The following is a 56,148-nucleotide window of genomic DNA, read 5'->3' on the forward strand; positions in this document are numbered from 1 at the left end:
CGCCGGCAAGCCGGCTCCTACAATGGTGTGCGGTGAGGCATACTTGCCGCCTCCCGCTCCCCAGAATTGTCAGCGTCCCATGCGTATCCACGTCAGCTTCATCGACCGCGTCGGCATTACCCAGGAAGTCCTGGCCCTGCTCGGTGGGCGCAATCTCAACCTGGATGCGGTGGAGATGGTGCCGCCCAACGTCTATATCGACGCCCCGACCCTGAGCGCCGAAGTCCTCGAAGAACTGCGTGACGCGCTGTTCAGCGTGCACGGCGTGCAGGCGGTCACGGTGGTGGACATCCTCCCCGGCCAACGCCGCCACCTGCAACTCGACGCCCTGCTGGCGGCCATGACCGACCCGGTGCTGGCGCTGGACAGTGCGGGCAAGATCCTGCTGGCCAACCCGGCGTTGATCGCCCTGTACGGTCGCGAACCGGCCGGGGAAAGCATCAGCGAGCTGCTCAATGATCCGGCGCTGCTGGAGACCTTGCTGGAGCATGGCTTTCGCTTGCCGCTGCGCGAGATCAGCGTCAACGGCCAGACCTTTTTACTCGACGCCACGCCGATCACCGATGCGGGCGCCCTGCTCACGCTCTACCAACCCAACCGCATCGGCGAACAGCTGTCGGCGCTGCACCACGACCATGCCGAAGGGTTTGATGCGCTGTTGGGCGAGTCCCCGGTGATCCGCACCCTCAAGGCGCGCGCGCAGCGCGTGGCGGCGTTGGATGCACCGCTGTTGATCCAGGGCGAAACCGGCACCGGCAAGGAATTGGTGGCACGCGCGTGCCACGCCATCAGTGCACGCCACAGCGCACCGTTTTTGGCGTTGAACTGCGCGGCGCTGCCGGAGAACCTCGCCGAGAGCGAGCTGTTCGGTTATGCACCGGGCGCCTTTACCGGCGCGCAACGCGGTGGCAAGCCGGGGTTGATGGAGCTGGCCAACCAGGGCACGGTGTTCCTCGATGAGATCGGCGAGATGTCGCCGTACTTGCAGGCCAAGCTGCTGCGTTTTCTCAATGATGGCAGCTTCCGGCGCGTCGGCGGCGATCGCGAAGTGAAGGTCAACGTGCGCATCCTCAGCGCCACCCATCGCGACCTGGAAAAGATGGTCGGCGAAGGCACCTTCCGCGAAGACCTGTTCTACCGCCTCAACGTGCTCAACGTCGAAGTGCCGCCGCTGCGCGAACGTGGCCAGGACATCCTGTTACTGGCGCGTTACTTCATGCAGCAGGCCTGCGCGCAGATCCAGCGCCCGGTGTGCCGCCTGGCGCCCGGCACTTACCCAGCGCTGCTGGGCAACCGCTGGCCGGGCAACGTGCGCCAGTTGCAGAACGTGATCTTCCGCGCCGCCGCCATCTGTGAAAGCAGCCTGGTGGACATCGGCGACCTGGACATTGCTGGCACTTCGGTGGCACGCCAGGGCGACGGTGAAATAGACAGCCTGGAACAGGCGGTGGAAGACTTCGAGCGCAACCTGCTGGAAACCCTCTACACCAGCTACCCCTCGACCCGTCAACTGGCCAGCCGCCTGCAGACCTCGCACACGGCCATCGCCCATCGCCTGCGCAAATACGGCATTCCAAATAAGCCCTGAAGCCGAGCACCGATCAAATGTGGGAGCTGGCTTGCCTGCGATAGCGGTGGGCCAGGCACACCGCTATCGCAGGCAAGCCAGCTCCCACAGGAATTGCAATTCGAGCGTTAAGTTTGGTCCAGGAACGACATCCAGTGTACTGAAAGCGCTACAGTGGAACGATTTCGCTACAGCCTTGTTTTTTTGCGTGCCATGCAAGGCTTTGATCCACATAGGCTTTTTTTCAGGCGCTCGAGTGTAGCGAAATCGCTACACCCGGAAACGCTAACGTCACCACCAATTTTATTAACTTATTGATTTATAAAGACTTAATAACATTGGCCGCGATATTGCTAAGCAACTCCCCATTATTCCAATCCCGTCCACCAGACGAATCTGGCCTTGAGGAGTTTCCATGAGCGAGTTGCGTTTCACTGAAGATCACGAATGGCTGCGCGCCGAAGCCGATGGCAGCGTCACCGTGGGTATCACCGCTTTCGCGCAGAACGCGCTGGGTGATGTGGTTTTCGTGCAACTGCCGGAGTTGCAGGCCTACGACAAGGGCGCCGAAGCGTCCACCGTGGAATCGGTCAAGGCCGCCAGCGGTGTGTACATGCCTCTGGACGGTGAAGTGCTCGAAGTGAACGACAAGCTCGACGGCAGCCCGGAACTGGTCAACGAAGACCCGATGGGCGAAGGTTGGTTCTTCCGCTTTAAACCGGCTGATGCCAGTGCAGTGGCTAAGCTGTTGGATCAGGATGCGTACGACCGCCTGATCAAAGCCAACGCTGAAGCTTGAGGAGCGCGCCATGACCGTTAATCTGACTACCGCCAACGAATTCATCGCCCGCCACATCGGCCCGCGCCAGGAAGACGAGCAGCACATGCTCGCCAGCCTCGGCTTCGATTCCCTGGAAGCCCTGAGCGCCAGCGTGATCCCGGAAAGCATCAAGGGCACCAGCGTGCTCGGCCTGGAAGACGGCCTGAGCGAAGCCGAGGCCCTGGCCAAGATCAAGGCCATCGCCGGCAAGAACCAACTGTTCAAGACCTACATCGGCCAGGGCTACTACAACTGCCATACGCCGTCGCCGATCCTGCGCAACCTGCTGGAAAACCCGGCCTGGTACACCGCCTACACCCCGTACCAGCCAGAAATCTCCCAAGGCCGCCTGGAAGCGCTGCTGAACTTCCAGACCCTGATCAGCGACCTCACCGGCCTGCCGATCGCCAACGCATCTCTGCTCGACGAAGCCACCGCCGCCGCCGAAGCCATGACGTTCTGCAAGCGCCTGAGCAAGAACAAAGGCAGCAATGCCTTCTTCGCTTCGATCCACAGCCACCCGCAGACCCTCGACGTATTGCGCACCCGTGCTGAGCCGCTGGGCATCGACGTGGTGGTGGGCGATGAGCGCGAACTGACCGACGTCAGCGCGTTCTTCGGCGCCCTGCTGCAATACCCGGCCAGCAACGGTGATGTGTTCGACTACCGCGAACTGACCGAGCGTTTCCACGCCGCCAATGCATTGGTAGCCGTGGCCGCCGACCTGTTGGCCCTGACCCTGCTGACCCCGCCGGGTGAATTCGGCGCCGACGTGGCCATCGGCAGCGCACAGCGCTTCGGTGTGCCGCTGGGCTTCGGTGGCCCGCACGCGGCGTACTTCTCCACCAAGGATGCGTTCAAGCGCGACATGCCGGGCCGCCTGGTCGGTGTCTCCGTCGACCGTTTCGGCAAGCCTGCGCTGCGCCTGGCCATGCAGACCCGCGAGCAACATATCCGTCGCGAGAAAGCCACCAGCAACATCTGCACCGCCCAAGTGCTGCTGGCCAACATCGCCAGCATGTACGCCGTGTACCACGGCCCTAAAGGCCTGACCCAGATCGCCCGGCGTGTGCACCAGTTGACCGCGATCCTGGCCAAGGGCTTGACCACGCTTGGCGTGAAGGTCGAGCAGGAACACTTCTTCGACACCCTGACCCTCAAAACCGGCGCCCACACCGCTGCCCTGCACGACAAGGCCCGCGCCCAGCGTATCAACCTGCGTGCAGTGGACGCCGAGCGTCTGGGTGTATCGGTGGACGAAACTACCACCCAGGCCGATATCGAAACCCTGTGGGCGATCTTCGCCGACGGCAAGGCCCTGCCGGACTTCGCTGCCAATGTGGACAGCACCCTGCCAGCGGCACTGCTGCGCCAGTCGCCAATCCTCAGCCACCCGGTGTTCAATCGTTATCACTCCGAAACCGAGCTGATGCGCTACCTGCGCAAGCTGGCCGACAAGGACCTGGCGCTGGACCGCACCATGATCCCGCTGGGCTCGTGCACCATGAAGCTCAACGCCGCCAGCGAAATGATCCCGGTGACCTGGGCCGAGTTCGGTGCCCTGCACCCGTTCGCCCCGGCCGAGCAAAGCGCCGGCTACCTGCAACTGACTTCGGACCTGGAAGCCATGCTCTGCGCGGCCACCGGTTACGACGCGATCTCGCTGCAACCGAACGCCGGTTCCCAAGGTGAATACGCTGGCTTGCTGGCCATTCGTGCCTACCACCAGAGCCGTGGCGATGAGCGCCGCGATATCTGCCTGATCCCCTCGTCGGCCCACGGCACCAACCCAGCCACCGCCAACATGGCGGGCATGCGTGTGGTCGTCACCGCCTGCGACGCGCGCGGCAACGTCGACATCGAAGACCTGCGCGCCAAGGCCATCGAGCACCGCGATCACCTCGCCGCACTGATGATCACCTATCCGTCCACCCACGGTGTGTTCGAGGAAGGCATCCGCGAAATCTGCGGCATCATTCACGACAACGGCGGCCAGGTGTACATCGACGGCGCCAATATGAACGCGATGGTCGGCCTGTGCGCACCGGGCAAGTTCGGCGGCGACGTGTCCCACCTGAACCTGCACAAGACCTTCTGCATTCCCCACGGCGGTGGCGGCCCGGGTGTTGGCCCGATTGGCGTCAAGTCGCACCTCACGCCCTTCCTGCCGGGCCACGCAGCCATGGCGCGCAAGGAAGGCGCGGTGTGTGCGGCGCCGTTCGGCAGCGCGAGCATCTTGCCGATCACGTGGATGTACATCAGCATGATGGGCGGTGCGGGCCTCAAGCGCGCTTCGCAACTGGCGATCCTGAATGCCAACTACATCTCCCGTCGCCTCGAAGAGCACTACCCAGTGCTCTACACCGGCAGCAACGGCCTGGTGGCGCACGAATGCATCCTCGACCTGCGCCCACTCAAGGACAGCAGCGGCATCAGCGTGGACGACGTGGCCAAGCGCTTGATCGACTTCGGTTTCCACGCGCCGACCATGTCGTTCCCGGTGGCCGGCACCTTGATGATCGAGCCGACCGAAAGTGAATCCAAGGAAGAACTGGACCGCTTCTGTGACGCCATGATCGCCATCCGCGAAGAAATCCGCGCGGTGGAAAACGGCACCCTGGACAAGGACGACAACCCGCTGAAGAACGCGCCACACACCGCCGCTGAATTGGTTGGCGAGTGGTCGCACCCTTACAGCCGCGAACAGGCTGTGTACCCGGTAGCGTCGCTGATCGAAGGCAAGTACTGGCCGCCGGTGGGTCGTGTCGACAACGTGTTTGGCGATCGCAACCTGGTGTGCGCCTGCCCGTCGATCGAGAACTACCAGGAAGCGTAAACGCAACCTTCCCTGTAGGAGCCGGCTTGCCGGCGATAGCGGTCTTGAGGGCCTCATCGCCGGCAAGCCGGCTCCTACAAGATCGGGTGCACCCGTGAATGCGTGCCCAATAATAAGAAACCGGAGAACAACTCATGTCTTTAAGCGTGTTCGACCTGTTCAAAATTGGCATCGGCCCCTCCAGTTCCCACACCGTCGGCCCGATGCGCGCCGCCGCCCGCTTCGTCGAAGGCCTCAAGCGCGACAACCTGCTGAGCACCACCACCAGCATCAAGGTGGAACTCTATGGCTCGCTCGGCGCCACCGGCAAAGGCCACGGCAGCGACAAGGCCGTGCTGCTGGGCCTGGAAGGCGAACACCCGGACACCGTGAATACTGAAACCGTGGCAACGCGCCTGGCGCAGATGCGCAAGGACGGCCGCCTGAATTTGCTCGGTGAACACAGCATTGCGTTCAACGAGAAAGAACACCTGGCGATGATTCGCAAACCCCTCGCCTATCATCCCAATGGCATGATTTTCCGTGCTTTCGACGCCGCCAATATCCAGATCCGCAGCCGCGAGTACTACTCGGTCGGTGGCGGTTTCGTGGTCGATGAAGACGCGGCCGGCGCCGACCGGATTGTCGAAGACGCCACGCCCTTGACCTTTCCGTTCAAGCACGCCAAGGACTTGCTCAGCCATTGCACCACCTATGGACTGTCCATCAGCCAGGTGATGCTGACCAATGAAAGTGCCTGGCGCCCGGAAGCGGAAACCCGTGCCGGCCTGCTGAAGATCTGGCAGGTGATGCAGGACTGCGTGGACGCCGGCTGTCGCAACGAAGGCATCCTGCCGGGCGGCTTGAAGGTCAAGCGTCGCGCCGCGGCGTTGCATCGCCAGCTGTGCAAGCACCCGGAGTCGGCCCTGCGCGATCCACTGTCGGTGCTCGACTGGGTCAACCTCTACGCCCTGGCGGTCAACGAAGAAAACGCCAACGGCGGGCGCGTGGTCACGGCGCCGACCAACGGCGCTGCCGGGATCGTGCCGGCGGTGCTGCATTACTACATGCGTTTTATCCCCGGCGCGAATGAAGAAGGGGTGGTGCGTTTCCTGCTCACCGCCGCCGCCATCGGCATTTTATACAAGGAAAATGCGTCGATCTCCGGTGCCGAAGTCGGCTGCCAGGGTGAAGTCGGCGTGGCCTGTTCTATGGCGGCCGGCGCGCTGTGCGAAGTGTTGGGCGGCAGCGTTTCCCAGGTGGAAAACGCCGCCGAAATCGGCATGGAGCACAACCTCGGCCTGACCTGCGACCCGATTGGCGGGCTGGTGCAGGTGCCCTGCATCGAACGCAATGCCATGGGCTCGGTCAAGGCCATCAACGCGGTGCGCATGGCGTTGCGTGGCGACGGGCAACACTTCGTCTCGCTGGATAAGGTCATCCGCACCATGCGCCAGACCGGCGCCGACATGAAAAGCAAATACAAGGAAACCGCCCGTGGCGGTTTGGCGGTCAACATTATCGAGTGCTGACGCCTAAAGGCGCGCCAGCACGTTTTTCAGGAGCTGAATATGTCCACCGAAACCCTGTTGAAAACCCCTCTGCATGCCCTGCACATCGAGTTGGGCGCGCGCATGGTGCCCTTCGCCGGCTACGACATGCCGGTGCAATACCCACTGGGCGTGATGAAGGAACACCTGCACACCCGTGACCAGGCCGGGCTGTTCGACGTGTCCCACATGGGCCAGATCCGCCTGACCGGCGCCAATGCCGCCAAGGCCCTGGAGACCCTGGTGCCGGTCGACATCATCGACCTGCCAGTAGGCATGCAGCGCTACGCGATGTTCACCAACGACCAGGGCGGTATTCTCGATGACCTGATGGTAGCCAACCTGGGTAACGACGAGCTGTTCCTGGTGGTCAACGCCGCCTGCAAGGACCAGGACCTGGCGCACCTGCGCCAGCACATCGGCGACCAGTGCACCATCGAGCCGTTGTTCGAAGAACGTGCCTTGTTGGCCCTGCAAGGCCCGGCAGCGGTGAAGGTGCTGGCGCGCCTGGCACCGGAAGTCACCAAGATGACCTTCATGCAGTTCGCTTCCCTGCGCTTGCTGGGCGTGGACTGCTATGTCAGCCGTTCGGGCTACACCGGCGAGGACGGATTCGAAATCTCCGTTCCCGCCGCCAATGCCGAAAGCCTGGCCCGCAGCCTGCTGGCCGAGACCGAAGTACAGGCTATCGGCCTGGGCGCCCGCGACTCGTTGCGCCTGGAAGCCGGCCTGTGCCTGTACGGCCACGACATGAACACCGATACCACACCGATCGAAGCCAGCCTGCTGTGGGCGATCTCCAAGGCCCGACGTGCCGATGGTGCTCGCGCTGGGGGGTTCCCGGGTGCCGACAAGATCTTCACCCAGCAACAGGCCGGCGTGAGCCGCAAACGGGTAGGCTTGTTGCCGCAGGAACGCACGCCTGTGCGTGAAGGCGCGGAGATCGTCGACGCAGACGGTACGGTGATCGGCAGCGTGTGCAGCGGTGGTTTCGGTCCGACCCTGGGCGGCCCGCTGGCGATGGGTTACCTGGACAGTGCATTCATCGCACTGGATACCGAAGTTTCTGCGTTGGTGCGTGGGAAAAAGGTGCCACTACGTGTAAGTAAAATGCCATTTGTACCGCAGCGTTACTATCGCGGCTGATTGGTTGTTTCTATAAGTAACGCGGTTGCGTTAACGTGCACTAATCTGTAACGCAACCGCCATAAAACAGTGCACTGCCGATAGTCTTTTTATAGGAGTCCACCTATAACAAGTGATCAACTCTATCGAATAAGTGGGATCCACAATATTCACCCAAGTGTCATAAGCCCAGGCAAAACCTGGGTTTTTGGCAGGGCTTGTTTTTTCTCTGTTAGTTGGCGTAGAGTTTGCCCACTGTGTTTGCATGGGTCGCTTGGAACCTGGACCTGGGCAGTAGCTGAAGTAGTTGTGCTACAACCCGTTCGACGTCTCTTACTTTCCTGCAACCCAGCCCAGTACTCTTTCATGCGAAAGGGGCTGTCATTAATTTTTAGCGTCAAGGAAATAAGAAAATGGCTGAACGTCAGAGCGGTACCGTCAAGTGGTTTAACGACGAGAAAGGGTTTGGTTTTATCACCCCAGAAAGCGGTCCGGATCTGTTCGTGCATTTCCGCGCTATTCAGGGCAACGGCTTCAAGAGCCTGAAAGAAGGCCAGAAAGTGACGTTCGTTGCTGTGCAAGGCCAGAAAGGCATGCAGGCTGACGAAGTACAAGCAGAAGGCTGATCCCCCCTGCGACAAAAAGCCCCTGATGGTGACATCAGGGGCTTTTTTATGCGCGTTTGCTCGTAAAATGGCTTTTTTCATCAGAGAGCCCTGCCATGTCAAAACCCCTGCTGAGCCCCCAAGGCGAATTCCCCGCCGTTGGCCTGGGCCGTCGTCTGGCAGCGATGTTCTATGATTTCCTGTTGTGCACCGCCCTGCTGATCGTCACGGCGTTTATCTACAAGCTGATCTGGATCGCATTTGTCGGCGAAGCGAAGATGCGCACCCTCACCGAATCCGGCGCACTGGACGGCGATCCGTTGCTGTCAACGATCCTGCTGTTTGTGCTGTTTGGTTTCTTCGCCAAGTTCTGGACCCATTCCGGGCAGACCCTGGGCATGCAAGTGTGGGGCGTGCGCGTACAGAACGCCGATGGCTCCCGGATCAGCCTGTGGCAGGCGCTGTTGCGCTTTGTGGTGTCGATTGCGTCGTGGTTGTGCGTAGGACTGGGGTTTATCTGGTCGTTGTTCGATAAGCGCAAACGCAGCTGGCATGACATCTATTCGGACACGCAGCTGGTGCGGATTCCCAAACAGAAAAAGTAACCAACCCCTGTAGGAGTCGGCTTGCCGGCGATGGCGATCTTAAGGACGCCATCGCCGGCAAGCCGGCTCCTACAAGGTTATGCGTTGCCGGCGAGCTTGAGGCGTGCGGCCTGGGTGAAATCCAGCATGCGCTTGAGCGGGCGCACCGCGTGGGGGATCACAGAAGGCTCGACGAATATCTCGTTACTGCCCTCACGCAGGCACTGCAGCGTGCGCTCCAGCGTGTTCATCGCCATCCACGGGCAGTGTGCACAACTGCGGCACGCCGCGCCGTTGCCGGCGGTTGGGGCTTCGACAAAGACCTTGTCCGGGCACAGCTGCTGCATCTTGTAGAAGATGCCGCGGTCGGTGGCGACGATAAAGGTCTTGTTCGGCAGGCGCTGGGCGGCCGCAATCAGTTGGCTGGTCGACCCTACGGCATCCGCCAGCTCGATGACCGACGTCGGCGACTCCGGGTGCACCAAAATCGCTGCATCCGGGTAGAGCGCCTTCATATCCTCCAACTGCTTGGACTTGAACTCTTCGTGGACAATGCAGGCACCATCCCACAGCAGCATGTCGGCACCGGTCTGGCGCTGGATGTAGGTGCCCAAGTGCTTGTCCGGGCCCCAGATGATCGTCTCGCCGTTGTCCATCAGGCTTTCGACGATTTCCAGTGCACAGCTGGACGTGACCACCCAATCCGCCCGTGCCTTGACCGCCGCCGAGGTGTTGGCGTAGACCACCACGGTGCGCTCGGGATGCTGGTCGCAGAACGCCGAAAACTCCTCCACCGGGCAACCCAGGTCCAGGGAGCAGGTGGCTTCCAGGGTGGGCATGAGGATGCGTTTTTCGGGGGTGAGGATCTTGGCGGTCTCGCCCATGAAACGCACACCAGCGACCAACACGGTCTTGGCCGGGTGGGCGGCGCCGAAACGCGCCATTTCCAGGGAGTCGGAGACACAGCCACCGGTTTCTTCGGCCAGGGCCTGGATCACCGGGTCGCAATAGAAGTGGGCAACCAGCACCGCGTCCTGAGCCTTGAGCTCGGCGGCGATGGCGGTGCGCAGGCTCGCCTCTTCGTCGGCGCTGAGGGCCTTGGGCTGCTTGGCGTCGAGGTGGGCTTGAACCAGAAGGCGTTCGGAAATTTGCGTCATGTTCGCAAGACCTGCAGGCGCAGTTGCGCGAAAGTCGAGTGTACCACCGGCTCTGGAGCCCTTCGGGCGCCGCCGGACGAAGTGATTGTGTTCATCAAGCACGGTTAGAGATGAAGCTGCGCAAGGCTACAGAATATCCAAGGGTTTCAAAAGCCTAATCTGGAATTCGCCGGCGTATCTGACGGGCAAAAAAAGGGAAACTCCAGGGCTGGAGTTTCCCTTTTTTACAACAGGCTCTTTGCTGTTTCGCAGAGATCAGAAGCGGTAAGTCACCGACCCACCAAAGCCATTGGCGCTGTTTTCATATTTGGCATCGTAGGTCAGGCCCACCTGGGAAAGGTTCTGCCGCACCTTGATCGGCTCCTCTTTGAGGTAGGAATACGCCACATCGAACGTCAGGTTGTCGACGGGCGTCCAGCCGGCGCCCAGGCTGAAAACCGTGCGGTCCCCCGTAGGAATTCGCACGGATCGGTCGGTGTTGTTGGTAGGCGTCTGGTCCACCGAGAAACCGGTCCGCAGCACCAGTTCTTTGTTGACCCGGTACGCCGCGCCAATGGCGTGGGACCAGGTGTCATGCCAGTGCTGTTGCTCGGTGATCGAGCCCAGGCCACCGAATTGAGCGGCGAGGTTGGACACACCGTCGTTGTTGATGGTGATCTTTTTCAACTGGCTCCAGCGGGTGTAGGTGCTGCCGAGGTAGAGGGTCCAGTCGTCATTCAATTGATGGGTGACCGAGAAATCCACGGACGAAGGCGTGGTCACGTCCAGGCTGGCGTCATACTTCTGCGGCCCGCCGTCAAAGGTATCGGAAATCAGGCCGGAGGCATGGGTCTTGCCGCTGAGGTGGTACACCACCTGCGAGTGATAGGTCACACCGATGCGCGTGCTGTCGAGAGGCTGCACGAGGATACCGGCGTTGAACCCGGTGGCGTTGTCGTCACCTTTGACCTTCACGCTTTCGCCGGCGCCACCGCCCAGTGGCAGGTTGGAGTCCAGTTCGCCGCTGATGCGGTTGAAGGTCGGACCAAAGCCCACCGACACTTTGTCGTTGAAGGCGTAGCTGACCGTCGGCTGCACGGTGATGACCGAAATCTTGCTCTTGCTGCCAAAACCATTGCCCTGGAAGCTGTGCTCATAGTCGGTCACCAGGCCGAATGGCGCATAGATACCCAGGCCAAACGCCCAGTGCTCATCGATGGGCGTGACCAGATAGCCCATCGGCACGGCAATGCCGGGCACCATGTCGCCTTTATTGGTGCCGGGGTTGTCGGCGCCGAATTGCGAGGAACTGGCGTCCTTGATATTGGTTTTGGCATCAAGGTAGGTCGCGCCGAGGCTGACTTCATTCTGCTTCAGGCGGGACATGCCGGCAGGGTTGCCGAACACCGTGCTGGCATCGTCGGCCGAGGAAGAGCGCCCGGCGTAGCCCGTCCCCATCGAACTGACGCTTTGCTCATTGAGCGCGAAACCACCGGCAAACAGTTGGCTGGAGGCAAGGGAAACGGCAAGCGCCAAGGCGCCTTTAAGAGTTTTGTTATTCATTATTAGGACTCGAATTAGGGGGCAGCGACGAGGAAGCTACCAACGTTCGAGCGGGGGGTTTATGAAGAGTTTTTCATGTGGAGGATTGTCGGACAATCCTAGGTATTTCAAAGACTTTGGTTGTTTTTTCGTTCCCCGTAATGACCTTTTAACCCGATTGTGACCCACCGGTTTTGGCGATCGCGCCACCCTGGCACAGATACAAGAAAGCCCCAGGCTTTTCATTCACCTGGGGCTCGATGTGTTTTCAAACGGGCAAAAAAAAACCCGGAAATCCTCACTTGCGTGGGCCTTCCGGATTTTCTAAACCGCCAAAAATGGTGGGTCGTGTGGGATTCGAACCTACGACCAATTGGTTAAAAGCCAACTGCTCTACCAACTGAGCTAACGACCCGCTGTGTGGTGGCGCGTATAATACTGATTTCTAAGGATTATTCAACACCTTATTTGAAATAAATCAGAAATAACGCGTTGGGTCAGTAATTCCGGCGGCTTGAAAGCCTTCTGCACGCAGTCGGCAGCTGTCGCATTTCCCACAAGCACGGCCGTCATCGTCTGCCTGATAGCAGGAAACAGTCAGCGAATAATCGACGCCAAGTCCTACGCCAGCCTTCACGATATCGGCCTTGCTCAGGTTTTGCAGCGGCGCCAGGATGCGGAAGCCCTGCCCTTCTACACCGGCCTTTGTCGCCAGGTTGGCCATGCGTTCGAACGACTCGACGAACTCTGGACGGCAGTCCGGGTAACCGGAGTAATCCACCGCGTTGACACCGATAAAGATATCGCGAGCATTGAGCACTTCCGCCCAGCCCAAGGCCAGGGACAGGAACACCGTGTTACGTGCCGGCACGTAAGTCACCGGAATGCCTTCGCCGGGCGTTTCCGGCACATCGATGCTGCTGTCGGTCAGCGCGGAGCCGCCGATGCCGTTGAGGTTCAGGCCGATCACCTTGTGCTCGACCACGCCCATGTCACGGGCGACACGGGCGGCGGCGTTCAGCTCGGCGCGGTGGCGCTGGCCGTAGTCGAAGCTCATGGTGTAGCAGCTGTAGCCCTGCGCTTGTGCCATGGCAACCACCGTGGCGGAGTCGAGGCCGCCGGACAGCAGGATTACCGCGCGTTTTTGATCCATGGTGTGTTCAGTCATATCAGCGTCCTGGCTCGTCGTTCCAAAGGTATTTATGCAGCTGCAATTGCAGGCGCACCGGTAGGTTGTCCGCAACCACCCAATCGGCGAGGTCACGTGCATTCAGGTCATGGTGGCTTGGCGAGAACAGCACTTCGCCTGCGCGGCGGTCCAGCCCGTATTGAATCAGCTTGGAGTTCGCCCAGTCATAGTCGTCGCGCGAACAGATGACGAACTTGACCTGATCGTTGGCCGTCAATAGTTCGATGTTCTCGTAGCGGTTACGATGCGCTTCCTTGGAGCCTGGGGTCTTGAGGTCGACCACGCGGCTTACACGCGGGTCGACCGCAGAAATGTCCAGCGCACCACTGGTCTCCAGGGAAACCTCGTAGCCGGCGTCACATAGCTGCTTGAGCAAAGGGATGGCATTGGGCTGGGCCAGCGGCTCACCGCCGGTTACGCAGACGTAGCGCGGCTTGTAGCCGGCGACCTGCTCCAGGATGTCATCGAGGGTGCGCACCGTGCCGCCACTGAAGGCGTAGGCGCTGTCACAGTATTGGCAACGCAAGGGGCAACCGGTCAGGCGCACAAATACTGTGGGCAGGCCAGCCGTCCGCGTTTCACCCTGCAACGAGTAAAAAACTTCGGTAATACGTAATGTGTCTTGCATAGTCGCCACGGGCGTAACAGCTAAACAGGCTGTCCGCCTCCGTCAGGCACTTTGAGGGACCCCGCCAACGCGTAGACCCCAAAAAGCGTGTTTCATAAAAGGGCGTGGATTCTAACGAAAAAACCCGCGCCAGGCGCGGGTTTCTTCTAAACGGGCTGCTTCGCTTACAGGCGTTGCAGGTCCCGTTGGGCCAACTGGGCAGCGGAAGTCCCCGGATACTGGGCCACAACCTGCTGCAGAATGCCTTTGACCTTGTCGGTATGACCCAGGCGGCGTTCCACGTCAGCGAGTTTGTACAGCGAGTCTGGCACCTTGGCGTGCTTGGGGTACAGCTGGCTGACCTTGGCAAATGCCTGGCCAGCACCCTGCAGGTCACCCTTTGCCAGGTTGACTTCACCCAACCAGTACTGGGCGTTGCCCGCGTACTGGCTGTTCGGGTATTTGCGCAGGAAAGCGGTAAATGCCTGGCTGGCCTTATCGAAATCCTTGGCTTTGATCAGGTCGAAGGCTGCATCGTAATACAGCTTTTCCTTCGCCGGATCACCCGGTTCGCTGCTTGCGGCAGGGGCCTGGCTGGCAGCCGCCCCTGCTGCTGCACCACCGGCGGCTGCGCTAGGCGCGCCACCGGTAGAAGAATTATCAGGAGTTGCGGCAGGTTGAACGCCGGCTCCAATGCGTCGATCAAGATCCTGGTAACGCTCCAGGCCTTCTTGCTTCAGCTGGTTCACTTGGTTTTGCAGTACCTCAATGGTGCCTTGTTGCTGCGCCAGTTGATCCTGCATGCGTTGCAGCTGGTTGAACAGTTCGCCCTGTGCCGAGGGAGCGGACGTAGCCGCTCCCCCCGCATAGGCGCCGTTCGTGCCATAACCCGCTGGCGGATAACTGCTCCCGCTATTGTTATAGCCAGAGTTGCTATCTTCCACAGGAACCGCAGCCCACACCGCAAGCGGTGCGAGGCTGAGAGCCAATACAGTTAGAGCACGACGGCACGTTCGCATGACGAATTACTTACGCAGTTCGACGCGACGGTTTTGAGCCCAGGACTGCTCGTCGTGGCCAGTAGCAACTGGACGCTCTTTACCGTAGGAAACCAGTTCCAGTTGGCCTGGAGCTACACCTTGCAGTACCAGGTAGCGCTGAACGGCTTTCGCACGACGCTCGCCCAGTGCCATGTTGTACTCACGAGTACCACGTTCGTCGGTGTTACCTTCCAGAACAACGCGAGCGCCGTTAGCTTTCAGGTCCTTCGCGTGAACGTCCAGAGCGCGCATGGCTTCTGGTTTCAGGTCCGAACTGTCGTATTCGAAGTAGAAAGTGGTGATAGCGCGCAGAGCAGCTTCTTCGCTCAGGGAGCCGTCAACCGCACCAGTGTTAGCGCCGTAACCAGCGTTTGGATCAACAGCTGCGCCTTCACCGGCATTGTCGCCGCCTTTAGACGAGCAACCAACGGCTACGGACAGAGCCAGAGCCAGAGCAGCAAACTTACCAAACTTCAGCATTTCCATCGTGAAACTCCTAATGAACCCCAGTGTGTTAAGCAAATCTTTTTGTAGCGCCGCGTCAGTTCAGGTAAGGGGACCAGGATGGTTCTCTGACTTCGCCTTGTGCGGTAGGAAGTGGGAGCCTTACGCGTCCATTAATGGACACGAGCATCAAGACTCCCCGGCCCTGCTGGCGGGTGGCGTAGATTACCATGGTGCCGTTGGGCGCAACAGTGGCTGACTCATCAAGGTTGGTATCTGTGAGGATTTTTACGGTTCCGCGCTGCAAATCCTGGGCCGCAACCCGGAAATTAGTGAAACCATCCTGACGGTGAATCATCACCAACGTCTTTTCATCGGCCGAAAGTTTAGGGTTGGCGTTGTAGTTACCGATAAAAGTAACACGCTCTGCGCCCCCACCATTCACGTTCGCTTTATAAACCTGTGGCTTGCCGCCGCGGTCAGAGGTGAAGTAGATGGTCGAACCATCCTTGCCCCAGAACGGTTCGGTATTGATGCCCGGGCCGCTGGTTGCGCGAGTGATCTGGCGCGAAGCCATGTTCATCACGTAGATGTCCGGGTTGCCGTCCTTGGACAGCACGAACGCCAGGCGCGAACCGTCCGGAGACCAGGCCGGTGCACCGTTGAGGCCTTCGAAGTTGGTGATCTGCTCACGACGGCCAGTATCAATGTGCTGGACGAAGATACGCGGACGCTTCTGCTCGAAAGACACGTAGGCAATACGCTTGCCGTCCGGCGCGAAGCGCGGCGACAGGATTGGCTCACGGGATTGCAGCAAGGTCACAGCCCGCGCACCGTCGTAGTCCGAACGCTGCAAAGTGTAACGAGTGTTGTCTACGGAGAAACGTTCAGCCGTTACGTACAGCAGACGCGTCGAGAAAGCCCCCTTGATACCGGTGAGCTTTTCAAACGACTGGTCCGAAATGTAGTGGGCCATGTCGCGAATCTGTTCGGCAGTGCCCGAGACGCTACCGGTCAGGACCTGCTGCTCGGTCGCCACGTTGAACAAGGTGTAGGTGATTTGCAGGCGACCGCCAGCCGGCGTGATGTTGCCGACCATCAGGTACTGCGCGCCCACCGCTTTCCAGTCACGGAACACGACTTCGCTGGCCTGGTTCGGCTGGCTGATCATGTTGCCTTTTGGAATCGGTGCGTAGTAGCCGGAGTTGCGCAGGTCGTCGCTGACGATCTGGGCCATGTCGTCCGGCAGCACGCTGCCGCCCTGCCAGCCGAACGGTACTACCGCGATCGGGGTGGCCCGATCGCTACCGCTGGTGACCAGGATGTTCTTTTCATCCGCCGCCGCTATCCCTGCCATACAGCAAATAACGACAAGCATTCCTCGAAGAAGGTTTCTCACAAGGCTAGATCCTCAGGTGTGAATGTCATCTTGAATGAACGATAGGGAGCGAAGTCGCTTGGTTTCATTCCCTGCATCTCGGTCAACCGGCCAATGTTCTTGACCGCGGCAACCGCCGAACTGTCGAACGAACCGTCACCACTGGACTTGGACACGCTGACCGAAGTCACCGTACCGTCCGGCAACATGCCGATCTGCAGCACTACTGTCATGCCTTTGCGTGCCGAAGGTGGACGTGTCCAACCCTCTGCTGCCCGCGCCCGAATCAGGTCGTCGAAACTGCCCGCGACTTCATCGCCACGCTCATCGGCCAAGGCTTGCTGACGCTGCGGCGTGTCGGAGAGCAAATCTGCCAAGGCCTGGGCCTTTTTCTCTTCGGCGGATTTGCGCGCTGCTTCCTGGGCCTTTTTCTTGGAGGCGTCGGCGGCAGCTTTCTTCTTCGCGTCGTCGGCGACTTTTTTCTTCGCCTCGTCTGCTTCAGCTTTTTTCTTGGCGTCTTCGGCGGCTTTCTTCTTCGCGTCTTCGACTATTTTCTTCTTGGCGTCTTCAGCGGCCTTTTTCTTGGCCTCTTCTTCGGCTGCTTTTTTGGCTTCTTCTTCAGACTTCTTCTTGGCTATATCAGCCAATTGTTTCTCTTCGGCCTTTTTCGCTTCGGCAGCTTTCTCGGCTTTCTTGGCTTCATCAGCCTTTTTCGCCTCGTCGGCCTTCTTCGCTTCGTCAGCCTTTTTCGATTCCTCGGCCTTTTGAGCCGCCTCTTCTTTCTTTTGTTCCGCAGCAGCCTTCACCGCTTCCTGCTCGACCTTCTTCTGTTCCATCTGCTCGACTTCAGTCTGGCGCGCAGCCGACTTCTGGGCCTCACCCGCAATCTTCTGATTGGTCTGGGTGGTGGCCTGACTTTTCGATTTCAGCTGATACAGGGTCGCCTGCACGATCGGCTTGGCTGGCGGCAGGTCCGGGGTCATGGCAAAGCTGACGAACAGCATGCCAAACACCAGGACGTGCAGGGCAATTGCCCAGACGCTAGGCCAGAAGTAGCTTTCCGAGGCGGACGGCTCTCGCTGTTGCTGCATCAGGGCGCCTCGGTAATCAAGCCAACGTTACCCACGCCGGCCTTCTGCAGCCCGCCCATGGCGCCCATGACGGAGCCGTAGTCGACCGCCTTGTCACCGCGGATGAACACCTGGGTGTGCTTGCCGCCTTCGTTGCCGGAGCGAATGATCTTGGTCACCGCATCGGTCATCGCCGGCAAGGTCAGGGCCTTGTCCTGCTGCTTCTGAGTGTCGACTTCGCTGCCAAGGTTCCAGTAATAGGTCTTGTCGGACTTGATCGAAATGGTCAGCACCTGGGTGTTGTTGTCCTGTGGCAAGGCTTCGCTGGAAACCTTGGGCAGATCAACCTTCACACCCTGGTTGAGCATCGGCGCGGTCACCATGAAGATAACCAGCAGCACCAGCATCACGTCGATGTAAGGCACTACGTTCATCTCGGCGACCGGCTTGCGCTTGGTTCGAGCTCGAGTGATTAAAGCCATCGGGAGGTACCTGCTTATTCTTCGCTGGTGTGCACTTTACGGTGCAGGATCGCCTGGAATTCATCGGCGAAGGTGTAGTAACGGCCAATCAGGTTTTCGCCGCGGGCGGCAAAACGGTTGTAGGCAATTACTGCGGGGATAGCAGCGAACAGACCGATCGCGGTGGCGATCAGGGCTTCGGCAATACCCGGGGCCACGGTGGCCAGGGTTGCCTGCTGGGCCTGGGCCAGGCCACGGAAGGAGTTCATGATCCCCCACACGGTACCGAACAGGCCGATGTACGGGCTTACGGAACCGACGGTGGCGAGGAACGGCAAGCTTTGCTCAAGCTTCTCTTCTTCGCGGGAGATGGCGACGCGCATGGCACGGGCCACGCCTTCCATGACCGCTTCCGGGTCAACGCCTGGCTGCTGGCGCAGACGGGAGAATTCCTTGAAGCCGGCGCGGAAGATCTGCTCGACGCCCGAATCCGGGTCCGGATTGCTGCCGGCCTGGCGGTACAGCTTGGACAGGTCGATACCCGACCAGAAGCGCTCTTCAAAGCTCTCCAGGGCACGTCGACCGGCACGCAGCAGGTTGCTGCGCTGAAAAATCATGACCCAAGAGGTAACCGATGCGGCTACCAGGGTCAGCATGACCAGTTGAACCACAACACTGGCATTGCTGACCAGGCTCCACATGGAGGAATGGTCGACGACGGTAGGTTCCACGCTAAATCTCCTGCTTTGATTGTTTACCCGCGCCGCTTACATCGGCAAAGGCCGCACGTAGAGCTTCGGGAATGGCCCGGGGTTTCAAACTATTGGTGCGCACACAGGCCACCAGGAACTGCCCCTCACAGAGCAGCGTTGCATCCGTTGCCCGCCTGACCTGCTGCTTGAAACGCAGGCTGACACGGTTCAATTCGATTACTTCAGCGCTGACCAACAACTCGTCGTCCAGCCGCGCCGGCGCGTGATAGCGCGCCTCGCTGGAATGCACGACGAATAACAGGTCCTCCCCTGCCAGCTCGGATTGGGCAAAGCCCAGCTCCCGTAGCCGCTCGGTTCGAGCCCGCTCCATGAACTTGAGGTAGTTGACGTAATACACGATGCCGCCGGCATCGGTGTCCTCGTAATAAACGCGACAGCGATGTGCGAACGACTGATCCCCGTTTTGCGCGCGCATACTCTAGTGCTTACTCCTCAGGTTGCCAATCCGGCTGGGCAACTGTTTTTTCGTTGTCTGAAACATTTCTTACTGACTGAATGACGACACCAGCCACTAGGACAGCACAAACCTCGGATAAATCGTCTGGCGTGAAGCTTTTAATCGTCCACTGCATCGAGGAATTCGTCTACTACAGGCATCTCGCCCAATCGTGACGGAATGTTTAACCCGAAGTGCAGATAGGCGTGGCGCGTAACGACTCGCCCCCTCGGGGTACGCATGATGTAACCCTGCTGGATCAAGTACGGCTCCAGCACATCCTCAATGGTATGACGCTCCTCACTGATGGCCGCGGCCAGGCTGTCGACCCCCACCGGGCCGCCGTCGAACTTCTCGATCATGGTCAAGAGTAGACGTCGGTCCTGGTGATCGAAGCCGTGCTCATCCACGTCCAGCAGGTTCAAGGCCAGGTCGGCCACGGCCTTGGTGATATGCCCCTTGGCCCGCACTTCGGCAAAGTCACGCACGCGGCGCAGCAAGCGGTTGGCAATCCGTGGCGTGCCACGGGCCCGACGGGCAATTTCAAACGCGCCTTCCGGGTCCAGGGGCAAGCCGAGAATGCTCGCCGAACGGCTGACAATGGTCGCCAGATCGGCCGTGCTATAGAACTCTAGACGTTGAACAATGCCGAAACGGTCTCGCAGCGGGTTAGTCAGCATGCCTGCGCGGGTGGTGGCGCCGACCAGTGTGAACGGCGGCAGGTCGAGCTTGATCGAGCGGGCTGCCGGGCCCTCGCCGATCATGATGTCGAGCTGGAAGTCTTCCATCGCCGGGTACAGTACTTCTTCGACGATCGGCGAGAGCCGGTGGATCTCGTCGATAAACAGCACGTCATGAGGCTCAAGGTTGGTCAGCAATGCCGCGAGGTCACCCGGACGCTCCAGCACCGGCCCGGAAGTGGACTTGATCGACACGCCCATTTCCTGGGCAATGATGTTGGCCAGGGTGGTCTTGCCCAGACCCGGCGGGCCGAAGATCAGCGTGTGGTCCAGGGACTCACTGCGCCCGCGCGCCGCCTGGATAAACAGCTCCATCTGCTCGCGCACGGTAGGCTGGCCGATGTATTCGGCCAGGCTCAAGGGGCGGATGGCGCGGTCCTGGACCTCTTCACGGTCGCGCGGGCCAGTGGCTGCAATCAGACGATCAGCTTCAATCACTTAAATCATTCCCTTCAGGGCGCGGCGGATCATGTCTTCACTGCTCAGGTTCTTGTCCTTGATGGCCGACACGGCCTTGCTGGCTTCCTGCGGCTTGTAGCCCAGGGAGATCAGCGCGCTGACCGCATCGCTTTCGGCGCTGGCGACCTGGCCCGCCGGCATATCCGGTTGGTTCGGCACTAGGGCAAACATGCTCGGTACCACTTCCCAGGCTTTAAAGCGGTCCTTGAGTTCCACCAACAGGCGCTCGGCGGTCTTCTTGCCGACACCCGGCACCTTGGTCAGTGCCGAGGTGTCCTGGGCCGAAACGGCACGCACCAGCTCATCCACTTCCAGGCTCGACATCAAGGCCAGGGCCAGTTTCGGCCCCACGCCATTGAGGCGAATCAGCTCGCGGAAGAAGTCGCGGTCGCGCTTGCCAATGAAACCATAGAGTAGTTGCGCGTCTTCCCGCACCACCAGATGGGTGTGCAGCGTCAGCGGCTCACCGACCGACGGTAGGCGATACAGGGTGGTCATGGGCACTTCCAGCTCATACCCCAACCCATTTACATCCAGAATCAGGTGCGGCGGCTGTTTCTCAGCCAGGGTGCCGCGCAAGCGTCCAATCACGGTTCAGATCCTTAAAGCTTGGGGTCAGAGCATGGCCTGACCGGAAATAACGATTGCGCTGATGCTATCAGAGACGCAGGCGCCCGCCACGACTGCGTGCCGTACCCAGGCCGTGCGGCAACAGACTGGAACGGGTGTGCGCATGGCAAATGGCGATAGCCAGGGCGTCGGACGCGTCAATCTGTGGTTTGGCGGTCAGCTTGAGCATGTGCATGACCATCATCTGCACCTGCTCTTTGTTGGCGGCACCGGTGCCGACCACCGCCTGCTTGACCTGGGTGGCGGTGTACTCGGCGATCTCCATGCCCTCTTCGGCACCGGCGACGATGGCGGCGCCACGGGCCTGGCCCAGCTTCAGGGCGGAGTCGGCGTTCTTCGCCATAAATACCTTTTCGATGCCCATGGTGACCGGCCCGTAGGTCTGGATCACCTCACGCACGCCGCGATAGACGATCTGCAGGCGCTCGGCCAACTCGCCCGCACCGGTGCGGATGCAGCCCGACGCGACGTAGACGCAGCCGCGCGGGGTTTGTTGCACCACGCCAAAACCGGTGATGCGCGAACCGGGGTCGATACCTAGGATTAAAGTCATAACGCCTGCGGGTTGGGTAAAACAATTTTTGATACAAAGGAGATCGAATGTGGGAGCGGGCTTGCCCGCGAATGCGGTGTGTCAGTCGCTGAAAATGTTGGCTGACCCAGCGCTTTCGCGGGCAAGCCCGCTCCCACATTTTGATCTACATCTGCCCTTAGACTAGCTGTGCAGCCACGTCTTCCGGGATGTCGGCGTTGGAATACACGTTCTGCACATCATCCAGGTCTTCGAGCATGTCCAGCATCTTCAGCACTTTCTGTGCACCGTCCAGGTCCAGCTCGGCGCTGGTGGTCGGCAGCATCACGATTTCTGCGTCGGTGCCCTTGAAGCCGGCGGCTTCCAGGGCGTTACGTACGGCGTAGAAGCTGGCAAACGAGGTGAACACGTCAATGGAGCCGTCTTCGTTGGTCACCACGTCGTCGGCATCCGCCTCCATCGCCGCTTCCATCAGCGCGTCTTCATCCGTACCCGGCGCGAAGGATATCTGCCCCTTGCGTTCGAACAGGTAGGCCACCGAGCCATCGGTACCGAGGTTGCCACCGCACTTGCTGAACGCATGGCGCACGGCTGCCGCGGTGCGGTTGCGGTTGTCGGTCATGCATTCGACCATCACCGCCACGCCACCCGGGCCGTAGCCTTCGTAGCTCAGCTCGACCATGTCGTCGGTATCGGCGGCGCCGGCACCACGGGCCACGGCGCGATCGATGATGTCACGGCTCATGTTGGCGCCAAGCGCCTTGTCCAGCGCCAGGCGCAGACGCGGGTTGGAGCCCGGGTCACCACCGCCCTGGCGGGCAGCGACGGTCAGCTCGCGGATCCACTTGGTGAAGATCTTGCCTTTCTTGGCATCCTGACGCTCTTTGCGGTGCTTGATGTTCGCCCACTTGGAATGGCCAGCCATAACACAACTCCGAAATTCTGTAGAAACCTTGTCAATCCCGCCCCAGGCAGGACTTCTCTCTTTAAATCACAAGCCTTGTAACGCAAAGGCGCATCCGAAGATGCGCCTTTTTAGACTGCGTAAACCTCAGTGCGCTTTCACGCAGCAGCCTTACTCAGCCTTCGGCGTCTCGCGCAGACGGATGTGCAGCTCGCGCAATGCCTTGGCATCCACCACACCTGGAGCCTGGGTCATGACGTCCGCAGCACTCTGGGTTTTCGGGAAAGCGATCACTTCACGGATCGACTGGGCGCCGGTCATCAGCATCACCAGGCGGTCCAGGCCGAATGCCAGGCCACCGTGCGGCGGCGCACCGTATTTCAGGGCGTCGAGCAGGAAGCCGAACTTCTCTTCCTGTTCCGCTTCGTTGATACCCAACAGGCGGAAGACCGCTTGCTGCATCTCTTTGCGGTGGATACGGATCGAGCCGCCACCCAGCTCAGTACCGTTGAGCACCATGTCGTAGGCACGGGACAGCGCGCCAGCCGGGTTGGCTTCCAGCTCGGCCGGCGAGCACTTCGGCGCGGTGAACGGATGATGCAAGGCGCTGAAGCTGCCGTCGTCGTTCTCTTCGAACATCGGGAAGTCAACGACCCACATCGGGGCCCACTCGCAGGTCAGCAGGTTCAGGTCGTGGCCCAGCTTGATCCGCAGCGCGCCCAGGGCTTCGCTGACGATCTTGGCCTTGTCGGCACCGAAGAACACGATGTCGCCGTCGACTGCACCGACGCGATCGAGGATCACGTTCAGGTTGGCTTCCGGGATGTTTTTCACGATCGGCGATTGCAGGCCGTCAACGCCATTGGCGCGCTCGTTGACCTTGATGTACGCCAGGCCCTTGGCACCGTAGATGCCGACGAACTTGGTGTAGTCGTCGATCTGCTTGCGCGGCATGCTCGCGCCACCAGGCACGCGCAGGGCGGCGATGCGGCATTTCGGGTCGTTGGCCGGGCCGCTGAACACCTTGAAGTCGACGTCCTTGAGCTGGTCGGCCACGTCCACCAGTTCCAGCGGGTTACGCAGGTCTGGCTTGTCGGAACCGTAGCGGCGCATGGCTTCTTCGAAGGTCATGTGCGGGAAGTCGCCGAATTCCAGGTCCAGCACTTCCTTGAACAGGTTGCGGATCATCTGTTCGGTCAGGCCCATGATCTCTTTTTCATCGAGGAAGCTGGTCTCGATGTCGATCTGGGTGAATTCCGGCTGGCGGTCGGCGCGCAGGTCTTCGTCACGGAAGCACTTGGCGATCTGGTAGTAACGGTCGAAGCCGGCCACCATCAGCAGTTGCTTGAACAGCTGCGGCGATTGCGGCAGGGCGAAGAACGAACCGGCGTGGGTACGGCTAGGTACCAGGTAGTCGCGCGCGCCTTCCGGGGTGGCCCGGGTCAGGATCGGGGTTTCGACGTCCAGGAAGCCGTTTTCGTCGAGGAAACGACGGATGCTGGTGGTCATGCGCGAACGCAGGCGCAGCTTCTCGGCCATTTCCGGACGACGCAGGTCCAGGAAGCGGTAGCGCAGGCGGGTTTCTTCGCCGACATCGGAGTACTCGTTGAGCGGGAACGGCGGGGTTTCCGACTCGTTCAGCACTTCCAACTCATAGCCCAGCACTTCGATGCCGCCGGACGCCATGTTCTTGTTCACAGCGCCAGCCGGACGCAGGCGAACCTTGCCGGTGATCTTCACGACGTACTCGCTGCGCACGCGGTCGGCGGCGGCGAAGCTCTCGGCGCGATCCGGATCGAACACCACCTGGGCCAGACCATCACGATCACGGATATCGAGGAAGATCACCCCGCCGTGGTCGCGGCGACGGTGAACCCATCCGCAAAGGGTGATTTCCTGACCTTCCAGGGTCTCGTTCAGTTGGCCGCAATAGTGGCTGCGCATCATGGTAGTGGTTTCACTTCTCGTAATTCGAAATTCGGTGGAGGCCTGCCTCGTCACCGTACATTAAAGCAGGGGACGGATAATGCAGGAGCCTGCGCGTAGAGTTCAACTCAGTCTGCTTTGTCGCCGCCCGCCAGGTTCTTCTTCGAGCCGGTCTTGAAGTCGGTCTCGTACCAGCCGCTGCCGCTCAAGCGGAAGCCCGGCATGGACAACATCTTCTTGAGCTCCGGTGCCTGGCAGGCTGGGCAATCGACCAGCGGCGCTGCGCTGATCTTCTGAATGGCTTCCAACTGATGACCACAGGAAGCACATTGATAGTCGTACATGGGCATGGAGATGTCTCGGCGATCAGATCATTACTGCGCCACGCCTGCCCTACGGGTCCGCAGCATGCGTAGCAAAGCGCGGGATTATATCTGGTAAATCGAGGCAGCGCAGCCGGCTTTCTGCCCGGAGCCCTGCCCACCTCGATGGAGGGCCGGCCCCGGAGTCAGTGACTATCCCGATGAATGTGAAGGGTCAACACGCCCCGTCAAGACGTGAACCACACACACCACCCTGACCAACCCACTGAAGTTCTTCACTCCGCCATGACGCAAGTGCACTTCCCGATCGACATAAGACAGCAACGCACTGACCGAACAGGCATTGATCCTGGCCATTTCCGTAAGGATATTCCAATAGATCTGCTCCAGCCGCAGACAGGTGGAAAACCCGTTGAGCCTCACCGACCGGGACAATGGCTTGGCCAGCCCCATATCGAACCCTTTTGAAAAGGGATCGACCTTTATCTTATGAAAACCTCCGGTTTCCATCACTCCATTACCCACTCCGCGTGACATACACCTGACACTCCATTGCCAAACAGCAGCCCATGGGTTGTCCCATTGGGCAATGGCCCTATAAAACAGCAGGTAGCGTCAGGCAGCCAGAAGACGCGGAGTCGATAGACGTAGGACAACGCCAGGAAATGCGCGGAAACAAGCGAGCGGCGCCAGGACGGCGCCACTCAGGGCAAACGTTTACTGATTTTCGAGCAAGGAGCGCAGCATCCACGCGGTTTTCTCGTGAACCTGCATGCGCTGGGTCAACAGGTCGGCCGTCGGCTCATCGCTGACCTTGTCGAGCAGCGGGAAGATGCCGCGAGCGGTGCGAGTGACCGCCTCCTGGCCATCCACCAATTGCTTGATCATCTCTTCCGCGCTGGGCACGCCTTCTTCTTCCTTGATGGACGAAAGGCGGGCATAGATGGAGTAGGCACCCGGCGCCGGGAAACCCAGGGCACGGATACGCTCGGCAATGGAGTCCACTGCCAGCGCCAGTTCGTTGTACTGCTCTTCGAACATCAGGTGCAACGTACGGAACATTGGGCCCGTGACGTTCCAATGGAAGTTGTGGGTCTTCAGGTACAGTACATAGGTATCGGAAAGCAGTCGCGAAAGCCCGTCGACGATGGATTTACGATCTTCTTCACTGATACCGATATCGATTGCCATGTTTATCCCCTTCAATTGACAAGCATTCATTGATCAGGTGCAGGACCACTCTAGCAAGAGTGCCGGTGATGCGCAGCCCGGCGCGGCAATTCGCCCCGGCGAGCCTTGCCGGACGCTGCAATTCAGGCCTTTGAGCCGTACAGAAAATATCCCTGCAAACCGCCGAAAAATCCCGCACCCGTCTAGGACAAGTGTTTGACGCAGAAATGCCATCGCCCTTGCAACACCCCGAAATGCTTGATTTGAGTAGGCACAGCCTTTGCTGTTAAATAGACGGCGTGTCGTCGCCGTTACTTTCTGCGGCAGCGGCATAGGCTGATACCCGCGCACGTGCCCAACGCCTCCCATTGTTCAGAAGCGAACCGTGCCAGTCAGCTCTTCCTTGTGATCCGTCTTAACGTGAGTTAATCAAAATGTTGAAAATCGTCCACCTGCTAACGGGCGTTGCAGCGTTGCTGCTGTCCTTTATACCGAGCTTGCAACAGGGAAGCCCTCCCTACCTGGAACAACACGACGCTCTGTACCTGGCCTTGTTCGGCCTTCTTAACCTGACGCTGGCACCGGTGATCCCTTACTGGAACAAAGGCACGCGTCATCAACTGCAAAACCTGGTCAGCGCGCTGCTGGTACTGACCGTTGTCGTCCAAACCCTTACCCTCCTGGCCCCCATGCCTGAAGTCGGCGGCCACCCGGCCATCCTGCTCAGCCTGGTGATTGCTGTGGTCGCCATTGTTCTTCACCTGGCCATCAGCTTCTACCGTTCGTCCCCTGCGGCCTCGTCGCAAACCTACGACATGACCAATCGGGATACCGGTACCGTCAAGTGGTTCAATACGTCCAAAGGCTTCGGCTTTATTTCCCGTGATTCGGGCGACGATATCTTCGTCCACTTCCGGGCCATTCGCGGCGAAGGCCATCGTGTTCTGGTGGAAGGCCAGCGCGTGGAATTCTCCGTCATGAATCGCGACAAAGGCCTGCAGGCCGAAGACGTGATCGCTGCACTGCCGCGTCGCTGATACCGGCCTTCGCAGCAAAAAAAAACCCGCGACCCAGCCTGGCTGGATCGCGGTTTTTTATTACACGGCTATTAATAGTGAGGCGGCGGCGCTTCTTCTTCGGAGGTTTCGAACTGGCCGCCCATTTCTTCCTGGCGTTTGAGCAGCGCGGTCATCTGCAGTTGCAGGCGCTCGACGGCCCGCTGCTGGGTAACGAGGATGTCATTGAGGGTCTCGATGGTGTCGTCCTGAAAGGCCAGGCGGCTTTCCAGGTCGGTGACGCGGTCTTGCAGATCCATGATTCAGCCCTGGATAAAAATGAAGTCTGCGGGCAACAGCTCGCGCAGGCGGGCGCGGATGGCCGCCACGTGTTCATCAGTATAAGGCTGCGCCGGATGTTTACCCCATACCGGCGCCGGCCAGGCGGCATCGTCGCGCTTGCGCACGATGACATGCACATGCAACTGGCTGACCACATTGCCCAGGGCACCGATGTTCATCTTGTCAGCCGCCAGCCCTTCATTCAGCCGTTGCGCCAAAGCCGTCGTCTCTTGCCATAACTGCTGCTGATCGGCGACATCCAGTTGAAACACTTCGCTGATACCGTTGATACGCGGCACCAGGATGAACCAGGGGTAGTTCGAGTCATTGGACAGCAGCAGGCGGCACAGGGGGAAATCCCCAATGACCAGCGTGTCTTGTTGAAGGCGTTGATCTAAAGCGAACACCGCAGGCACTCCGTTCGGCAGGTCAGGTTCAAGGCGCCAGCATACCTGCGAATCGCGAACGCTTCACGCCAACCCATGCGCGCCCCGTCAGGGCCGAGTGAAAAAAGTGCACCATTTAGAGACAAACGCATATTTCGACTACGCTCAAACACCAATCCTGCTGTGAACAGCCGAACCCTGATCAAAAGATTACGACGAGACCCGCGACACAGAGGCCTCACAAAGCAAGGCATTGAGCCATCATCGCATTCAGGAGACAGCCGGGGGCCTGCACCAAAATGACCCATTCATGCCTCAAAGAGATCCGCCGATTACCCACTGATCGGGGTGAACCGGTAACGTTTTTCCCAGGTTCAGGATTTATGCACCACAAACCCAAGACGGCAAGCGTGCGTCAGGCCCAAACCAATCGGCGTAAAAACCCCGTGCTTATGCGGTTTTCACGAAGCCTCGACGTTTTTCACGAAAAAATGACATTCGAATTTCGGTTTGGGCACGCTTGCTGCATTCATCCGTGCATAGTCGGCAACGGCACCGGTAGGGAAGCGGGTGTTTCGCGATGAAAAACAGCAGCGGTTCAATGCGCGCCACGGACGATTTCAAACTTTGAAAATAACGTTTTTTGCGTTCTTTTAACGGTCTGGAAACAGTATTGAAGTTGTCAGCCTCGTTACAGTGAGGCTGTGAATTTGCGACATGGATATAGCAATCTACGACAAGCTCGTAAAGAAGCTGAAAGGAAAGTTGGGCAAGTATCGCCAATATTGTCAGCGTGATATAACTTTGCGCCGACACAAAAAGAAAGAGCCGCCCAGACAAAAATACAGGTGGGACGGCAGTACTCTTCCTAAAACCAAAGGAGCAAATCACGATGCGCGTGATGAAGTGGAGCATGATCGCCCTGGCTGTTTCAGCAGGCACTACGCAGTTCGCAATGGCGTCCTCCCAGGACGATTCCAAGGGCTTTGTTGAAGACAGCACTTTCAGCATCAACACTCGCGCTCTGTACTTCAGCCGCGACTTCCGCAACAACCCGTCGGGCCCAGGCTCCCAGAGCCGTGCCGAAGAATCCGGCCTGGGCTTCAATGCCCTGTATTCCTCGGGCTTCACCCAAGGCACCATCGGTGTCGGTGTTGACGTGATTGGCCTGCTGGGCGTCAAGCTCGATAGCGGCAAGGGTCGTGCCGGTACCGGTCTGTTCCCAACCGGTTCCGACGGTCGTTCGCAAGACGATTACTCCAAAGGCGGCGGCGCCGTTAAGTTCCGTATCTCCGATACGGTCCTGAAAATCGGTGACCAGTACACCACAGCCCCTGTGTTTGCATCCGATGACAGCCGTCTGCTGCCAGAGCTGCCACAAGGTATCTCCATCACCAGCAGCGAAATCAAGGGCCTGAAACTGGAAGGCGGTCACTTCACCTCCAGCGTCGCACAGAGCCAGACCTACCGTGACAGCCTGGGCCTGACCAAGACCGACTTTGTCGGTGGCGTCTATTCGTTCACCCCGGAACTGACGGCTAGCCTGTACTACGCTCGTACCGAAGACTACTTCCGCAAAATCTACAACAACATCAACTGGACCCATGCGCTGAGCGACGATCAGTCGTTTGCACTGGACTTCAACATCTACGACACGAAGAGCATCGGCGAAGGCCTGCAACGCGCTGAAAAAGACAGCGATCTGCCGTTCGCAGAGCGTACCAAGCTCGACAACCGTGCGTTCAGCTTGCAAGGCGCGTACACCATTGGCGCTCACACCTTTACCCTGGCAGCCCAGAAAGTTACCGGCGACGGCGACTACGGCTACGGCGTAGACGGCGGCGGCACAGTGTTCCTGGCCAACTCCATCGCCCGTTCCGACTTCAACGCCGAAGGCGAGAAGTCCTACCAGGCGCGTTACGACATCAACATGGCAACCTTTGGCATTCCTGGCCTGAGCTTCATGACTCGTTACGTGACCGGTAGCGGCGCCAACACCGCCACTACCTCGAACGGTAAAGAGTGGGAACGCGATATCGAAGCCAAATACGTGATCCAGAGCGGCCCGGCCAAAGACCTGAGCCTGCGTGTACGTCAAGCGACCTATCGTTCGTCTGATGGCGTGTACTACGGTTCGTCGTCGATCGACGAACTGCGTCTGATCGCGCAATACCCGCTGAACATCTTGTAATTGACAGTTTGATTACAACGATGACTTAAGGCTTCGGCCTTAAACAAAAAGCCGCTCCTTTGTTTAACAAGGGAGCGGCTTTTTTATTGCTGTATTGTTTCAGCACCACAATAACTAGCAAGCTAACTAACGAGCTTGAAGCTTGCACCTTGAACCTGACCTAACGGCCAAGTTCAAGACGGTTACCTTAGATTACTTGGCAGCTGTTTCCTGCATCACACGAATAACCCGCTGCGGAAATGGAATATCAATTCCCGCCGCTTTCAAGCGATCACGTGCAAGTTCGTTCAACATGAACACCACGTCCCAATAATCCGCCGTCTTGGTCCAGCAACGCAGGGAGACGGTAATCGAACTGTCGCCCAACGTCGAAACCACCGCCACAGCGGCCGGGTCTGCCAATACGCGTGGGTCTTTGGCCAGCTCCAGCAGCACTTCACGGGCTTTCTGCAGGTCGGCGTCATAGTCGACACCGACGTCAAACACCACCTTGCGGGTCGGCTGACGGTTGGTGTTGGTGATGAGACCATTGGACAGGCTGCCGTTCGGGATGATCACAGTCTTGTTGTCGCCGGTGCGCAACACGGTGTGAAAGATCTGGATGCTGTCGACGGTACCGGAGGTGCCCTGGGCTTCGATCCAGTCACCAATGCGGAACGGGCGGAACAACAGGATCAGCACGCCGCCGGCGAAGTTCGCCAGGCTGCCTTGCAACGCCAGGCCGATGGCCAGGGTGGCGGCACCGATCGCAGCCACGAACGACGTGGTTGCCACGCCGATCATCGAGGCCACGTTGACCACCAGCATGACTTTGAGCGCAATGTTCGCAAGGCTGGTAATGAAGTGTTGCAGCGCCAGGTCCGCGTTACGCAGTGCCAGCAAACGCCCCACTCGGTGGGTCAACACGTTGATCAGCCACCAACCGATGGCCAGGGTGACCACCGCCAGCAAAAACCGGCTGCCGTATTCCATGATCATCGGTAACCAAGACTCCGAGGTCTTGATCAGGTGATCCACTTCAGCGTTCAAATCCATCTACATTCTCCTGTTTACCGGATGTTCGGCGTATTGAGTGGCCATAAAATGCAATTGAGCCCCGTAGGGCTCAATCGTGGGCGCAGGTTCTGGGGCGTGGGACGTCAAAAACGTCCACAGGTTCCCCAAGTGCCATCAGTCGCGGAAGTTATTGAACTGCAGCGGCATGTCGAAGGTCTTGGCGCGCAGGGCGGCGATGGCCTCTTGCAGGTCATCACGCTTCTTGCCGGTGACGCGAACCTGCTCACCCTGGATCGCGGCCTGGACTTTCAGCTTGGCGTCCTTGATGTGGGCGACGATCTTCTTCGCCAGCTCCTTGTCGATGCCTTCCTTGAGGATGGCTTCCTGCTTCATCAGCTTGCCGGAGGCGTAGGCGTCCTTGATTTCAAGGCACTGCGCGTCGATCTTGCGCTTGACCAGCGACAGCTTGAGGATCTCGATCATCGCTTCCAGCTGGAAATCGGCTTCAGCGGTCAGGTTGACGGTCAGTTCCTTTTCCTTGAATTCGAAGCTGCCCTTGCCTTTCAAGTCATAGCGACGGTCCAGTTCCTTGACGGCGTTCTCGACGGCGTTGGTGACTTCGTGTTTGTCCAGTTCGGATACCACGTCGAACGAAGGCATGTCATTTCTCCAATATAAGGGGCGGGCTCAGTAGAGATGGAGCGCGCCCGAGCTAAAATGCCGGGGCATTATAGCGGTTCTTTCGCCGCGTTCACTGTGAGCGACCCCAAGGAGCACAAACAGATGTCGACCACCTGGCATATTCTCGGCGCCGGCAGCCTGGGCACACTCTGGGCCACTCGCCTGGCGCGCGCGGGCGTGCCCGTCCGGTTGATCCTGCGTGATGAAGCACGCCTGGCCAGCTATCAGGCAGCCAACGGGCTGACCCTGGTGGAGCAAGGCGTTGCATACACCTACCCGGTGATCGCAGAAACACCTGGCAGCCTGGCGCCGATTCATCGCCTGCTGGTGGCGTGCAAGGCCTACGACGCCCAAGGCGCCGTCGCACAGTTGCAACACCGGCTCGCGCCGGATGCCGAGCTGATCCTGCTGCAGAACGGTCTCGGCAGCCAGGATGCAGTCGCCGCGCAACTGCCCCAGGCCCGCTGCATTTCTGCCTCCAGCACTGAAGGCGCCTTTCGCGATGGCGACTGGCGTGTCGTGTTTGCCGGCCATGGCTACACCTGGCTGGGCGACGCGAGCCACCCTACCCCGCCGCTGTGGCTGGATGACTTGCACGCCGCGGGCATCCCCCACGATTGGAGTGCCGATATTCTCACGCGGCTATGGCGCAAGCTGGCACTCAATTGCGCCATCAACCCGCTGACCGTGCTGTACCGGTGCCGCAATGGAGAACTGCAAACCCATCATTGCGAAGTCGCCACCCTTTGCGCAGAACTGGCTGAACTGTTGCATTTCTGTGGCCAACCCGCTGCCGCGCTGGATCTGCAACACGAAGTGGAGCGGGTAATCCAGGCCACGGCCGCCAACTTCTCATCCATGTACCAGGACGTGGCCGCCGGCCGGCGCACCGAAATCAGCTACCTATTGGGCTATGCTTGCCAGGCGGCTGCCCGTCATCAGTTGAACCTGCCGCATCTGCAACAGCTGCAAGTACGCTTGGTCGAGCAGTTGCTTGCACGCGGATTGCCCCGCGACTGAGCCACGCGCTACCCTGCCCGCCTGTCTATCACCTGGGAAAACCCTGATGCCGCTGCGCCAGCGTCTTGAAAACCTACCGGTCGGGCAGAAACTGCTGGCCGCCCTGCTGGTGCTGTTGACCACCGTACTGCTGGTGGCCAACCTGACCTTTATCAGCGCCGCCTACTGGATCTCCCAGGAAAGCATGGCCCCTCAGGCGTTGCAGGCCATTGGTCGCCTGGTGTCCAACCCCGCGCTCGCCGCCGAAGCCCTCGAATCGCCCGCCAAGGCGCAAGCCCTGCTCAATGAGTTGACCAGTTACTCCCCCTTGCGCGCTGCCGCCCTCTACGACGGTGAAGGCAACCGCCTGGCGCAGATGCAACACGGCGACCGCCTGCACCTGCCCGACAACTACCGGCATATCGAAGCCTGGCGCGTCACCGAGTTTCGCAGCAACCAGATCATTACCCTGCCCCGCGCGGGCCAGCCGTCCGGGCATCTGCTGCTGGTGGCGAGCAGCGAGCTGCCGGTGGCGTTTTATACCGGCACACTCACGGCCAGCCTGGGCATTCTGATTTTCAGCGTGCTGTTGTGGTTGATCATTGCCCGCCAGATCAAACGCCTGATCACCCGGCCGATCCACGAACTGGAGGAGTTGTCGCGCCAGGTCACCCGCGAAGAGAACTACGCCCTGCGCGCCGGCCGTGGCAACCACGACGAAATCGGCAGCCTGGCCGAAGCCTTCAACACCATGCTGTCGCGCATCGAAGCCCGCGAGCAGCAGCTCAAGCGCGCACGCGATGACTCCCAGGCCGCGTATGACCAGGCACAAGGCCTAGCCGAAGAGACGCGCCACACCAACCGCAAGCTGGAACTGGAAGTCCAGGTTCGCAGCAAGATCGAGAAAAAGCTCACCGGCTTCCAGAATTACCTGAACAGCATCATCGACTCGATGCCCTCGGCACTGATCGCCCTGGATGAACAGCTCTACGTCACCCAATGGAACCAGGAAGCCAGTGCGCTTTCCGGCACTCGCCTGGATGAAGCCCTGAACCAGCCGATCTACCTGGCCTTCCTGCCACTCAAGCCCTACTTGCCGCAGATCAGGGCAGCGGTCGAGCAACACACCGTGGAGCGGATCGAGCGGGTTACGTGGTTCAAGGACGACGAGGCCAAGCATTACGCGCTGACCTTCTACCCACTGATGGGCGGCGCCGGGCGTGGCGTGGTGATCCGAATCGATGACATCACCCAACGGCTGTCCCTGGAAGAAATGATGGTGCAATCGGAGAAAATGCTCTCCGTGGGCGGTCTGGCCGCTGGCATGGCCCACGAGATCAACAACCCGCTGGGGGCGATCCTGCATAACGTGCAGAACATCCGCCGGCGCCTGTCTCCCGACCTGCCCAAGAACCTGGAACACGCTGAGCAGGCCGGCATCTCGCTGGAAACGGTCAACCGCTACCTGCAAAGCCGCGAGGTGCCGCAACTGCTCGATGGCATCCAGCAAGCCGGGGCGCGGGCGGCAAAAATCGTCACCCATATGCTCAGCTTCAGTCGCCGCAGCAACCGGCAGATGGCGCCGTGCGACCTACCGGCGCTGATCGACCAGGCGGTGGAAATCGCCGGTAACGACTTCGACCTGGCCATCGGCTTTGACTTCAAGGGCCAAGCGATCATCCGTCAATTCGATCCCCAGCTCGGCCCGGTCCCCGGCACCGCCAACGAGTTGGAACAGGTACTGCTCAACCTGCTGAAAAACGCTGCCCAGGCTATCCACCAACGTGAAGACGACAGCGAGCCAGGGCGTATCATCCTGCGCACCCGCCTGAACCCGCCGTGGGCGGAGATACAGGTGGAAGACAATGGCATCGGCATGAGCGAGAACGTGCGCAAGCGCACCTTCGAGCCATTCTTCACCACCAAGGAGATCGGCCAGGGCACAGGGCTTGGGTTGTCAGTGTCGTACTTCATCATCACCAACAACCACAAGGGCCAGATGGAGGTACATTCCACCTTGGGCCAGGGCACCTGCTTCACCTTGCGCCTGCCACTGGCCGGCAGCCAACTGCCGCCTCACGACCTTACCCAACTGGAGCAATGACCATGGGCTTTCGCCTGTCGAAGATCTACACCCGCACCGGCGACAAGGGCGAGACCGGCCTTGGCGACGGCCGCCGCGTGCCCAAGGACCACCCACGGGTGGAGGCGATTGGTGAGGTGGATACACTGAACAGCCAGTTGGGCTTATTGCTGGCCAGCCTCGAAGAACAGAGTGGCAAGCATCCGGAGTTGAGGGATGTGATCGAGGTGCTTACACCTTGCCAGCATCGTTTGTTCGACCTGGGTGGTGAACTGGCAATGCCGGTGTACAAAGCGTTGAACGCTGCGGAAGTGGATCGACTGGAAGCGTCGATCGATCGTTGGAATGAGGAAGTGGGGCCGCTGGAGAACTTCATCCTGCCCGGTGGTTCAGCATTGATCGCCCAGGCTCACGTGTGCCGCAGCGTGGCGCGAAGTGCGGAGCGACGGTGTCAGCAGTTGAATGCGATTGAGCCGCTGGAAGGCGTCGGGCTGGCGTACATCAATCGACTTTCGGATTTATTGTTTGTGGCGGCCAGGATAATCGCCAAGCGCCAGGGGGTAGCCGAGGTTTTGTGGCAGGCGGCAGCGAAGCCACATTGATAATTTGGTGGTGACTGATTTGGCCTCATCGCAGGCAAGCCAGCTCCCACACTTGAACGTATTCACAAATCAAATGTGGGAGCTGGCTTGCCTGCGATGGGGCCCGTCAGAACCGCATCAAACTTCAGGCCAGAACGCGCGAATGCCCGCGACACCCTGAGCCCCAACTTCCCAAGCCTGCTTTCGCTCGGCGGGCCCAACCCCGCCTAACAGAAACACCGGCTTGCTGAACCCACGGATCAACTCTGCCGCCTGCTCCCATCCCAGTGGCTGCGCATCGGGGTGAGTCTGGGTCGGCTGCACCGGCGACAGTGTGACGAAATCCACGTCCATCATTTCTGCCAGTGCCAACTCTTCTGCGTTGTGGCAAGACGCCGCCAACCAACGATCTTTAGGAAGCGGTCGACCTTTGCTCGCGTATTTACGCAGTTGCGCCGAGGTCATGTGCCAACCGGCCGAAGGAAAATCCCCCAGCCACTCGAACGGCCCCTTGAGCATCAACTGGGCCTTACCCGCGCACAGGCCCACTGCATCCACGGCCAGGTCACGGTACTTGGGGTCGTAGCCGTTGGGCGCACGCAGTTGCACCAGCTTGATGCCGCCGGCTATAGCTTTCTGGATACCCCGCAGTAACGTAGGGGTTTCCAGTTCGCCAGGGGTGATCAAATACTCAGCCGGCAAGCGCGCAGCCGCGACGATCGGCGCGTTGGCCGCCGGGAACTCGTAGTTGAGCAGATCCCGCGGGGCCACCCATTCCAGCGGTTGCCCTTCGACACCATGGGGTTCTCCGGTAAAGGCCGAGACTTCCCAGACATCCAGCAACACCTGCTTGTCCGGGTAGTCATGCTGCACCTTGATCAGCGGCCGCGCGGTGGTGACCTGGATACCCAGCTCTTCCTGCAATTCGCGGGACAGCGCGCTGGCGACCGACTCATCGGCCTCCACCTTGCCACCGGGAAACTCCCAGAGACCGCCCTGATGCTGGGTATCGGCGCGGCGCGCCAGCAGGATCCTGCCGTCGACACCGCGGATCACCGCTGCTGCTACATGCACTCGTTTCACCGCGCTTTTCCTCTTGGCTATCAGGTACGGTATTCCGCGTTGATCTTCACGTACTCGTGGGACAGGTCGGTGGTCCAGATGGTTTCGCTGCACTCGCCGCGACCCAACTCGATACGGATGGTGATTTCTTCCTGCTGCATCACCGCCGAGCCCTGGGCTTCGGTGTACGTCTCGGCACGGGCGCCACGGCTGGCGATGCACACGTCACCGAGGAACACGTCGATCTTGCTCACGTCCAGGTCCGGCACACCAGCACGGCCGACGGCGGCCAGGATACGGCCCCAGTTCGGGTCCGAAGCGAACAATGCGGTCTTGATCAGCGGCGAGTGAGCCACGGTGTAGCCCACATCCAGGCATTCCTGGTGATTGCCGCCGCCGTTGACTTCCACGGTGACGAACTTGGTCGCGCCCTCGCCGTCGCGCACGATGGCCTGGGCCACCTCCATGCACACGTCGAACACCGCCTGCTTCAACGCCGCGAACAGCGGACCACTGGCTTCGGTGATCTCCGGCAGGTTGGCCTGGCCGGTGGCGATCAGCATGCAGCAATCGTTGGTCGAAGTGTCGCCATCGATGGTGATGCGGTTGAACGACTTGTTGGCGCCGTCCAGGATCAGGCTGTGCAGCACGTCGCGGGAGACTTTGGCGTCGGTGGCGATGTAACCGAGCATGGTCGCCATGTTCGGGCGAATCATGCCCGCGCCCTTGCTGATGCCGGTCACGGTGACGGTCACGCCGTCGTGCACGAACTGGCGGCTCGCGCCTTTTGGCAGGGTGTCGGTGGTCATGATGCCGGTGGCGGCCGCTGCCCAGTTGTCCACAGACAGGTCGTCCAGCGCGGCTTGCAGTGCGCCTTCGATTTTCTCGACGGGCAGCGGCTCACCGATCACGCCAGTGGAGTACGGCAGCACTTGGCTGGCGTCCACGCCGGTCAACTGGGCCAGCTTGGCGCAGGTGCGCGCGGCCGCCACCAGGCCCGGCTCGCCGGTACCGGCGTTGGCATTGCCAGTGTTGGTCAGCAGGTAACGGATGTTGCCGGCCACGCGCTGCTTGGCCAGGATCACCGGCGCTGCGCAGAACGCATTGAGGGTGAACACACCGGCGACGGTCGAGCCTTCGGCACAGCGCATCACCACCACATCCTTGCGCCCTGGGCGCTTGATGCCGGCCGAAGCGATACCGAGCTCAAAACCGGCAACCGGGTGCAATGTGGGCAAAGGACCAAGACCAACAGCCATGAATGCGCTCCTTAAAAATAGGTGATGTCTGTGCCGTCGTGATCGACGGTGAAATTAATGGCAAAACGCCGCGACGGCAGAGGCCGGTCGCGGCGCAGGGTGTTGCAGCGTCAGGCAAAAATCTTAGTTGATTTCGCCGTGGCAGTGTTTGAACTTCTTGCCCGAACCGCACCAGCACAGTTCGTTACGGCCCAGCTTCTGATCGTTGCGCACCGGGGTTTGAGCCAGGGCCACATCGGCCTCTTCGCCCAATACCTCAGGGGCTTCCAGGCCTGGCGCTTCGTCGTGCTGGAACTGCATGCGCGCAGCCAGTGCCTCGGCTTCCTGACGCAGGCGAGCTTCTTCCTCGATCGGGTCTTCGCGACGCACCTGAACGTGGGACAGCACGCGAATAGAGTCGCGCTTGATCGAATCCAGCAGCTCGGAGAACAGCGTGAACGACTCGCGCTTGTACTCCTGCTTCGGGTTCTTCTGGGCGTAGCCACGCAGGTGGATACCGTGACGCAGATGATCCATGGTCGACAGGTGATCTTTCCACAGGTCGTCCAGCACGCGCAGAACGATCTGCTTCTCGAACGTGCGCAGTGCCTCGGCACTCGCCTGCTCTTCTTTCTCGTTGTACGCGGCCAGCAGTTCGGCCATCAGTTTTTCGCGCAGGGTCTCTTCGTACAGGTGATCGTCTTCGTCCAGCCATTGCTGAACCGGCAAGTCGACACCGAAATCGCTTTTCAACGCGGCTTCCAGGCCGGCCACATCCCACTGCTCCGGCAGGGATTGTGGCGGGATGTGTGCGCTGACGGTGGCGTTGAGCACGTCCTGACGGAAGTCAGCGATGGTCTCGCCAATGTTGTCGGCGGCCAGCAACGTGTTACGCATGTGATAGATCACTTTACGCTGTTCGTTGTTGACGTCATCGAACTCGAGCAGTTGCTTACGAATATCGAAGTTGCGGCCTTCCACCTTGCGCTGGGCTTTCTCGATGGCGTTGGTCACCATGCGGTGCTCGATCGCTTCACCGGACTGCATGCCCAGGGCCTTCATGAAGTTCTTCACCCGATCAGAGGCGAAAATGCGCATGAGGCTGTCTTCCAGGGACAGGTAGAAGCGGCTGGAGCCGGCGTCACCCTGACGGCCGGCACGACCACGCAGTTGGTTGTCGATACGGCGCGATTCGTGACGCTCGGAGGCGATCACCTGCAAGCCACCGGATTCCAGCACGGCCTGGTGGCGTTTCTGCCAATCGGCCTTGATCTGGGCGATCTGCTCTGGCGTCGGGTTGTCCAGGGAAGCCACTTCCACTTCCCAGTTGCCGCCCAACAGGATGTCGGTACCACGACCGGCCATGTTGGTGGCGATGGTCAGCGCGCCTGGGCGACCGGCCTGGGCGATGATCTCGGCTTCTTTTTCGTGGAACTTGGCGTTGAGGACCTTGTGCTCGATGCCTTCCTTGTTGAGCAGGTTGGACACGTGCTCGGAAGTCTCGATGGTGGCGGTACCCACCAGGATCGGACGACCCTGGGCCATGCCGTCCTTGATGTCGTTGATGATGGCCGCGTATTTCTCTTCGGCCGTCAGGAACACCAAGTCGTTGAAGTCTTTACGCGCCAACGGCTTGTTCGGCGGAATGACCATCACGGCCAGGTTGTAGATCTGGTGGAACTCGAACGCTTCGGTGTCGGCCGTACCGGTCATGCCGGACAGCTTGTTGTACAGACGGAAGTAGTTCTGGAAGGTGGTGGAAGCCAACGTCTGGCTTTCAGCCTGGATGTTGAGGTGTTCCTTGGCTTCGATGGCCTGGTGCAGGCCTTCGGACAGACGGCGACCCGGCATGGTACGACCGGTGTGCTCGTCGACCAGCACGACCTGGCCGTCCTGCACGATGTATTCAACGTTGCGATGGAACAGCTTGTGGGCGCGCAGGCCGGCATACACGTGGGTCAACAGGCCCAGGTTGTGCGCCGAGTACAGGCTTTCACCCTCGGCCAGCTCGCCGATCTGGGTCAGCATCTCTTCGACGAACTGGTGGCCGGCTTCGTTGAGTTCGACCTGGCGGGTCTTCTCGTCGATGCTGAAGTGACCTTCTTTGGTCACAACGCCTTCCACTTCCTCGATGTGCTGCTCCAGGCGCGGGATCAACTTGTTGATCTCGGTGTACAGGCGCGAGCTGTCTTCGGCCTGGCCGGAGATGATCAGCGGGGTACGGGCTTCGTCGATCAGGATGGAGTCGACTTCGTCGATCACGGCAAAGTTGAGTTCGCGCTGGAATTTTTCTTCCATGCTGAACGCCATGTTGTCGCGCAGGTAGTCGAAACCGAATTCGTTGTTGGTGCCGTAGGTGATGTCGGCAGCGTAGGCGGCGCGCTTCTCTTCCGGCGGCTGGAACGGCGTCACGACGCCGACGGTCAGGCCGAGGAATTCATACAGCGGGCGCATCCAGTTGGCGTCCCGGCGAGCCAGGTAGTCGTTCACCGTCACAACGTGCACGCCCTTGCCGGACAGCGCGTTGAGGTAAACGCCCAGGGTTGCCACCAGGGTCTTGCCTTCACCGGTGCGCATTTCGGCAATCATGCCTTCATGCAAGGTCATGCCACCGATCAACTGCACGTCGAAGTGGCGCATGCCCATGACACGCTTACCGGCTTCACGGGCGACCGCAAAGGCTTCGGGAAGCAGCTTGTCGAGGGTTTCACCTTTGGCTATGCGGGCCTTGAACTCTTGGGTCTTGGCGCGCAATTGCTCGTCCGAAAGGGCAACCATCTGCTCTTCGAAGGCATTGACCAGCTGCACCGTCTTGAGCATGCGTTTGACTTCGCGCTCATTCTTGCTTCCAAAAAGTTTCTTTAACAAAGGCGCAAACATATCGGCAGGTTCTTCCACACATAGGGATGGAGGGCGCACCGTCAGTGGCCCGAGCAGCCCTCACGGCCGCATGCGAACGCGCATTCTACCCGGATTCGTGGGTGAGGAAAGTGGCGTTGTTCCCCGATGCTGGCATGGTGCTGTGAGAGGGCTTGTTTAAAATAAGGGCTTTTGCTGGAACTTCAACCCATGGAGCGTAGAAGTTACCAATTGATTTCACGCAGAAAACCCCATGGCTGCATGGTGTCGGGGCCTGCAGGCGCTTTCTGCTAAGATGGCCGCTCTGTTACTTAAGGTGTCCAATAATGGCATTTCGCCCCCCGACAGCCCGCGCTCCCAGCGTGTTGCTTCGCGATGCCAAGCCGCTGAAAGCCATCTTTGGCCATGCGCAACGCTTGGAACATCTGCAACGCCTGCTCGAAAGCCAGCTGCAGCCGGCCGCACGCGAACACTGCCGCGTGGCGTCCTGGCGTGAAGGTCACCTGCTGCTGATTGTCACGGATGGTCACTGGGCAACGCGTTTACGCTACCAGCAAAAGCGCCTGCAGCGTCAACTAATGGCCTTTGATCAGTTCGCCGGCCTGACGCGCATCCAGTTCAAGGTCCAACCGCCCACCACCCTGCCTGAGGTGGCGGTGCATGCCCATGATCTGTCGGCAAATGCGGCCGAAACCATTCAGGCAACGGCCGACGGGATCACTAACCCAGGCTTGCGCGCGGCGCTCGAAAGGCTGGCAGCCCACGCCAAGCCCAAGCCCTGACCTGCTATTTGCGCTTGCTACCGCCCAACAGCGACCCCAACAAGCCACGCACCAGTTGCCGCCCCATCTGATTGGCGGCTTGCTGCATCGCAGACTTCAGCGCCTTGCCCGCAGCGGTGCCCAGGAAAGCCCCGGCCTTGTCGGTGAAACTCGGCTCTTCGCTGGCAGGCTTGGCTTCCTCGGTCGGCCCCAGTTCCTTGCGTGACATCAGCACTTCATAAGCGGATTCCCGGTCGATCGGCTTGTCGTAACGCCCCTGCAACGGTGAACTGGCCACCAGCGCCGTGCGTTCAGCGTCGCTGAGCGGCCCGATCCGCGATTGCGGTGGGGCGACCAATACGCGCTGGACGACTTCCGGCGTGCCCTTTTCCTGCAGTGTGCCGACCAGAGCCTCACCCGTGCCCAACTCGGTCAACACCGACAAGGCATCAAATGCCGGGTTTGGCCGGAAACCGTCCGCCACGGCGCGCAGGGATTTCTGTTCCTTGGTCGTGAACGCCCGCAAGCCATGCTGGATGCGCAGGCCAAGTTGGGCCAGCACGCTGTCCGGCAGGTCGCCCGGGGATTGGGTGACAAAATACACACCAACGCCTTTGGAGCGAATCAGGCGCACCACCTGTTCAAGACGCTCTTGCAGCGCCTTGGGCGTGTCGGCGAAGAGCAAATGCGCTTCATCAAAAAACAGCGCCAGCAGCGGTTTGTCGGCGTCACCACGCTCGGGCAGTTGCTCGAACAATTCCGCCAACAACCAGAGCAGGAACGTTGCGTACACCTTCGGCGCCTCGTGCACCAGACGGCTGGCGTCCAGCAAGTGGATGCGCCCGCGTCCGTCGCCGGTGGGCTGCAAGATGTCTTCCAACTGCAGGGCCGGCTCACCAAACAAGGCTTCGGCGCCCTGCTGTTCCAGCACTGCCAGGCGACGCAGCAGCGCCTGGCTGGAACCGGTGGTCATCAGCGCCGCGTCTTCGCCCAGCAATTGCGGGTGATAACGCAGGTGGTTGAGGAGCGCCTTGAGATCCTTGAGATCCAGCAGCAACAGGCCTTCGCGATCCGCCACCTTGAAGGCCGCATAAAGAGCCGACTGCTGGCTGTCGGTGAGTTCCAGCAGGCTGCCGAGCAGCAATGGGCCCATTTCGCTGATGGTGGTGCGCAATGGATGACCGGACTGCCCGTGGATATCCCACAGCGTGACCGGGTAAGCCTTGGCCGTGTAATTGAGGAAGGGCATGCCGGCGATACGCTCGGCAACCTTGCCCTGTGGATTCGCCGCGGCCCCCAGACCGCACAGGTCACCCTTGATGTCTGCGGCAAACACTGCCACGCCGGCATCACTGAAGGCTTCCGCCAGGCGTTGCAATGTGACGGTCTTGCCCGTGCCGGTGGCGCCGGCGATCAAACCGTGACGGTTGGCCAGGCGCATGGCCTGGGCAATAGGCTGGCCGGACAGGTCGGCGCCGATAAGCAGTTGCGAGGAATCAGGCATTTCGTCACCCATGGTTAATCTTTAGTGTCGCCAGGTCGATACAGGCTTATGTGAGACCCACAAAGTCCAAAAATAGGTCAGATAGTTCCTACAGGGACCCACAGAGCTATCACAAGAAGTATCACACCTTTTTTGACGCTGCCATTTTGCGCATCCCATAAGGACGCGCTTCGGATATTAAGACCTTAGCGGACCCTACAAGCCATGAACAAAAATCTGCGCTTCAGCCACAAAATCCTGCTTGCAGCCTCCCTTATCGTCATCGCCGCTTTTGCGTTGTTCACCCTCTATAACGACTACCTGCAACGCAACGCCATTCGCGACGATCTCAACAACTACCTGCATGAAATGGGGGATGTCACCGCCAGCAACATTCAAACCTGGCTCACCGGCCGCATTGCCCTGGTGGAAAACGCCGCGCAAAACATTGCCATCAACCCCGAGCCTTCCGTGGTTGCCGGCCTGCTGGAACAGAAAGCCCTGACCTCTTCATTCATGGCCACCTACGTCGGCGACAGCAAGGGCGCCTTTACCATCCGCCCTGACACCAAGATGCCAGAGGGCTTCGACCCGCGTGTACGGCCCTGGTACAAGGGCGCCCAGAGCAGCAACGGCTCAACCTTGACCGAACCCTATATCGATGCGGCCACCGGCAAGCTGATCATTTCCGTTGCCACTCCCAGTACCCAGGGCACCCAGAGCATCGGCGTGGTCGGTGGCGACCTGAGCCTGCAAACCCTGGTGGACAACATCGGCGCGTTGAACTTCGGCGGCATGGGCTATGCGTTCCTGGTCAGTGCCGATGGCAAAGTATTGGTGCACCCGGACAAGAACCTGGTGATGAAGACCCTGGCCGACGTGTACCCGAAAAATACGCCGAAGATCAGTGCAGACTTCAGCGAAACAGAGGCCAACGGCAAGGACACTATCGTGACCTTTACGCCGATCAAGGGCCTGCCCTCGGTGAACTGGTACCTCGGTATTGCAGTAGATAAAGACAAATCCTTCGCCATGCTCAGCGAATTCCGCACCTCGGCGGTCATTGCCACGCTCATTGCCGTGGTCATCATCATCGCCCTGCTCGGCATGCTGATCCGCATCCTGTTGCAACCGCTGCACGTGATGACCCGCGCCATGCAAGACATCGCCGATGGCGAGGGCGACCTGACCCGCCGCCTGACGATCCAGAATCACGATGAATTCGGCACGTTGGGTAACGCCTTCAACCGGTTCGTGGAGCGTATTCATACGTCGATCCGCGAAGTGTCCTCTGCCACCGAGCAGGTCAATGAGGTAGCCCTGCGAGTGGTGAGTGCGTCCAACTCGTCAATGGTCAACTCCGACGAGCAGGCCAACCGTACCAACAGCGTCGCCGCCGCCATCAATGAACTGGGGGCCGCGGCCCAGGAAATCGCGCGCAATGCCGCGCAAGCCTCCCATCAGGCCAGCGACGCTCGGCAGTTGGCTGAAGACGGCCAGCAAGTGGTGGAGCGCAACATCAAGGCGATGAACCAACTGTCCGCGATGATCAGTGCTTCCAGCAGCAATATCGAGGCGCTCAATAGCAAGACGGTGAATATCGGCCAGATTCTCGAGGTGATCACCAGCATTTCCCAGCAAACCAACCTGCTGGCACTCAACGCCGCCATTGAAGCGGCCCGTGCCGGGGAAGCCGGGCGCGGTTTTGCAGTGGTCGCGGATGAAGTGCGCAACCTGGCGCATCGCACTCAGGAATCGGCGCAACAAGTGCAGAAGATGATCGAGGAGCTGCAAGTCGGCGCCCGGGAGTCGGTGAGCACCATGAGTGAAAGCCAGCGTCACAGCCTCGACAGCGTGGACATCGCCAACCTGGCCGGTGAACGCCTGAACAGCGTGACCCAGCGCATCGGCGAGATCGATGGCATGAACCAGTCAGTCGCCACCGCCACGGAAGAACAAACCTCTGTGGTGGAGTCGATCAACATGGACATCACCGAGATCAATACCCTTAATCAGGAAGGCGTGGAAAACCTGCACTCCACCCTACGCGCCTGCTCCGACCTGGAGCAGCAAGCCGCGCGATTGAAACAACTGGTGGGCAGTTTCCGGATCTGAACCCGGCAGGCGATTACTGGCCCTCGGGCTCGGCGTTGCCCTGCTCACGCTCCCACAACTCGGCGGCACCGGGAAAATCGGTGCCGTCCTCGCTGTCCAGGTCATCCGGATCAAATCGACTCAGGCACCCCTCCCCCAGTGTCGCCGGGGCTTTGGAAGTGGCTTTGTCCAGCGGATCACTCATCGCTCAATCCTCATCGACACGCAAAGAAAAAGGGCCTGGAACGATTTAACGCCCAGGCCCTTCATTCTTCAATCACAACCTGTCGGTCAGAATACGACCGTCTTGTTGCCGTGCACCAGCACGCGGTCCTCCAGGTGATAACGCAGGCCACGGGCCAGCACCATCTTCTCGACGTCACGACCGAAACGCACCATGTCTTCAATGCTGTCGCTGTGGCTGACACGCACCACGTCCTGCTCGATGATCGGGCCGGCGTCCAGCTCTTCGGTGACGTAGTGGCAAGTGGCGCCGATCAACTTCACGCCACGCAGGGAAGCCTGGTGATAAGGCTTGGCACCCACGAACGAAGGCAGGAAGCTGTGGTGAATGTTGATCACCTTGCCGGCGTATTCGCGGCACAGTTCCGGGGGCAGGATCTGCATGTAGCGCGCCAGCACCACGACGTCGGCTTCGTGCTGCTTGACCAGACGGGAGACCTCGGCGAACGCCGGCTCCTTGTCCTGCGGGTTGACCGGCACGTGGTAATACGGGATGCCATGCCACTCGACCATGCTGCGCAGGTCGTCGTGGTTGGAAATCACGCACGCGATCTCGCAGTCCAGCTCATCACTGTGCCAGCGGTGCAGCAAATCGGCCAGGCAGTGGGATTCGCGGCTGGCCATCAACACCACGCGTTTTTTCTGCTCGGTGTCGGTGATGTGCCAGGTCATCGAAAACTCTTCGGCGATCGGCGCAAAGGCCTCGCGGAAGGCCTCGAGGCCGAAGGGCAGCGTATCGGCACGGATCTCATGACGCATGAAGAACCAACCGCTGAGATTGTCCGAGTGATGACTTGCCTCGGTGATCCAACCGTTGTGGGAAGCCAGAAAGTTACTGACTTTGGCAACGATGCCAACCCGGTCCGGGCAAGCAATCACCAGCCGAAAAGTGCGCATTAGGGGGAAACTCCAGAACTTCGCAAAGGCCGCCATTCTAGCGATTGCGCAGGAAAACTGCAGTATTCGTTAACGCTTATTCTGATCGCCGGCCGCAGCCTTGCCCCTTAATAGCCTATGGTTTTACCACCTTTATATGAATCTACTGCGTCACCCCGTGGCTGTTCCACGCATTTCAAGGAGATTATCTTTAGGTCTACGCCCTAGTAATTAACTCGAATGCATAGCAATACTACAAACATTCAAAGTAATTCACATAAATGCGACCTTAAATGTTTACTTGGGGAAACCGCCTGACTATTATTGGGCCACTATCCCTGTCAATCAGCGCTCTACATAAGGTAGTCCACATGTCTCTGATCAACGAATACCGTGCCACCGAAGAAGCTATCAAAGAGCTGCAAGCCCGTTTGAAGAACCTGTCCCAAGACGACAAACTGCAAACCGAGCTGGAATTCGAAGGCAAATTGCGCACCCTGATGGGTGAATACTCCAAATCCCTGCGTGACATCATCGCGCTGCTGGATCCAGAGTCGAAAGTTAAAGCACCACGCGGCGCCGTGAAAACTACCGGCACCAAGCGTGCTCGCAAGGTCAAGCAATACAAAAACCCGCACAACGGCGAAGTGATTGAAACCAAAGGTGGCAACCACAAAACGCTGAAAGAGTGGAAAGCCAAGTGGGGCGGTGACGTGGTTGAAGGCTGGGCTACCCTGCTGGGCTAAGCCTCGCCGGGCTTGCGCCTGATACGCGACACATTGAAAAACGCCAGCCTGCTGGCGTTTTTTATTGCCTGTCTAATGCTGTGAAAAGCGACTACAGATTCATCCGTGCGGCCAGTGAGTGCGCATATTCCTGCCATTGCTCCAGCACCCCACGCTGAAACGGCGTCGCACTAACCGCACACTCCTGCCAGGCCTGGTTAAATGCCTCAAGGGTATTCGGCGCGCCCCATTCCGGGTTCGACAAACGTTGCTGACAAAAAAGTTTCCAGCGTTGTTGCTCATCGCTGTTCAAGGTGTCGGGGAAGTTACGTGCGCGGTAGCGAAACAATAATTCAGGCAAGCGCTGATCATCAAAAGGCCACTGCTGGCGCGCTAATTGCGCAGGCTCGGCCGCCCGGACTTGTTCGCATAAACGTCGATCACGGTCTCCGATAAAACCGTCATACAGCTGTTGCTCCGGGTCGGCATTCGCCGCGAAATCTTCTTCGGCGTAAATGGCCGCTAACTTATCGCGCCAAAGTTCCTGTGCGTCAGTTAGCCGCAGCGCCCGCTCCTGATAAATAGTCATGTCCAAGTGCAGACGTTCACGGTCTTCTGCCCGCAGCACATTCAAGGGAGCAACCACGGGGCACCGATTGATATGCACCAATTTGAGCGGTACCGGCAGTTCGCCCTCGGCCAGATCGTCACGGCGGGTGTAAAGGCGTTGGCGCAAGGCCTCCGCGTCCAGATCCAGCAGCCCTTGCGGATCGAGCCCGAGATCGCAGACGATCAAGGCATTGCGATTGCGCGGGTGCCACGCCAGCGGCAGCACAACCCCCAGGTAATGACGCTCGGCGGAAAAACGCCCGGAGATATGCACCATCGGTTGCAGCAAGCGCACCTGGTCCATCACCCGTTGTTTGCTGCGTAGCTGAAACAGCCATTCATAGAGCTTGGGTTGTTTCTCACGAACCCGTCGGGCCAACGCAATCGTGGCGCGCACGTCAGATAACGCATCGTGCGCCTGGCCATGATCGATACCGTTGGCTTCGGTCAGGCGCTCCAGCTTGAGCGTGACGCGCCCGTCCTGCTGCGGCCATTCAATGCCTTCGGGGCGCAAGGCGTAGGCGGTACGCACCACGTCGATCAAATCCCAGCGGCTGTTACCGCCCTGCCATTCCCGCGCGTAAGGATCGAAGAAGTTGCGGTACAGGCTGTAGCGCGTCATTTCATCGTCAAAGCGCAGGGTGTTGTAGCCGGCGCCACACGTGCCCGGAGCGGCCAGCTCGGCGTGCACCCGGGTCATGAAGTCGGCCTCGGCCAGGCCTTTTTCCGCGAGTGTCGCGGGGGTGATCCCGGTAATTGCGCAGGCGGCGGGGTGAGGCAGGATATCGTCGCTGGGCTGGCAATAAAGATTGACCGGTGCGCCGATCTCATTGAGTTCGAGGTCCGTGCGAATTCCGGCTACCTGCAGTGGGCGATCGTTACGCGGGTTGATGCCGGTGGTTTCATAGTCGTACCAGAAAATGGAGGTCACGGGCTATTCCTGTACTGAAGATCGACAAAGTCTAGGCGCTGAACCGCATCCGCGACCAGCACCAAATGAACTGTACAAATATCCAGTAAAACCTTGAGTAGTTGCTTCCAGCGCCGACACTGCTAGCATCCGTGTCTCCCAGCCACTCTGCACTGCCAAGGATCGCGATGCCGTCAGCCCCATTGGATACCCGCTACCAGATCGAGACCCCGGAGGGCATCGACCTGCCCCTGCGCCCGGCCGGCCTGGTGCCAAGGGTGCTGGCCTTTGCCTTTGACCTGGGTCTGCGCGGGGTGGTCATGGGTGTGCTGCTGGTACCGCTGGCCTTGCTGGGTAACGTCGGTATCGGCCTGGGCTCGCTGCTGCTGTTCCTGATCAGTTGGTGGTACATGGTGCTGTTCGAAGTACTCAACCAGGGGTGCTCGCCTGGCAAACAGGTCATGGGCCTGCGTGTCGTACAGGATGACGGCACCCCGATCGGCTGGTCCGCATCACTGATCCGTAACCTGCTGCGGTTCGTCGACATGTTGCCATTCGGCTACTTTCTCGGCGCCATCAGTTGCCTGCAACACCCTCACTTCAAGCGCCTGGGCGACTTGGCGGCCGGCACACTGGTGATCTATCGAGAGCAGCCCCTGGTGCGTCCCCAGGTCCCTCAAGCTGTGGCCCTGCGTCTGCCCTTCGCCCTGGAACTGAGCGAACAACGGGCCATCCTTGCCTTCGCGGAGCGCCAGGGTGAACTATCCACCGAGCGCGTTCACGAGTTGGCCTCGATTCTTGCCACCCCCTTGCAGGTATCCCCGGCCCGCGCCGTGGAACAACTCAATGGCGTGGCCCGTGGCTTGCTGGGGCCGACATGAAGCAGAGCCTCTTCGAAAGCCGCCACCAACCCCAATGGCAAGCATTTGCCGAACACCTTCAGCAATTGGAGCAAGGCAAGGCCAAGGCCAGTGATGTCGCCGACTTCCCACATCAGTACCGACGCCTGTGCCAGCACCTGGCGCTGGCGCAGGAGCGTGGCTACAGCAGCTATCTGGTAGACCCATTGCAACAACTGGCCCTGCGCGGACATCAACAGCTCTACCGGCATCGCAGCCAATTGGCGGCCAATGTACTGGGTTTCGTATTGGCCGATTTTCCTCGGTTGGTGCGCGAACAGTGGCGCTTCGTATTGATAGCCAGCCTGCTGTTCTTTGGAAGCCTGGCAGGCATCGCGTTGCTGGTGTACCTGTTTCCCGACCTGATCTACAGCATCGTCAGCCCCCAGCAGGTGGCAGAGATGCAGGGCATGTATGACCCCGATGCCAGCCGCCTGGGCCGCGCCGCCGAGCGGGCATCGAGCGAAGACTGGATGATGTTCGGCTACTACGTGATGCACAACATCGGTATCGCATTCCAGACCTTCGCCGCCGGTTTGCTGTTCGGCCTGGGCAGCGTGTTCTTTCTGATTTTCAACGGGCTGGTCATCGGTGCGGTCTCCGGACACCTGACCGAAATCGGCTACGGACAGACCTTCTGGTCGTTCGTCATTGGCCATGGTGCGTTCGAACTGACCGCCATCGCCCTCGCCGGTGCCGCTGGCTTGCAACTGGGCTGGGCGCTGATCGCTCCTGGGCAGTTGACCCGTGGCGAATCATTGCGGCTGGCGGCGCGCAAGAGCGTGCAGATGTTGTGCGGTGTCATGATCTTCCTGCTCATCGCTGCCTTTATCGAGGCCTACTGGTCATCCACCACCGCCCTATCGCCCTGGGTAAAATACCTGGTGGGCGCGGTCCTGTGGCTGCTGGTTGCCGCCTACCTGGGCCTCGCTGGAAGGGTTCGCCATGCGCCTGAGTGATGCCAGCGTGGTCATCCGCCCACGTACTGCCTGGGAAGCCATGGATCTAGGCGTATTGATGGCCGGGGAACACCGCGTACTATTGATGGGCAGTTGGGCACTGGTAACGCTGCCAGTATTCGCCTTGCTTACCGCGCTGCTGTGGCAGTACCCGTCTACTGCGATATTTCTGTTCTGGTGGCTCAAGCCGGCCTTTGACCGCTTGCCGCTGTACATTCTGTCCAAGGCCCTGTTTGGTGAAACACCCAGCCTCAAGGAAGCGGTGCGCCAGTGGCCGCGCCTGCTCAAGGGGCAACTGCTGGCGAGCCTGACCTGGCGGCGGCTCAGCCTGAGCCGCAGCTTTGTGATGCCGGTAAGCCAACTCGAAGGCCTGGATGGCCCGGCACGCCAAAAACGCCTGGGCATGCTACAGCAGCGTAACGCCGGGGCCGCGCGCTGGCTGACCACCGTTGGGGTGCACCTGGAAATCGGCCTGTGGTTTGGTTGCATGGCGCTGTTCTACCTATTTATCCCGCAAAACGTCGAGATGGATTGGGACTGGCAACGCCTGGCGCTCGCTACAAGCTCGGAAGGGCTGTGGCTGGAACACCTGGGCAATGCCTTCTATGCCTTGATCCTGGTGTTTTGGGAGCCAATCTACGTCGCCTGCGGTTTCAGCCTCTACCTGAACCGTCGTACCGTACTGGAGGCCTGGGACCTGGAGTTGGTCTTCCGACGTCTTCGTCAGCGCCTGAGCAGTGTGGCACCGCTGCTATTACTGGTAATCGGGCTGATGTTGCTGCCACTCAGCCCGCCCGTCATGGCCGATGCCAAGCCGCTCACCCCACAAAATGCGAGCCAGTCCGTCAAGGCGCTGCTGGACAAGCCCCCATTCAAAAACCCGGAAACCGTCACCCGCTATCGCTTCGGTGAGGAAAAGCCCGCCGTCAAAAACGAGACTCACAGGGACGGCAAACTTCCTGCCTGGCTGAAAGCGCTGCTGGACAACCTCAACAGCGATACCTTCAAGCACATCGCCCAAGGCGTTGAAGTGCTGCTATGGGGCCTTCTGATCGGTAGCCTGATCATGCTGGCGTGGCGGTATCGCGAATGGCTGAGTACCTTCGTCAGTCGGCGCGCACCTCGCAAACCCAAAATGGTCAAACCTGTGCCCATGCAATTATTCGGTCTTGAACTGGGTACCGAGACCTTGCCCGACGATGTTGCCAGCGCCGCCGAACAGCTGTGGGCCACCCAACCCAGGGAAGCCCTTGGCCTGCTGTATCGAGGCCTGCTCAGTCGCCTGTTGCACGACTTCAACCTGCCGCTGAAAAGCGCAGACACTGAAGGCCAGGTCCTGGCATGCGTACACCAATTGCAACAACCGCACCTGCTGGCTTTCAGCGATGAATTGACCCGGCATTGGCAAAACCTCGCCTACGGCCATCAACTGCCCCCGCTTTGCGCCCAGCAAAAGCTCTGCAGTGATTGGCGCGCCCTGTTCAGCGCGGGGAACACCCCATGAAACGTCCATTGCTGTGGATTGGACTATTGCTGGCGTGCCTGCTTGGAGCGGCTACCTACTATGCGTGGAGCAAGGCGATCCCCTACGACGAAGTCGTGGATCGCGGCCCTTCGCCGGAAGCCCTGGCCAACCCCTACCTGGCGGCCGAACACTTTCTGCGCCAACAAGGCCTGGCCGTGGAGCACGCCAACAGCCTGGAGCGGCTGGCTACCCTGCCAGCCAAGGACAATAGCCTGTTGCTGCTTGGCGAGCGCAGCAACATGTCACCACGCCAGGTAGAGCAACTGCTGGGATGGGCCAGGTCCGGCGGCCATCTGTTGCTGGTGGCCGAGGCACTATGGGATGAAGAAACTGGCAAAAGTGGCGACCTGCTGCTCGATCGCCTGCATATCCACCAGACCTTGAGTGAAGAACCTGAACAACTCGCCCCGTCCAGCAAAAAGCCTCGTACAAAGAAAGCCCCGGACCTGACCAAGCTCTATGTCGACAATGAAACCGCACCGGCGTACTTCAGTTTCGATACGGACTTCAATCTCATCGACCCCAAGCATCTGGCGCAATTTTCCGCCAACAGCGCGAGGTCGAGTCACCTCATGCAACTCGACCTCGGGGAAGGCAGCGTCACAGTGATCACTGACAGCGACCTGTGGAAAACCCTGAACATAGGCAAGCACGATAATGCCTGGCTGCTCTGGTACCTGAACCAGGGCACCGCTGTAACCCTGCTGTTCAACAGCGACTTCGACGATCTGTTCACCCTGCTCATGCGGTATTTCCCTCAGGCCCTGGTGGCGCTCATTGCACTGGTCGCCCTGGCACTCTGGCAGGCTGGTATGCGTCAGGGCCCGATCCGGCCCCCTGCATCCAGCGCACGTCGCCAACTGCAGGAACACCTGAAAGCCAGCGCCGACTTCCTGCTGCGGCGCAGCGGCCAGGGCACGCTGTTGCATGCCCTGCAGCGTGATGTCTTGCGTGCCGCACGGCGCCGACACCCCGGCTTTGAACGCCTCGACAACACAGAACAGTGGCGGGTGCTCGAACACCTGACGCACCAACCTTCTCACGTGATCAGCCAGGCCCTTGGCCCACTCCCGGCAAAACGGCTTTCCAGCGCCGATTTCAGCCGGCAGGTGGCGTGCCTGCAAACTCTCAGGAATGCCCTATGAGCGAATTTCCAAGCGCCAACGCCTTGACCAGCGAAACCCTGCAGCGCGCCAGCGGGCAAGCCCAGGCCCTGCGCACTGAATTGCGCAAGGCAGTGATGGGCCAGGACCAGGTGATCGATGATGTGCTGACCGCATTGATCGCCGGTGGCCACGTGCTGCTCGAAGGTGTGCCGGGGCTGGGTAAAACCTTGCTGGTACGTGCGCTGGCGCGTTGCTTCGATGGCGATTTCGCGCGTATCCAGTTCACCCCGGACCTGATGCCCAGCGATGTCACCGGGCACGCGGTATATGACCTGCACACCGAGCAGTTCAAACTGCGCAAGGGGCCGGTGTTCACCCACTTATTGCTGGCCGATGAAATCAACCGCGCTCCCGCCAAGACCCAGGCAGCCTTGCTCGAGGCCATGCAGGAACGCCAGGTCACCCTCGAGGGCGAGGCGCTGCTCATCGGCCAACCATTCATGGTGCTGGCAACCCAGAACCCCATCGAACAGGAAGGCACCTACCCCCTGCCGGAAGCGGAACTGGACCGTTTCATGCTCAAGGTGCGCATGGATTACCCAGACGCGCAGCAGGAGCTGGACATGGTGCGCGAAGTCACACGTTCGTCTCGGGCCGACATGCTGGATGTACACCCGTTGCGCACGGTGTTGCAGGCCGAGGACGTATTGCAACTGCAACAGATTGCCAGTGACCTGGCCATGGACGAACAAGTGCTCGACTATGCCGTGCGTCTGGCTCGCGCCACTCGCAGTTGGCCAGGGCTGGCCATCGGTGCCGGCCCGCGGGCCTCGATTGCCCTGGTACGTGGCGCCCGTGCCCGGGCTCTGTTACGCGGTGGCGAATTCGTCACTCCGGATGACATCAAGGGATGTGCACTGGCGGTGCTGCGCCATCGGGTGCGTATCGCGCCCGAGTTGGACATCGACGGGCTGGAGGTCGACCAGGTGCTCAAGCAACTGCTCGATCAGATTCCAGCACCCCGGCAATGATTCGCTCATGAAGCCGACCCGTCTGCTGTTGAACTGGCTTGGCGCATTGCTGGGCCTGAGCATTCTGCTGGGCACTGCAGCAGCGCTGCAGTTCAAGGTGCCCGACACCTTGCACTCAGTGGCGTGGGGCTTGCTCCTGGCGCTGTTGTTGCTGGTCATGCTGGATGCGGTGCGTCTGCGTCGCCGCCCCTCCCCCCGCGTGCAACGGCAGATGCCCGGAAGCCTGGCGCTCGGACGCTGGGGCGAGGTACGCCTGAGCTTGGAGCACGACTTCCCACAGCCATTGACGGTGCAGGTCTTCGATCATGTCCCCGACGGGTTGACCGTGGAAAACATGCCTCAATCCATAGAGCTGCGCCCCGGTGAACGCAGCGAGCTGGGTTATCGTCTTCGCCCGCTGCGGCGTGGCCACTTCACGTTCAGCCGCTGCGAAGTTCATCTACCCAGCCCAATGGGACTGTGGTCAGGCCGGCGCTTTATCGAGGTGAGCGATGCCACTCGCGTCTACCCGGATTTCGCCCGGCTGTACGGTGCGCAACTGCTGGGTGTGGATAACTGGCTGAGCCAACTGGGTGTGCGTCAACGTCAACGCCGTGGATTGGGGCTGGAGTTTCATCAGTTGCGCGAGTTTCGCGACGGCGACAGCCTGCGCCAGATCGATTGGAAAGCCACGGCCCGACAACGCACACCCATCGCCCGTGAATATCAGGATGAGCGCGACCAACAGATCGTGTTCATGCTGGATTGCGGTCGACGCATGCGCAGCCAGGATGACGAGCTGTCCCATTTTGACCACGCGCTCAATGCCTGCTTGTTGCTCAGCTATGTCGCCTTGCGTGAAGGTGATGCGGTAGGGCTGTGCACCTTTGCCGGCGACCAGCCGCGCTACCTGGCGCCAGTCAAGGGCAGTAGCCAGTTGAACCTGTTGCTCAACGCGGTATACGACTTGGACACCACCCGACGCACTGCCGATTATCAGGCTGCGGCAAGCCAACTGCTGGCGCGGCAAAAACGGCGTGCCTTGGTGGTCGTGGTGACCAACCTGCGGGATGAGGACGATGAGGCACTGCTGACGGCCGTCAAGCGTATCAGCCGCCAGCACAGGGTGCTGGTGGCCAGTCTGCGCGAGGAAGTACTCGATCAATTACGCCAGACTCCCGTGCAAACCTTGCCCGAAGCCTTGGCCTACAGCGGCACCGTCGACTACCTGAATACCCGCGACGAACTGCACGACCGCCTCAGCGCCCAAGGCTTGTCCGTATTGGACACCTTACCGTCTGAACTGGGCCCGGCCCTGGTGACACGCTACCTGGGCTGGAAGAAGGCCGGTGCGTTCTGAAGAAAGCACGCTGGAAAACAGCGCACGACCACGGCCTGGGCAGCTACACCCAAAACCGGGTCGACAACACTCCGTGCCTAGGCCGAAGCCTGCAAGGGATCAAAACTGAAATAGTGCAACAAGACGTTGATCAATTGCCCGTATTCTTCAGGGGCCTGGAGCACCCTGAACCCGGAATCGTAGTGCTGAGGGTTGATATCCTCATGACTCCACAGGCAAGTCGCCGTGAGATCAATCGGGTGGTAGGCACCGTCAGCACCGGGAATCTTCAAGCACAGCTCGAAGTCCACGTCGACCATCATGGGCAATTGGCTGATCAACATCAGCCCGTCTTCCGAGACATTGCCCAAAAACCCGATGGGCTTGTCGGTTAATCGGTTAAACACTTGCAGAAAACAAGGTAGCTGATGCCGCTCGATCCGTCGGTCGGTAAACATGGTGAGATCGCCATCCAGTGGCCATGACTGCGGCCGTGCCAGTGATTCGGAACGGGCCAGAACCGCCCGCTCTCCCTGGATCTCGGTGCGAAAACAGGCAATATCTTGCCGCCAGACAGCCGCCGAGTCCGGGCCCCACATCCGTTTGCATGGAAACTTGTACAAACAGACATTCAAAGGATAGCCCAAGACTGGCAACGGGCCAGTCATGACATGACGAATATCATCACAAAGAAGCTGGACGCGGCTGAGCGACACTTGCACCGGGGTAATGCCCCAGTTGTTGCAGGGTGTCGAGCCTCGCACGAGCACGGTAGGCGTACTCACTCGACGGGTACTGATTGATAATGAACTGATAGGTCTGCACGGCGTCGACGAACAGCTTCTGCCGCTCCAGGCATTGCCCGCGCAACATTGACACCTCAGGCTGCACATAGCGTCGGGTACGACTTTCACGGTCGACCTGGGACAACTCCAGGGTGACGCGCTCGCAGTCACCCACCTTGTAGGCGCGGTAGGCATTGTTCAAGTGGTGGTCCATCGACCAACGGGTGCAGCCGACAACACTGACGGCCAGGGCAGCAATGAGCAAAATTCGCATGAGGGTTCTCCTGTCTTGTGCAGTGTATCGACCCCTCGTCGAAAATCTTCAAGGATGTTCGTATTCAGCCGCAGCGAAAACAAGTCAATCATCGATAAGTAGTGCAAACGAACAATGACTACAACGAAAGAGCATAGTAGCCTTCCTCAGCGCTTGAACTCAGGAGTCTGTGCATGTCCGTCCGTCGTACCAAAATCGTCGCCACCCTTGGCCCGGCCAGCAACTCGCCGGAAGTCCTCGAACAGCTGATTCTGGCTGGTTTGGACGTTGCCCGTCTGAACTTCTCCCACGGCACCCCGGACGAGCACAAG

The 56,148-nt window shown here is 59.9% G+C and carries 55 protein-coding genes, 1 tRNA gene and 1 pseudogene (1 of these 57 only partly in view); 23 read left to right on the forward strand and 34 right to left on the reverse strand.

What is annotated here, in order from left to right; translation table 11 throughout:
- The first annotated feature begins 79 nt into the window (after nt 1–79).
- From BM70_RS0103640 to BM70_RS0103670, 7 genes are all read left to right on the forward strand, one after another.
- Nucleotides 80–1,588 (forward strand): sigma-54-dependent transcriptional regulator, encoded by a 1,509-nt coding sequence (locus BM70_RS0103640; protein ID WP_025854749.1) that lies wholly within the window; start codon nt 80–82, stop codon nt 1,586–1,588.
- 394 nt (nt 1,589–1,982) lie between these two features.
- On the forward strand, nt 1,983–2,366 hold the full coding sequence (gene gcvH, locus BM70_RS0103645) for a glycine cleavage system protein GcvH (RefSeq protein WP_015885597.1): 384 nt from the start codon (nt 1,983–1,985) through the stop codon (nt 2,364–2,366).
- 10 nt (nt 2,367–2,376) lie between these two features.
- Nucleotides 2,377–5,223 carry an aminomethyl-transferring glycine dehydrogenase gene (gene gcvP / locus BM70_RS0103650; protein ID WP_025854750.1) on the forward strand — a complete coding sequence of 949 codons (2,847 nt, stop codon included), beginning with the start codon at nt 2,377–2,379 and terminating at the stop codon, nt 5,221–5,223.
- Nucleotides 5,224–5,357: 134 nt separating this feature from the next.
- Entirely contained in the window at nt 5,358–6,734 is a 1,377-nt protein-coding gene (locus BM70_RS0103655) for an L-serine ammonia-lyase (protein ID WP_025854751.1), read from the forward strand.
- A 39-nt stretch (nt 6,735–6,773) separates the two neighbouring features.
- Nucleotides 6,774–7,898, forward strand: a complete 1,125-nt coding sequence (gene gcvT / locus BM70_RS0103660) for a glycine cleavage system aminomethyltransferase GcvT (RefSeq protein ID WP_025854752.1) — start codon at nt 6,774–6,776, stop codon at nt 7,896–7,898.
- A gap of 392 nt (nt 7,899–8,290) precedes the next feature.
- A complete protein-coding gene (locus BM70_RS0103665) occupies nt 8,291–8,503 on the forward strand; it encodes a cold-shock protein (RefSeq protein WP_003365337.1) in 213 nt (70 codons plus the stop codon).
- A gap of 95 nt (nt 8,504–8,598) precedes the next feature.
- A complete protein-coding gene (locus tag BM70_RS0103670; RefSeq protein ID WP_025854753.1) occupies nt 8,599–9,087 on the forward strand; it encodes an RDD family protein in 489 nt (162 codons plus the stop codon).
- A gap of 77 nt (nt 9,088–9,164) precedes the next feature.
- Here BM70_RS0103670 and nadA read toward each other — a convergent pair whose 3' ends face one another.
- The 20 genes from nadA to BM70_RS0103770 form a co-directional block, all read right to left on the reverse strand.
- Nucleotides 9,165–10,223 (reverse strand): quinolinate synthase NadA, encoded by a 1,059-nt coding sequence (gene nadA / locus BM70_RS0103675; protein ID WP_025854754.1) that lies wholly within the window; start codon nt 10,221–10,223, stop codon nt 9,165–9,167.
- A gap of 255 nt (nt 10,224–10,478) precedes the next feature.
- On the reverse strand, nt 10,479–11,765 hold the full coding sequence (locus tag BM70_RS0103680; protein ID WP_025854755.1) for an OmpP1/FadL family transporter: 1,287 nt from the start codon (nt 11,763–11,765) through the stop codon (nt 10,479–10,481).
- A gap of 318 nt (nt 11,766–12,083) precedes the next feature.
- A tRNA-Lys gene (locus BM70_RS0103685) sits at nt 12,084–12,159 on the reverse strand.
- A gap of 63 nt (nt 12,160–12,222) precedes the next feature.
- On the reverse strand, nt 12,223–12,897 hold the full coding sequence (queC, locus tag BM70_RS0103690) for a 7-cyano-7-deazaguanine synthase QueC (RefSeq protein ID WP_025854756.1): 675 nt from the start codon (nt 12,895–12,897) through the stop codon (nt 12,223–12,225).
- Between the two features lie 16 nt (nt 12,898–12,913).
- Nucleotides 12,914–13,561 (reverse strand): 7-carboxy-7-deazaguanine synthase QueE, encoded by a 648-nt coding sequence (gene queE / locus BM70_RS0103695; RefSeq protein WP_025854757.1) that lies wholly within the window; start codon nt 13,559–13,561, stop codon nt 12,914–12,916.
- Between the two features lie 164 nt (nt 13,562–13,725).
- The gene (gene ybgF / locus BM70_RS0103700; protein WP_025854758.1) at nt 13,726–14,559 is read right to left on the reverse strand and encodes a tol-pal system protein YbgF; all 834 of its coding nucleotides are present in this window, start codon (nt 14,557–14,559) and stop codon (nt 13,726–13,728) included.
- Between the two features lie 6 nt (nt 14,560–14,565).
- Complete coding sequence (gene pal, locus BM70_RS0103705) at nt 14,566–15,066, reverse strand: peptidoglycan-associated lipoprotein Pal (protein WP_003209827.1); 501 nt, start codon at nt 15,064–15,066, stop codon at nt 14,566–14,568.
- A gap of 55 nt (nt 15,067–15,121) precedes the next feature.
- Nucleotides 15,122–16,402: a Tol-Pal system beta propeller repeat protein TolB gene (tolB, locus tag BM70_RS0103710; RefSeq protein ID WP_033898484.1), complete on the reverse strand. Its 1,281-nt coding sequence runs from the start codon at nt 16,400–16,402 to the stop codon at nt 15,122–15,124.
- A gap of 17 nt (nt 16,403–16,419) precedes the next feature.
- The gene (gene tolA / locus BM70_RS0103715; RefSeq protein ID WP_010208113.1) at nt 16,420–17,493 is read right to left on the reverse strand and encodes a cell envelope integrity protein TolA; all 1,074 of its coding nucleotides are present in this window, start codon (nt 17,491–17,493) and stop codon (nt 16,420–16,422) included.
- Nucleotides 17,493–17,945: a protein TolR gene (gene tolR / locus BM70_RS0103720; RefSeq protein WP_161634127.1), complete on the reverse strand. Its 453-nt coding sequence runs from the start codon at nt 17,943–17,945 to the stop codon at nt 17,493–17,495. Before tolR ends, tolA begins: the two co-directional genes overlap by 1 nt.
- Before the next feature lie 23 nt (nt 17,946–17,968).
- Entirely contained in the window at nt 17,969–18,664 is a 696-nt protein-coding gene (tolQ, locus tag BM70_RS0103725; protein ID WP_010208111.1) for a protein TolQ, read from the reverse strand.
- Nucleotide 18,665: 1 nt separating this feature from the next.
- Nucleotides 18,666–19,121 (reverse strand): tol-pal system-associated acyl-CoA thioesterase, encoded by a 456-nt coding sequence (gene ybgC, locus BM70_RS0103730; RefSeq protein WP_025854760.1) that lies wholly within the window; start codon nt 19,119–19,121, stop codon nt 18,666–18,668.
- A 140-nt stretch (nt 19,122–19,261) separates the two neighbouring features.
- Complete coding sequence (gene ruvB, locus BM70_RS0103735) at nt 19,262–20,320, reverse strand: Holliday junction branch migration DNA helicase RuvB (protein ID WP_003193867.1); 1,059 nt, start codon at nt 20,318–20,320, stop codon at nt 19,262–19,264.
- A complete protein-coding gene (gene ruvA, locus BM70_RS0103740) occupies nt 20,321–20,932 on the reverse strand; it encodes a Holliday junction branch migration protein RuvA (RefSeq protein WP_025854761.1) in 612 nt (203 codons plus the stop codon).
- Nucleotides 20,933–20,999: 67 nt separating this feature from the next.
- Nucleotides 21,000–21,524, reverse strand: coding sequence for a crossover junction endodeoxyribonuclease RuvC (gene ruvC, locus BM70_RS0103745; protein WP_025854762.1), 525 nt, complete (start codon nt 21,522–21,524; stop codon nt 21,000–21,002).
- Between the two features lie 157 nt (nt 21,525–21,681).
- The gene (locus BM70_RS0103750) at nt 21,682–22,428 is read right to left on the reverse strand and encodes a YebC/PmpR family DNA-binding transcriptional regulator (protein ID WP_025854763.1); all 747 of its coding nucleotides are present in this window, start codon (nt 22,426–22,428) and stop codon (nt 21,682–21,684) included.
- Between the two features lie 150 nt (nt 22,429–22,578).
- Nucleotides 22,579–24,354 carry an aspartate--tRNA ligase gene (aspS, locus tag BM70_RS0103755; protein ID WP_025854764.1) on the reverse strand — a complete coding sequence of 592 codons (1,776 nt, stop codon included), beginning with the start codon at nt 24,352–24,354 and terminating at the stop codon, nt 22,579–22,581.
- A 107-nt stretch (nt 24,355–24,461) separates the two neighbouring features.
- Entirely contained in the window at nt 24,462–24,683 is a 222-nt protein-coding gene (locus tag BM70_RS0103760) for an FmdB family zinc ribbon protein (protein WP_010208103.1), read from the reverse strand.
- Nucleotides 24,684–24,848: 165 nt separating this feature from the next.
- On the reverse strand, nt 24,849–25,193 hold the full coding sequence (locus BM70_RS0103765; RefSeq protein WP_025854765.1) for a ribbon-helix-helix domain-containing protein: 345 nt from the start codon (nt 25,191–25,193) through the stop codon (nt 24,849–24,851).
- Between the two features lie 180 nt (nt 25,194–25,373).
- Nucleotides 25,374–25,847, reverse strand: a complete 474-nt coding sequence (locus BM70_RS0103770) for a Dps family protein (protein WP_025854766.1) — start codon at nt 25,845–25,847, stop codon at nt 25,374–25,376.
- Between the two features lie 413 nt (nt 25,848–26,260).
- Between BM70_RS0103770 and BM70_RS33825 the strand changes: the two genes are divergently transcribed.
- Nucleotides 26,261–26,863 (forward strand): cold-shock protein, encoded by a 603-nt coding sequence (locus BM70_RS33825; RefSeq protein WP_025854767.1) that lies wholly within the window; start codon nt 26,261–26,263, stop codon nt 26,861–26,863.
- A gap of 71 nt (nt 26,864–26,934) precedes the next feature.
- Here BM70_RS33825 and BM70_RS0103780 read toward each other — a convergent pair whose 3' ends face one another.
- From BM70_RS0103780 to BM70_RS32980, 3 genes are all read right to left on the reverse strand, one after another.
- A complete protein-coding gene (locus tag BM70_RS0103780; RefSeq protein WP_015885618.1) occupies nt 26,935–27,141 on the reverse strand; it encodes a SlyX family protein in 207 nt (68 codons plus the stop codon).
- A 3-nt stretch (nt 27,142–27,144) separates the two neighbouring features.
- Nucleotides 27,145–27,570, reverse strand: a complete 426-nt coding sequence (locus BM70_RS0103785; protein WP_025854768.1) for an HIT domain-containing protein — start codon at nt 27,568–27,570, stop codon at nt 27,145–27,147.
- 429 nt (nt 27,571–27,999) lie between these two features.
- Complete coding sequence (locus BM70_RS32980) at nt 28,000–28,464, reverse strand: hypothetical protein (protein WP_155952118.1); 465 nt, start codon at nt 28,462–28,464, stop codon at nt 28,000–28,002.
- Here BM70_RS32980 and BM70_RS0103790 point away from each other — a divergent pair.
- Nucleotides 28,442–29,740: an OprD family porin gene (locus BM70_RS0103790; protein WP_025854769.1), complete on the forward strand. Its 1,299-nt coding sequence runs from the start codon at nt 28,442–28,444 to the stop codon at nt 29,738–29,740. The two genes, BM70_RS32980 and BM70_RS0103790, sit on opposite strands and share 23 nt — an antisense overlap.
- A gap of 192 nt (nt 29,741–29,932) precedes the next feature.
- Here BM70_RS0103790 and BM70_RS0103795 read toward each other — a convergent pair whose 3' ends face one another.
- Both BM70_RS0103795 and BM70_RS0103800 read right to left on the reverse strand, forming a co-directional pair.
- Complete coding sequence (locus tag BM70_RS0103795; RefSeq protein ID WP_025854770.1) at nt 29,933–30,775, reverse strand: mechanosensitive ion channel family protein; 843 nt, start codon at nt 30,773–30,775, stop codon at nt 29,933–29,935.
- Between the two features lie 135 nt (nt 30,776–30,910).
- Complete coding sequence (locus tag BM70_RS0103800) at nt 30,911–31,396, reverse strand: YajQ family cyclic di-GMP-binding protein (RefSeq protein WP_010208088.1); 486 nt, start codon at nt 31,394–31,396, stop codon at nt 30,911–30,913.
- 123 nt (nt 31,397–31,519) lie between these two features.
- On the opposite strand from BM70_RS0103800, the gene BM70_RS0103805 reads away from it, so the two are divergent.
- The 3 genes from BM70_RS0103805 to BM70_RS0103815 are packed head-to-tail and all read left to right on the forward strand — an operon-like array spanning nt 31,520 to nt 35,101.
- On the forward strand, nt 31,520–32,437 hold the full coding sequence (locus BM70_RS0103805; protein ID WP_025854771.1) for a putative 2-dehydropantoate 2-reductase: 918 nt from the start codon (nt 31,520–31,522) through the stop codon (nt 32,435–32,437).
- 46 nt (nt 32,438–32,483) lie between these two features.
- A complete protein-coding gene (locus tag BM70_RS0103810) occupies nt 32,484–34,520 on the forward strand; it encodes an ATP-binding protein (protein ID WP_025854772.1) in 2,037 nt (678 codons plus the stop codon).
- A 2-nt stretch (nt 34,521–34,522) separates the two neighbouring features.
- Nucleotides 34,523–35,101 carry a cob(I)yrinic acid a,c-diamide adenosyltransferase gene (locus BM70_RS0103815; protein ID WP_025854773.1) on the forward strand — a complete coding sequence of 193 codons (579 nt, stop codon included), beginning with the start codon at nt 34,523–34,525 and terminating at the stop codon, nt 35,099–35,101.
- Nucleotides 35,102–35,218: 117 nt separating this feature from the next.
- Here BM70_RS0103815 and BM70_RS0103820 read toward each other — a convergent pair whose 3' ends face one another.
- The 3 genes from BM70_RS0103820 to secA form a co-directional block, all read right to left on the reverse strand.
- Nucleotides 35,219–36,163 carry a Nudix family hydrolase gene (locus tag BM70_RS0103820; protein ID WP_025854774.1) on the reverse strand — a complete coding sequence of 315 codons (945 nt, stop codon included), beginning with the start codon at nt 36,161–36,163 and terminating at the stop codon, nt 35,219–35,221.
- A 20-nt stretch (nt 36,164–36,183) separates the two neighbouring features.
- On the reverse strand, nt 36,184–37,401 hold the full coding sequence (gene argJ, locus BM70_RS0103825; protein WP_025854775.1) for a bifunctional glutamate N-acetyltransferase/amino-acid acetyltransferase ArgJ: 1,218 nt from the start codon (nt 37,399–37,401) through the stop codon (nt 36,184–36,186).
- Nucleotides 37,402–37,524: 123 nt separating this feature from the next.
- Nucleotides 37,525–40,260: a preprotein translocase subunit SecA gene (gene secA, locus BM70_RS0103830; RefSeq protein WP_025854776.1), complete on the reverse strand. Its 2,736-nt coding sequence runs from the start codon at nt 40,258–40,260 to the stop codon at nt 37,525–37,527.
- A 305-nt stretch (nt 40,261–40,565) separates the two neighbouring features.
- Here secA and BM70_RS0103835 point away from each other — a divergent pair, with 305 nt between their 5' ends.
- Nucleotides 40,566–41,021, forward strand: coding sequence for a DUF721 domain-containing protein (locus BM70_RS0103835; protein ID WP_025854777.1), 456 nt, complete (start codon nt 40,566–40,568; stop codon nt 41,019–41,021).
- Between the two features lie 4 nt (nt 41,022–41,025).
- On the opposite strand, the gene BM70_RS0103840 is transcribed toward BM70_RS0103835, so the two are convergent.
- Complete coding sequence (locus BM70_RS0103840) at nt 41,026–42,504, reverse strand: helicase HerA-like domain-containing protein (RefSeq protein WP_025854778.1); 1,479 nt, start codon at nt 42,502–42,504, stop codon at nt 41,026–41,028.
- Nucleotides 42,505–42,708: 204 nt separating this feature from the next.
- Between BM70_RS0103840 and BM70_RS33870 the strand changes: the two are divergent.
- A pseudogene (locus tag BM70_RS33870) lies at nt 42,709–43,740 on the forward strand (cache domain-containing protein); the annotation flags it as partial.
- 93 nt (nt 43,741–43,833) lie between these two features.
- Nucleotides 43,834–44,598 carry a methyl-accepting chemotaxis protein gene (locus BM70_RS33875; RefSeq protein WP_371262107.1) on the forward strand — a complete coding sequence of 255 codons (765 nt, stop codon included), beginning with the start codon at nt 43,834–43,836 and terminating at the stop codon, nt 44,596–44,598.
- A gap of 13 nt (nt 44,599–44,611) precedes the next feature.
- Here BM70_RS33875 and BM70_RS33285 read toward each other — a convergent pair whose 3' ends face one another.
- Nucleotides 44,612–44,782, reverse strand: a complete 171-nt coding sequence (locus BM70_RS33285) for a hypothetical protein (RefSeq protein WP_177326527.1) — start codon at nt 44,780–44,782, stop codon at nt 44,612–44,614.
- Nucleotides 44,783–44,868: 86 nt separating this feature from the next.
- Complete coding sequence (gene purU / locus BM70_RS0103855) at nt 44,869–45,717, reverse strand: formyltetrahydrofolate deformylase (RefSeq protein WP_015885632.1); 849 nt, start codon at nt 45,715–45,717, stop codon at nt 44,869–44,871.
- Nucleotides 45,718–46,067: 350 nt separating this feature from the next.
- Here purU and mvaT point away from each other — a divergent pair, with 350 nt between their 5' ends.
- Nucleotides 46,068–46,442 (forward strand): histone-like nucleoid-structuring protein MvaT, encoded by a 375-nt coding sequence (gene mvaT, locus BM70_RS0103860; RefSeq protein WP_005790963.1) that lies wholly within the window; start codon nt 46,068–46,070, stop codon nt 46,440–46,442.
- A 91-nt stretch (nt 46,443–46,533) separates the two neighbouring features.
- On the opposite strand, the gene sbcB is transcribed toward mvaT, so the two are convergent.
- On the reverse strand, nt 46,534–47,961 hold the full coding sequence (gene sbcB / locus BM70_RS0103865; RefSeq protein WP_025854780.1) for an exodeoxyribonuclease I: 1,428 nt from the start codon (nt 47,959–47,961) through the stop codon (nt 46,534–46,536).
- 167 nt (nt 47,962–48,128) lie between these two features.
- Between sbcB and BM70_RS0103870 the strand changes: the two genes are divergently transcribed.
- From BM70_RS0103870 to BM70_RS0103895, 6 genes are read left to right on the forward strand one after another with little or no spacing between them, the layout of a single operon-like run.
- Entirely contained in the window at nt 48,129–48,821 is a 693-nt protein-coding gene (locus BM70_RS0103870) for an RDD family protein (RefSeq protein WP_025854781.1), read from the forward strand.
- A complete protein-coding gene (locus BM70_RS0103875; protein ID WP_025854865.1) occupies nt 48,818–49,798 on the forward strand; it encodes a stage II sporulation protein M in 981 nt (326 codons plus the stop codon). The genes BM70_RS0103870 and BM70_RS0103875 overlap by 4 nt, the downstream gene beginning before the upstream one ends.
- The gene (locus BM70_RS0103880) at nt 49,785–51,302 is read left to right on the forward strand and encodes a hypothetical protein (RefSeq protein WP_025854782.1); all 1,518 of its coding nucleotides are present in this window, start codon (nt 49,785–49,787) and stop codon (nt 51,300–51,302) included. Before BM70_RS0103875 ends, BM70_RS0103880 begins: the two co-directional genes overlap by 14 nt.
- Nucleotides 51,299–52,468, forward strand: a complete 1,170-nt coding sequence (locus BM70_RS0103885) for a DUF4350 domain-containing protein (RefSeq protein WP_025854783.1) — start codon at nt 51,299–51,301, stop codon at nt 52,466–52,468. The genes BM70_RS0103880 and BM70_RS0103885 overlap by 4 nt, the downstream gene beginning before the upstream one ends.
- Nucleotides 52,465–53,460: a MoxR family ATPase gene (locus tag BM70_RS0103890; protein WP_025854784.1), complete on the forward strand. Its 996-nt coding sequence runs from the start codon at nt 52,465–52,467 to the stop codon at nt 53,458–53,460. Before BM70_RS0103885 ends, BM70_RS0103890 begins: the two co-directional genes overlap by 4 nt.
- A 7-nt stretch (nt 53,461–53,467) precedes the next feature.
- Nucleotides 53,468–54,799 (forward strand): DUF58 domain-containing protein, encoded by a 1,332-nt coding sequence (locus BM70_RS0103895; RefSeq protein ID WP_025854785.1) that lies wholly within the window; start codon nt 53,468–53,470, stop codon nt 54,797–54,799.
- A gap of 77 nt (nt 54,800–54,876) precedes the next feature.
- Here the strand turns inward: BM70_RS0103895 and BM70_RS0103900 are convergent, their stop codons facing one another.
- Both BM70_RS0103900 and BM70_RS0103905 read right to left on the reverse strand, forming a co-directional pair.
- Nucleotides 54,877–55,236, reverse strand: a complete 360-nt coding sequence (locus tag BM70_RS0103900) for a PilZ domain-containing protein (RefSeq protein WP_025854786.1) — start codon at nt 55,234–55,236, stop codon at nt 54,877–54,879.
- A gap of 226 nt (nt 55,237–55,462) precedes the next feature.
- Complete coding sequence (locus BM70_RS0103905) at nt 55,463–55,837, reverse strand: hypothetical protein (RefSeq protein ID WP_025854787.1); 375 nt, start codon at nt 55,835–55,837, stop codon at nt 55,463–55,465.
- Between the two features lie 173 nt (nt 55,838–56,010).
- Here BM70_RS0103905 and pyk point away from each other — a divergent pair, with 173 nt between their 5' ends.
- A protein-coding gene (pyk, locus tag BM70_RS0103910) for a pyruvate kinase (protein WP_025854788.1) crosses the window boundary here: on the forward strand, nt 56,011–56,148 show its start. The gene runs 1,314 nt beyond the window's last position; 138 of the gene's 1,452 nt are visible here — the first part of the coding sequence; the start codon lies at nt 56,011–56,013; the stop codon falls past the right edge of the window.

The sequence above is a fragment of the Pseudomonas sp. CHM02 genome (genome assembly GCF_000612585.1).
In the GTDB taxonomy this organism is placed as follows: Bacteria; Pseudomonadota; Gammaproteobacteria; order Pseudomonadales; family Pseudomonadaceae; genus Aquipseudomonas.

What these genes read in the sequence shown, in the direction of transcription:
- BM70_RS0103875 (WP_025854865.1), top strand. Translation starts at nt 48,818, where the DNA reads ATGAAGCAGAGCCTCTTCGAAAGCCGCCACCAACCCCAATGGCAAGCA.
- BM70_RS0103900 (WP_025854786.1), bottom strand. Translation starts at nt 55,236, where the DNA reads ATGTTTACCGACCGACGGATCGAGCGGCATCAGCTACCTTGTTTTCTG.
- secA (WP_025854776.1), bottom strand. Translation starts at nt 40,260, where the DNA reads ATGTTTGCGCCTTTGTTAAAGAAACTTTTTGGAAGCAAGAATGAGCGC.
- gcvT (WP_025854752.1), top strand. Translation starts at nt 6,774, where the DNA reads ATGTCCACCGAAACCCTGTTGAAAACCCCTCTGCATGCCCTGCACATC.
- argJ (WP_025854775.1), bottom strand. Translation starts at nt 37,401, where the DNA reads ATGGCTGTTGGTCTTGGTCCTTTGCCCACATTGCACCCGGTTGCCGGT.
- BM70_RS0103780 (WP_015885618.1), bottom strand. Translation starts at nt 27,141, where the DNA reads ATGGATCTGCAAGACCGCGTCACCGACCTGGAAAGCCGCCTGGCCTTT.
- gcvH (WP_015885597.1), top strand. Translation starts at nt 1,983, where the DNA reads ATGAGCGAGTTGCGTTTCACTGAAGATCACGAATGGCTGCGCGCCGAA.
- BM70_RS32980 (WP_155952118.1), bottom strand. Translation starts at nt 28,464, where the DNA reads ATGCTCCACTTCATCACGCGCATCGTGATTTGCTCCTTTGGTTTTAGG.
- BM70_RS0103760 (WP_010208103.1), bottom strand. Translation starts at nt 24,683, where the DNA reads ATGCCCATGTACGACTATCAATGTGCTTCCTGTGGTCATCAGTTGGAA.
- BM70_RS0103800 (WP_010208088.1), bottom strand. Translation starts at nt 31,396, where the DNA reads ATGCCTTCGTTCGACGTGGTATCCGAACTGGACAAACACGAAGTCACC.
- purU (WP_015885632.1), bottom strand. Translation starts at nt 45,717, where the DNA reads ATGCGCACTTTTCGGCTGGTGATTGCTTGCCCGGACCGGGTTGGCATC.
- BM70_RS0103805 (WP_025854771.1), top strand. Translation starts at nt 31,520, where the DNA reads ATGTCGACCACCTGGCATATTCTCGGCGCCGGCAGCCTGGGCACACTC.
- BM70_RS0103870 (WP_025854781.1), top strand. Translation starts at nt 48,129, where the DNA reads ATGCCGTCAGCCCCATTGGATACCCGCTACCAGATCGAGACCCCGGAG.
- mvaT (WP_005790963.1), top strand. Translation starts at nt 46,068, where the DNA reads ATGTCTCTGATCAACGAATACCGTGCCACCGAAGAAGCTATCAAAGAG.
- BM70_RS0103790 (WP_025854769.1), top strand. Translation starts at nt 28,442, where the DNA reads ATGCGCGTGATGAAGTGGAGCATGATCGCCCTGGCTGTTTCAGCAGGC.
- BM70_RS33825 (WP_025854767.1), top strand. Translation starts at nt 26,261, where the DNA reads ATGTTGAAAATCGTCCACCTGCTAACGGGCGTTGCAGCGTTGCTGCTG.
- BM70_RS0103765 (WP_025854765.1), bottom strand. Translation starts at nt 25,193, where the DNA reads ATGTCACGCGGAGTGGGTAATGGAGTGATGGAAACCGGAGGTTTTCAT.
- BM70_RS0103835 (WP_025854777.1), top strand. Translation starts at nt 40,566, where the DNA reads ATGGCATTTCGCCCCCCGACAGCCCGCGCTCCCAGCGTGTTGCTTCGC.
- tolB (WP_033898484.1), bottom strand. Translation starts at nt 16,402, where the DNA reads ATGCTTGTCGTTATTTGCTGTATGGCAGGGATAGCGGCGGCGGATGAA.
- ybgF (WP_025854758.1), bottom strand. Translation starts at nt 14,559, where the DNA reads ATGCGAACGTGCCGTCGTGCTCTAACTGTATTGGCTCTCAGCCTCGCA.
- queE (WP_025854757.1), bottom strand. Translation starts at nt 13,561, where the DNA reads ATGCAAGACACATTACGTATTACCGAAGTTTTTTACTCGTTGCAGGGT.
- BM70_RS0103670 (WP_025854753.1), top strand. Translation starts at nt 8,599, where the DNA reads ATGTCAAAACCCCTGCTGAGCCCCCAAGGCGAATTCCCCGCCGTTGGC.
- BM70_RS0103840 (WP_025854778.1), bottom strand. Translation starts at nt 42,504, where the DNA reads ATGCCTGATTCCTCGCAACTGCTTATCGGCGCCGACCTGTCCGGCCAG.
- BM70_RS0103880 (WP_025854782.1), top strand. Translation starts at nt 49,785, where the DNA reads ATGCGCCTGAGTGATGCCAGCGTGGTCATCCGCCCACGTACTGCCTGG.
- queC (WP_025854756.1), bottom strand. Translation starts at nt 12,897, where the DNA reads ATGGATCAAAAACGCGCGGTAATCCTGCTGTCCGGCGGCCTCGACTCC.
- BM70_RS0103770 (WP_025854766.1), bottom strand. Translation starts at nt 25,847, where the DNA reads ATGGCAATCGATATCGGTATCAGTGAAGAAGATCGTAAATCCATCGTC.
- BM70_RS0103665 (WP_003365337.1), top strand. Translation starts at nt 8,291, where the DNA reads ATGGCTGAACGTCAGAGCGGTACCGTCAAGTGGTTTAACGACGAGAAA.
- BM70_RS0103895 (WP_025854785.1), top strand. Translation starts at nt 53,468, where the DNA reads ATGAAGCCGACCCGTCTGCTGTTGAACTGGCTTGGCGCATTGCTGGGC.
- BM70_RS0103655 (WP_025854751.1), top strand. Translation starts at nt 5,358, where the DNA reads ATGTCTTTAAGCGTGTTCGACCTGTTCAAAATTGGCATCGGCCCCTCC.
- BM70_RS33875 (WP_371262107.1), top strand. Translation starts at nt 43,834, where the DNA reads ATGGTCAACTCCGACGAGCAGGCCAACCGTACCAACAGCGTCGCCGCC.
- ybgC (WP_025854760.1), bottom strand. Translation starts at nt 19,121, where the DNA reads ATGCGCGCGCAAAACGGGGATCAGTCGTTCGCACATCGCTGTCGCGTT.
- aspS (WP_025854764.1), bottom strand. Translation starts at nt 24,354, where the DNA reads ATGATGCGCAGCCACTATTGCGGCCAACTGAACGAGACCCTGGAAGGT.
- BM70_RS0103885 (WP_025854783.1), top strand. Translation starts at nt 51,299, where the DNA reads ATGAAACGTCCATTGCTGTGGATTGGACTATTGCTGGCGTGCCTGCTT.
- tolA (WP_010208113.1), bottom strand. Translation starts at nt 17,493, where the DNA reads ATGCAGCAACAGCGAGAGCCGTCCGCCTCGGAAAGCTACTTCTGGCCT.
- BM70_RS0103905 (WP_025854787.1), bottom strand. Translation starts at nt 55,837, where the DNA reads ATGCGAATTTTGCTCATTGCTGCCCTGGCCGTCAGTGTTGTCGGCTGC.
- BM70_RS0103680 (WP_025854755.1), bottom strand. Translation starts at nt 11,765, where the DNA reads ATGAATAACAAAACTCTTAAAGGCGCCTTGGCGCTTGCCGTTTCCCTT.
- BM70_RS33285 (WP_177326527.1), bottom strand. Translation starts at nt 44,782, where the DNA reads ATGAGTGATCCGCTGGACAAAGCCACTTCCAAAGCCCCGGCGACACTG.
- BM70_RS0103795 (WP_025854770.1), bottom strand. Translation starts at nt 30,775, where the DNA reads ATGGATTTGAACGCTGAAGTGGATCACCTGATCAAGACCTCGGAGTCT.
- BM70_RS0103640 (WP_025854749.1), top strand. Translation starts at nt 80, where the DNA reads ATGCGTATCCACGTCAGCTTCATCGACCGCGTCGGCATTACCCAGGAA.
- BM70_RS0103810 (WP_025854772.1), top strand. Translation starts at nt 32,484, where the DNA reads ATGCCGCTGCGCCAGCGTCTTGAAAACCTACCGGTCGGGCAGAAACTG.
- BM70_RS0103750 (WP_025854763.1), bottom strand. Translation starts at nt 22,428, where the DNA reads ATGGCTGGCCATTCCAAGTGGGCGAACATCAAGCACCGCAAAGAGCGT.
- BM70_RS0103890 (WP_025854784.1), top strand. Translation starts at nt 52,465, where the DNA reads ATGAGCGAATTTCCAAGCGCCAACGCCTTGACCAGCGAAACCCTGCAG.
- nadA (WP_025854754.1), bottom strand. Translation starts at nt 10,223, where the DNA reads ATGACGCAAATTTCCGAACGCCTTCTGGTTCAAGCCCACCTCGACGCC.
- ruvC (WP_025854762.1), bottom strand. Translation starts at nt 21,524, where the DNA reads ATGACTTTAATCCTAGGTATCGACCCCGGTTCGCGCATCACCGGTTTT.
- gcvP (WP_025854750.1), top strand. Translation starts at nt 2,377, where the DNA reads ATGACCGTTAATCTGACTACCGCCAACGAATTCATCGCCCGCCACATC.
- BM70_RS0103815 (WP_025854773.1), top strand. Translation starts at nt 34,523, where the DNA reads ATGGGCTTTCGCCTGTCGAAGATCTACACCCGCACCGGCGACAAGGGC.
- pal (WP_003209827.1), bottom strand. Translation starts at nt 15,066, where the DNA reads ATGGAAATGCTGAAGTTTGGTAAGTTTGCTGCTCTGGCTCTGGCTCTG.